This is a genomic window from Craurococcus roseus (assembly GCF_039523795.1).
Taxonomy (GTDB): domain Bacteria; phylum Pseudomonadota; class Alphaproteobacteria; order Acetobacterales; family Acetobacteraceae; genus Craurococcus; species Craurococcus roseus.
The window spans coordinates 76,291-122,512 of the sequence record NZ_BAAAFZ010000007.1 but is presented as its reverse complement, the minus strand read 5'-3'; the positions used below and the strand labels follow the sequence as shown (position 1 = coordinate 122,512).

General features: G+C 73.5%; 39 protein-coding genes. 25 read left to right on the top strand and 14 right to left on the bottom strand.

Going from position 1 to position 46,222, the window contains the following annotated elements:
• The 4 genes from ABD067_RS02605 to ABD067_RS02590 all read right to left on the bottom strand — a co-directional run.
• Positions 1–550: chromate transporter (locus ABD067_RS02605; RefSeq protein ID WP_343893587.1), on the bottom strand; the 550-nt coding region annotated here is incomplete at its 3' end.
• Positions 547–1,374, bottom strand: a complete 828-nt coding sequence (locus ABD067_RS02600; protein WP_343893586.1) for a sulfurtransferase/chromate resistance protein — start codon at positions 1,372–1,374, stop codon at positions 547–549. The genes ABD067_RS02605 and ABD067_RS02600, both read right to left, overlap by 4 nt.
• A gap of 106 nt (positions 1,375–1,480) precedes the next feature.
• Positions 1,481–2,329 (bottom strand): manganese catalase family protein, encoded by an 849-nt coding sequence (locus ABD067_RS02595; protein ID WP_343893585.1) that lies wholly within the window; start codon positions 2,327–2,329, stop codon positions 1,481–1,483.
• Between the two features lie 140 nt (positions 2,330–2,469).
• A complete protein-coding gene (locus ABD067_RS02590; RefSeq protein ID WP_343893584.1) occupies positions 2,470–3,015 on the bottom strand; it encodes a YciE/YciF ferroxidase family protein in 546 nt (181 codons plus the stop codon).
• 531 nt (positions 3,016–3,546) lie between these two features.
• Between ABD067_RS02590 and ABD067_RS02585 the strand changes: the two genes are divergently transcribed.
• Positions 3,547–3,765 carry a hypothetical protein gene (locus tag ABD067_RS02585; RefSeq protein WP_343893583.1) on the top strand — a complete coding sequence of 73 codons (219 nt, stop codon included), beginning with the start codon at positions 3,547–3,549 and terminating at the stop codon, positions 3,763–3,765.
• 212 nt (positions 3,766–3,977) lie between these two features.
• Positions 3,978–4,373 carry a (R)-mandelonitrile lyase gene (locus ABD067_RS02580; RefSeq protein ID WP_343893582.1) on the top strand — a complete coding sequence of 132 codons (396 nt, stop codon included), beginning with the start codon at positions 3,978–3,980 and terminating at the stop codon, positions 4,371–4,373.
• Between the two features lie 190 nt (positions 4,374–4,563).
• Here ABD067_RS02580 and ABD067_RS02575 read toward each other — a convergent pair whose 3' ends face one another.
• Positions 4,564–4,830, bottom strand: a complete 267-nt coding sequence (locus ABD067_RS02575) for a hypothetical protein (protein ID WP_343893581.1) — start codon at positions 4,828–4,830, stop codon at positions 4,564–4,566.
• A 170-nt stretch (positions 4,831–5,000) separates the two neighbouring features.
• Between ABD067_RS02575 and ABD067_RS02570 the strand changes: the two genes are divergently transcribed.
• The 3 genes from ABD067_RS02570 (at position 5,001) to ABD067_RS02560 (ending at position 9,150) form a co-directional block, all read left to right on the top strand.
• Positions 5,001–6,998, top strand: coding sequence for a PhoX family protein (locus ABD067_RS02570; protein ID WP_343893580.1), 1,998 nt, complete (start codon positions 5,001–5,003; stop codon positions 6,996–6,998).
• A 124-nt stretch (positions 6,999–7,122) separates the two neighbouring features.
• On the top strand, positions 7,123–7,743 hold the full coding sequence (locus tag ABD067_RS02565; protein WP_343893579.1) for an NUDIX hydrolase: 621 nt from the start codon (positions 7,123–7,125) through the stop codon (positions 7,741–7,743).
• Positions 7,744–8,151: 408 nt separating this feature from the next.
• Positions 8,152–9,150 carry a Bug family tripartite tricarboxylate transporter substrate binding protein gene (locus ABD067_RS02560; protein WP_343893578.1) on the top strand — a complete coding sequence of 333 codons (999 nt, stop codon included), beginning with the start codon at positions 8,152–8,154 and terminating at the stop codon, positions 9,148–9,150.
• A gap of 295 nt (positions 9,151–9,445) precedes the next feature.
• Here ABD067_RS02560 and ABD067_RS02555 read toward each other — a convergent pair whose 3' ends face one another.
• Both ABD067_RS02555 and ABD067_RS02550 read right to left on the bottom strand, forming a co-directional pair.
• Positions 9,446–9,772: a BrnA antitoxin family protein gene (locus ABD067_RS02555; protein ID WP_343893577.1), complete on the bottom strand. Its 327-nt coding sequence runs from the start codon at positions 9,770–9,772 to the stop codon at positions 9,446–9,448.
• Complete coding sequence (locus ABD067_RS02550) at positions 9,735–10,007, bottom strand: BrnT family toxin (RefSeq protein ID WP_343893576.1); 273 nt, start codon at positions 10,005–10,007, stop codon at positions 9,735–9,737. The genes ABD067_RS02555 and ABD067_RS02550 overlap by 38 nt, the downstream gene beginning before the upstream one ends.
• 1,018 nt (positions 10,008–11,025) lie before the next feature.
• Here ABD067_RS02550 and ABD067_RS02545 point away from each other — a divergent pair.
• The 3 genes from ABD067_RS02545 to ABD067_RS02535 all read left to right on the top strand — a co-directional run bounded on the left by ABD067_RS02545 (position 11,026) and on the right by ABD067_RS02535 (position 14,957).
• Complete coding sequence (locus ABD067_RS02545; RefSeq protein WP_343893575.1) at positions 11,026–11,268, top strand: hypothetical protein; 243 nt, start codon at positions 11,026–11,028, stop codon at positions 11,266–11,268.
• Positions 11,269–11,556: 288 nt separating this feature from the next.
• Positions 11,557–14,067 carry a penicillin acylase family protein gene (locus ABD067_RS02540; protein WP_343893574.1) on the top strand — a complete coding sequence of 837 codons (2,511 nt, stop codon included), beginning with the start codon at positions 11,557–11,559 and terminating at the stop codon, positions 14,065–14,067.
• Between the two features lie 92 nt (positions 14,068–14,159).
• The gene (locus ABD067_RS02535) at positions 14,160–14,957 is read left to right on the top strand and encodes an arginyltransferase (RefSeq protein WP_408871500.1); all 798 of its coding nucleotides are present in this window, start codon (positions 14,160–14,162) and stop codon (positions 14,955–14,957) included.
• 34 nt (positions 14,958–14,991) lie between these two features.
• Here the strand turns inward: ABD067_RS02535 and ABD067_RS02530 are convergent, their stop codons facing one another.
• From ABD067_RS02530 to ABD067_RS02510, 5 genes are all read right to left on the bottom strand, one after another.
• On the bottom strand, positions 14,992–15,597 hold the full coding sequence (locus tag ABD067_RS02530; RefSeq protein WP_343893572.1) for a cysteine hydrolase family protein: 606 nt from the start codon (positions 15,595–15,597) through the stop codon (positions 14,992–14,994).
• A gap of 45 nt (positions 15,598–15,642) precedes the next feature.
• Positions 15,643–17,685: an NAD(+) synthase gene (locus tag ABD067_RS02525; RefSeq protein WP_343893571.1), complete on the bottom strand. Its 2,043-nt coding sequence runs from the start codon at positions 17,683–17,685 to the stop codon at positions 15,643–15,645.
• Positions 17,686–17,808: 123 nt separating this feature from the next.
• A complete protein-coding gene (locus ABD067_RS02520; RefSeq protein ID WP_343893570.1) occupies positions 17,809–18,372 on the bottom strand; it encodes a DUF2171 domain-containing protein in 564 nt (187 codons plus the stop codon).
• Positions 18,373–18,389: 17 nt separating this feature from the next.
• Complete coding sequence (locus tag ABD067_RS02515) at positions 18,390–18,839, bottom strand: DUF2171 domain-containing protein (RefSeq protein WP_343893569.1); 450 nt, start codon at positions 18,837–18,839, stop codon at positions 18,390–18,392.
• A gap of 208 nt (positions 18,840–19,047) precedes the next feature.
• Complete coding sequence (locus ABD067_RS02510; RefSeq protein WP_343893568.1) at positions 19,048–19,836, bottom strand: hypothetical protein; 789 nt, start codon at positions 19,834–19,836, stop codon at positions 19,048–19,050.
• A gap of 376 nt (positions 19,837–20,212) precedes the next feature.
• Between ABD067_RS02510 and ABD067_RS02505 the strand changes: the two genes are divergently transcribed.
• From ABD067_RS02505 to ABD067_RS02480, 6 genes are all read left to right on the top strand, one after another.
• Positions 20,213–21,715, top strand: coding sequence for a hypothetical protein (locus ABD067_RS02505; protein WP_343893567.1), 1,503 nt, complete (start codon positions 20,213–20,215; stop codon positions 21,713–21,715).
• 203 nt (positions 21,716–21,918) lie between these two features.
• Positions 21,919–22,173 (top strand): hypothetical protein, encoded by a 255-nt coding sequence (locus ABD067_RS02500; RefSeq protein WP_343893566.1) that lies wholly within the window; start codon positions 21,919–21,921, stop codon positions 22,171–22,173.
• Between the two features lie 74 nt (positions 22,174–22,247).
• Positions 22,248–24,287, top strand: a complete 2,040-nt coding sequence (locus ABD067_RS02495) for a S8 family serine peptidase (protein WP_343893565.1) — start codon at positions 22,248–22,250, stop codon at positions 24,285–24,287.
• Between the two features lie 171 nt (positions 24,288–24,458).
• Entirely contained in the window at positions 24,459–25,274 is an 816-nt protein-coding gene (locus ABD067_RS02490; protein WP_343893564.1) for a peptidoglycan-binding protein, read from the top strand.
• Between the two features lie 3 nt (positions 25,275–25,277).
• Entirely contained in the window at positions 25,278–25,877 is a 600-nt protein-coding gene (locus tag ABD067_RS02485; RefSeq protein WP_343893563.1) for a hypothetical protein, read from the top strand.
• A 128-nt stretch (positions 25,878–26,005) separates the two neighbouring features.
• Positions 26,006–28,840 (top strand): phosphoenolpyruvate carboxylase, encoded by a 2,835-nt coding sequence (locus ABD067_RS02480; RefSeq protein ID WP_343893562.1) that lies wholly within the window; start codon positions 26,006–26,008, stop codon positions 28,838–28,840.
• Between the two features lie 175 nt (positions 28,841–29,015).
• On the opposite strand, the gene ABD067_RS02475 is transcribed toward ABD067_RS02480, so the two are convergent.
• The gene (locus ABD067_RS02475) at positions 29,016–29,558 is read right to left on the bottom strand and encodes a Pvc16 family protein (RefSeq protein WP_343893561.1); all 543 of its coding nucleotides are present in this window, start codon (positions 29,556–29,558) and stop codon (positions 29,016–29,018) included.
• Between the two features lie 159 nt (positions 29,559–29,717).
• Between ABD067_RS02475 and ABD067_RS02470 the strand changes: the two genes are divergently transcribed.
• The 5 genes from ABD067_RS02470 to ABD067_RS02450 all read left to right on the top strand — a co-directional run bounded on the left by ABD067_RS02470 (position 29,718) and on the right by ABD067_RS02450 (position 37,779).
• Positions 29,718–30,083 (top strand): HPF/RaiA family ribosome-associated protein, encoded by a 366-nt coding sequence (locus ABD067_RS02470; RefSeq protein WP_343893560.1) that lies wholly within the window; start codon positions 29,718–29,720, stop codon positions 30,081–30,083.
• 225 nt (positions 30,084–30,308) lie between these two features.
• Positions 30,309–30,908 (top strand): dTDP-4-dehydrorhamnose 3,5-epimerase, encoded by a 600-nt coding sequence (gene rfbC, locus ABD067_RS02465; RefSeq protein ID WP_343893559.1) that lies wholly within the window; start codon positions 30,309–30,311, stop codon positions 30,906–30,908.
• A 9-nt stretch (positions 30,909–30,917) separates the two neighbouring features.
• Positions 30,918–32,660: a glycosyltransferase family 2 protein gene (locus tag ABD067_RS02460; protein ID WP_343893558.1), complete on the top strand. Its 1,743-nt coding sequence runs from the start codon at positions 30,918–30,920 to the stop codon at positions 32,658–32,660.
• 100 nt (positions 32,661–32,760) lie between these two features.
• Positions 32,761–37,113 (top strand): class I SAM-dependent methyltransferase, encoded by a 4,353-nt coding sequence (locus tag ABD067_RS02455; protein ID WP_343893557.1) that lies wholly within the window; start codon positions 32,761–32,763, stop codon positions 37,111–37,113.
• Positions 37,114–37,299: 186 nt separating this feature from the next.
• A complete protein-coding gene (locus tag ABD067_RS02450; protein WP_343893556.1) occupies positions 37,300–37,779 on the top strand; it encodes a CYTH domain-containing protein in 480 nt (159 codons plus the stop codon).
• A gap of 331 nt (positions 37,780–38,110) precedes the next feature.
• Here ABD067_RS02450 and ABD067_RS02445 read toward each other — a convergent pair whose 3' ends face one another.
• Positions 38,111–39,322 (bottom strand): ROK family transcriptional regulator, encoded by a 1,212-nt coding sequence (locus tag ABD067_RS02445; RefSeq protein WP_343893555.1) that lies wholly within the window; start codon positions 39,320–39,322, stop codon positions 38,111–38,113.
• A 175-nt stretch (positions 39,323–39,497) separates the two neighbouring features.
• Between ABD067_RS02445 and ABD067_RS02440 the strand changes: the two genes are divergently transcribed.
• From ABD067_RS02440 to ABD067_RS02415, 6 genes are all read left to right on the top strand, one after another.
• Entirely contained in the window at positions 39,498–40,979 is a 1,482-nt protein-coding gene (locus ABD067_RS02440; RefSeq protein WP_343893554.1) for a mannitol dehydrogenase family protein, read from the top strand.
• A 67-nt stretch (positions 40,980–41,046) separates the two neighbouring features.
• The gene (locus ABD067_RS02435) at positions 41,047–42,375 is read left to right on the top strand and encodes an ABC transporter substrate-binding protein (RefSeq protein ID WP_343893553.1); all 1,329 of its coding nucleotides are present in this window, start codon (positions 41,047–41,049) and stop codon (positions 42,373–42,375) included.
• Positions 42,376–42,408: 33 nt separating this feature from the next.
• Positions 42,409–43,329, top strand: coding sequence for a carbohydrate ABC transporter permease (locus ABD067_RS02430; protein WP_343893552.1), 921 nt, complete (start codon positions 42,409–42,411; stop codon positions 43,327–43,329).
• A 4-nt stretch (positions 43,330–43,333) separates the two neighbouring features.
• Positions 43,334–44,155, top strand: coding sequence for a carbohydrate ABC transporter permease (locus ABD067_RS02425; RefSeq protein WP_343893551.1), 822 nt, complete (start codon positions 43,334–43,336; stop codon positions 44,153–44,155).
• An 11-nt stretch (positions 44,156–44,166) separates the two neighbouring features.
• Positions 44,167–45,273, top strand: a complete 1,107-nt coding sequence (locus ABD067_RS02420; protein ID WP_343893550.1) for an ABC transporter ATP-binding protein — start codon at positions 44,167–44,169, stop codon at positions 45,271–45,273.
• A gap of 4 nt (positions 45,274–45,277) precedes the next feature.
• On the top strand, positions 45,278–46,222 hold a 945-nt coding region (locus tag ABD067_RS02415), incomplete at its 3' end, for a carbohydrate kinase family protein (RefSeq protein ID WP_343893549.1).

Sequence of the window (46,222 nt, the reverse complement as noted above, 5' to 3'; positions counted from 1 at the left end):
ACCGCCCGGGCAGCAGCGCGCCGACCGCCGCCGTCGCCAGCACCACCAGCGGGAAGGGCAGGCCGAACAGGAACAGCGCCGCGAAGGCCGCCCCCGCCGCCGCCCAAGGCACGCCGCCGTGCAGCGCCCGCTTCGCCACCCGCAGCAGCGCCTCGACCACCAGCACCAGCACGGCGCATTGGAGCCCGAAAAACAGCGCCGCCACCAACGGCACGGCGCCGAAGGCGACGAACAGCGCCGACAAGGCCAGCATCACCAGCGCGCCCGGCAGGACGAACAGCAGCCCCGCCGCCAGTCCCCCGCGCACCCCGTGCATCAACCAGCCGAGATAGGTGGCGAGCTGCTGAGCCTCCGGCCCCGGCAGGAGCGTGCAGAAGTTCAGCGCGTGCAGGAAGCGCGCGTCGGACACCCAACGGCGCTCGTCCACCACCTCCCGGTGCATCAGCGCGATCTGCCCCGCCGGCCCGCCGAACGACAGGCAGCCGATGCGGAACCACACGCGGACCGCATCGGCGAAGCTCGGGAAGGCCCGCGGCGGCTCGACGTTCACGAGGCGACGGCGCCCTTGGCGGGCGTCGGCCAGTTGTGCGCTTCGTCCACCGCGTCTCGGCACCAGCGGTACAAGGCGTCGTAAACCGCCAAGCCCGCGTCGAGTTGCGCCAAGTCGTCCTTGTGCATCCGCGACAGGCCGAGCGACACCGCGAGCAGCCCGGCCGATTGCGGCGCCAAATCGAACCGCGCCGTGTCGGCGCCGCGCACGACGCCCGCCAAGCGGGACAGCGCCTCCGTTTCCAGCCCCCATTCGCGGAGCATCACGTCGAAGGTGCAAAGCTCGCCGCGGTGGCTCCACTCCACGCCCTCGACGTCGAAGGGCGTCGCGCCGAACCGCTCGGCCACCGCGGAAACCTCGGACGGCGCGACGAACAGGAACACGGCGCCGGGGTCCACGAAGCGCCGGATCAGCCAAGGGCAGGCGATGCGGTCCACCTTCGGGCGGTGCCGCGTGACCCAGACCGTGCGGCCGGCCGGGTCGCGGGGCGGCAGGCGATCGGCGCGCAGCAACGGCGCCCCGGCGGCCTTCCAGGCCTCGAAGCCGCCCTCCAGGGTTTCCGCTTCCACCCCCTCGTGCCGCGCCCAGGCGGCGGCGCCCTGGCTCAGCTTGAGCCCGCGCTGGCACAGGACAACGACGCGGCGGCCGGCGAACCCGTGCGCCCACTCGCCGGTCCGCCGCCAGTCGCGGCGCACCGACCCGGGAACGAGGCGCGGGTCCGCCGCGGCGTCCTCGTCCGTGCGGACGTCGATGACGGCCAGGGCGTCGGGCAGGCCGATCAAGCGGCCGAGCTGCGCGACGGTGATCTCGTTGAAAGAGGGCATGGGCGTCCACTCGCAAGAAGCGCGGACGCGATGCTTGGGCCGGGGCCTCACGGGGCGATCGCGGACTGCCCCTCAGAGGGAATGATCCAGAACGCCCCGCCCGGTGTCAAGCCATGCTGCCGCCGCCCACCAGCTTGGTGGCCGCCGCGGCGATGGACGAGCCCATTCCCATCTGGTCCGTTTGCGCGCCGCTGTCCGGGCGCGGCTTCTGCAAGGTCGGCTCCTCGCCCAGCGGCTCGGAGCTCATGGGCTTGAACTGGCCCTTGCCGTCGAGCGACTGCCCCTGCGTCCTGCGTCCCTCCGGCACCTCCTTCGCCGTGTCGTGCACGAAGAAGGCGTAGAAGAACTTCCGGCGCTCCTCGCCCTGCGGGAAGGAGTTCGGGATCGGCAGCTGCTTCTCGTACCCGCCCAGTTCCTCGATCACTGCCAGCCGCTGCTGCTGGTGCATGGTGTCGCGGGCGATCAGGAAGGCCAGCATGTCCTTCATGCCCGGGTCGTCCGTCATGTTGTAAAGCCGCGTCGCCAGCACGCGGCCGGTCGCCTCCGCCGCGACGTTGGCGTACATGTCGCCCGCGATGTTGCCGCTGGCGTAGACGTGGCTCGCGTTGAAAGGCACGCCGTTGCAGTTCTCCGGCGTCGCGGCGAGGCCGGCCGGGAGGATGTGGCGCATGTTCACGCCGTTGAGCGCCGCGCCCGCCACGGGGTCGTTCGACACCTGCTCCTGGAAGGAGAGCGGCGCGCCTTCGAGGTTCAGCGCCACCGCGGTGGAGAGCATCTCGATGTGGCCGATCTCCTCCGTGCCGGTGTTGAGCAGCATGTCGCGGTACTTCTTCGGCCCGCGGCTGCCCCAGGCCTGGAACATGTGCTGCATCATGACGCGGATCTCGCCCTCCACGCCGCCGATAGCCTGCTGAGACGCGCGCGCGAAGCCGGGGTTGGGGCGCTCGACCCGCACCGGGTACTACAGCTTGCCGTCGCTGTAGAACATGGAACCTCCGCTGTCCGGACGCGGCCAGAACCCGTGCGGAGGAGGGCGGTTCGGCGCCGCTGAAGCAACGACGCCGACCTTTCCGCACGCGGCAGCGAAGCGCCGGCTCAGCCGGAGGAGCGCTTCCCGCCGCCCTTGCCGCCCGCCGCCTCGGCCCCCTGGGCTCCGCTCTGGATCGCCGCCGGGTTCAGTTCGCTTTCGGCGAGTTGAGTGAGCTTCTCGTCCGCCTGCTTCTCCTCTTGCAGCGTCTGCGCCATCAGGTCGGCGATCTCCTGCTGCCCCGCGGCCTTGGCCAGCGCGGCGATGGTGCCGTAGGCGGCGATCTCGTAGTGCTCCATGCGCTGCTGGGCGCCGACGATCACCGCGTCCAGGATCGGCCCCTTGTCGTGGTCCTCCAGCTCGGATTGCGCCTCCTCGATGAGGCCGCGCATCCCTTCGCAGACCTTGCGCCCCGGCCGCGCGCCCAGCTTCTCCAGCGCCTGCTCCAGCCGCTCGACCTGGTGCTCGGTCTGCTCGGCGTGCATCTGGAACGCTTCCTTCAACGCTTGCGAGGTGGCCTTCTTGGCCACGCGCGGCATCGCCCGCAGCCCCTGCTTCTCGGCGCTGTAGGCGTCGCGCAACTGCTCCACCATCAGCTTGGTGACTTCGTCCATACCGCATCTCCCCCTGGTGCCGGCGGCGCCCGCCGCCGCCGTGCCCGCCGAACGGCGCGCGACCCCGGCGGGTTGCGGTGCGATCCGCCTGCGATCCGGTGGGCGGGGGGCGCGCGCCCCGGCCAGCACGAGCAGGCGTTCGGCGAAGGGCGAAGGCGATGCGAAACGCCCGCGCGCCCGACTCCGGCAAGGTGTTCCTGCCCGGCGCCCGGGCCGGCGGCACCCCCGGCCGGCGCCGCGGGCCAGGGTTTGCCACCTCCTGGGCTGCCGGCAACGCCTGGCAACGGATGCGGCAGTACCCGAACGGCCGGCATGCACGATTTTTGTACGATGCGGCATCCATCGGTGCGCCCACGCGTTGTCTCCTACCGGAGCAGCAGACCGGCCGCGCCTCCGCCTCGGCAACCGGGCGCGTCGTCCCACCTAGGAGCGGACCGCGGTGTCGGCGGCCAAGTGGGAGGCTGCACTAATGGGGCAGGGACGGCGAACCGCCGCTTTCCGCGAGTCTCATGGCGGCAGGCGGTCTTCGGCTTGGAGCGCAGTCCGGGCTGGCTGGTTCTCTTTGGCGGCTTCATCGTGGCGCAAGCGCGCCTGGAGGCGAACGGGCGGGTGATCCTGCGCGGCGTCGACACGCTGCCGCCCTTCCAGGGTTGCGACACGGTGTTCCGCGACATCGAGGACGCGACGGTGAACGTTACCATCGCGGCCGTGCTCTGGAAGGAACTGGCGCGTACGGGACGCTTTCCGTGAGCGCGTCTGGAGCCCCGGCGCGGTGGAGCGGCTGCGGACGCGGCTGAAGGACAGGCGCGCCGTCGATAAGCGCCGCGGGAAGACGGCGCCCCTCCCGTCGCGTCCTGCGCTTTGTCGACGCACTCGAATGGCTCAGGCGCCGACGGGCCCTGGTCGCCGGACCGGCGCTCGCGGCCGCAACCTGGGTTTCGGACAAGCGAAGGGGAGAAGTGATGGAGATCAAGCGAGCCGGGTCGCGCCCGTCCGGCAAGGGGCCCGCGGAGTACTTCACCGGCGCCGTGCGCGTCGATCCGCTGTTCGAGGCGGCCGACCCGGGGCGAGCCGCCGGCGCCCACGTCACCTTCGAGCCCGGTGCCCGCACCGCGTGGCACACCCACCCGCTCGGCCAGACCCTGATCGTGACGTCCGGCCTCGGACGGGCGCGGCGCGAGGGCGGGCCGGTCGAGGAGATCCGGCCGGGCGACGTGGTCTGGTTCCCGCCCGGCGAGAAGCACTGGCACGGGGCCGCGCCGGACACGGCCATGACCCACATCGCCATCCAGGAGAGGCTCGACGGGAAGGCCGTCACTTGGATGGAGCACGTCACGGACGAGCAGTACCGGGGCTGAACCCATGGACAAGGCCTGACTCGGCACCGGCGCACGAACGGCGAAGGCCCGCCGCGGGCCGGCGACCGGACCGCTACGCCGCCGGGCAGGCCGGCCGGATGCCGCGGGGGCAAGGCGCGCGTGCGGCCTCGGCGAGCAAGGCCCAGGCGGCCCGACGCGCCGAACCGGCACCCGCCTCGCGGCCGGCGAGTCAGCCGAAATGCTGTAGCGGGAGTTCGTCCTCGTCCGGCAGAACCGTCTCGATAGGCGCCGGCGGCGTCGCGTAGGACGCCGCGAAGGTCGCCACCGTGGCCAGGGTGGCGGCGACCTCGGGCGCGATGGGCGCGCCGGGGAGGCCGCAGGTGTCGTAGAGCCAGATCACCATGGTGGCCATCGTCCCGGCGGCGCCGCCGGCCGCCACCTTCCGGGTGGGCAGCGCCGTCGGCCGCCCCGTCACCGCGTCGCCCGTGACCGCCATCGCCGCCCCTCCCGTGCCGGCGCGGCCGCGACCGCGCTGGCCGGCGCGCGCCTTCCAAGGCGCGTGATACTTCCGTGGCGAGCCTCGCGCCGTGCGCTGGCGCACACTAGATTGCGGAACCGTCCGGCGCCGCTCCGGCACCGAAGCGCCGGCGGCCGGAGATCGAAGCGATGACGCAGGGGGCCGCGCCCGGCGAGCCGGTCGAGATCGAGGACATCGGGAGCAACCCCGACCCGCGCCGCCCCATAGGCGAGGTGATCGCGCGGCGCCTAGACCGCCGGGCGGCGCTGCGTGGCCTCCTCGGCGCCGGTGCCGCGGCCGGGCTGGCCGAGCGCCTCCTGTCCTCCACGGCGGCGGTGGCGGCGCAACCGGCGGCGCACAGCAGCGGCAACACGCCCGGCGCCGGCATCTCCTCCCTCCGCTTCCCGGAACTGCGCCACCAGAGCGCGGAAGGCGACGCGGTGGCCGAGGGCCACGAGATCCAGACGGTCCTGCGTTGGGGCGACCCGATCCTGCCGGACGCGCCGGAGTTCGACCCGCTGCGCCAGAGCGCCGAGGCCCAGGCGCGGCAATTCGGCTACAACTGCGACTACCTGGACTTCTTCCCGCTGCCCCGCGGCAGCCGGAACAGCGGCCACGGCGTCCTGGTGGTGAACCACGAGTACGCCAGCACGCAATTGATGTTCCCCGGCCTCGGCGCCGGCCTCCTGGAGTCGCGGCGCCGCGTGGACGAGGCGCAGGCGCGCACCGAGATGATGGCGCACGGCGCCAGCGTCGTGGAGGTGAAGCGCGGCGGGGACGGGCGGTGGGCGCCGGTGCGCGAAAGCCGCTTCAACCGCCGCATCACCGCCGGGACGCCCATGCGGGTCAGCGGCCCCGCCGCCGGCCACCCGCGGCTCCGCACCTCCGCCGACCCGGAAGGGAGGCGCGTGCTCGGCACCCTCAACAACTGCGCCGGCGGCAACACGCCCTGGGGCACGGTGCTGACGGCGGAGGAGAACTTCAACTTCTACTTCTCGGGCGAGGCGGCGGAGGCGGGCGAACAGCGCGACGCCTACAAGCGCTACGCCATCACCAAGGCCGGGGTCTACACCTGGGGCCGCTTCGAGCCGCGCTTCGACCTCGACCGCGAGCCGAACGAGCCCAACCGCTTCGGCTGGGTGGTGGAATTCGACCCCTACGACCCCGGCAGCGTCCCGGTGAAGCGCACCGCGCTCGGCCGCTTCAAGCACGAGGGCTGCACCCACGCCCTCGCCCCCGACGGGCGCGTGGTGTTCTACAGCGGCGACGACGAGCGCTTCGAGTACGTCTACCGCTTCGTCACCGCCCGCCCGTGGAACCCGGACGACCCCGCGGCCAACCGCGACCTGCTGGACGAGGGCACGCTCTCCGTCGCGCGCTTCGAGGCGGACGGCACCGTGCGCTGGCTGCCGCTGGTCCACGGGGAAGGCCCGCTCACCGCCGCCAACGGCTTCACCGGCCAGGGCGACGTGCTGGTGGAAACGCGCCGCGCCGCCGACCTGCTCGGCGCCACGCCTATGGACCGGCCCGAGGACGTGGAAACCAACCCCGTCAACGGCCGCGTCTACGTCATGCTGACCAACAACGTCCTGCGCACCGAAGCGCAGGTGAACGCTGCCAACCCGCGCCCGCGCAACGTCCACGGCCACGTGCTGGAGATCGTCCCGCCGCCCGCCGCCGCGGGCGCGCCCGACCACGCCGCGCCGGAAGCGCGTTGGAACATCTTCATCGCCGGCGGCAAGCCCGGCGTGGACCCCGGCGCGCAGTACCACCGCGCCACCTCCGACGTCGGCTGGCTGTCCTGCCCGGACAACTGCGCCTTCGACAGCCGCGGCCGCATCTGGATCGCCACCGACGGCGCCGACGACGCCGCGGGCCTGGTGGACGGGCTCTACGCCGCCGACACGGCCGGGCGGGGCAGGGCGCTGACGCGCCTCTTCTACCAGGCCCCAACCGGCGCGGAGGTCTGCGGCCCGCGCTTCACGCCGGACGACACGACCCTGTTCCTCGCCATCCAGCACCCGGGCGAGGACCCGGACAGCAGCTTCGACCGGCCCTCCACCCGCTGGCCCGATTTCCTGCCGGATCGACCACCGCGCCCGAGCGTTGTCGCCATCACCCGGCGCGGCGGTGGGCCGGTGGGTTGACGCCGGGTGGGACGGCGCCAGGGCGCCCTGCCGCGTTGGTTGAACGACTTGAGCGACTTGGACGCCAAGCGCGTATAAGGTATGGGATATCTTCCCTGGCGCATTTCTTGGGAGAGCGGGCGGCGTGTCCGGCAAAGGCAGAGAGGCCGGCGAGGGCAGGGAAAGGCGGGGGCGGCAGTGCGCGGCGCTGCCCTTCACCTGGCAAGGGGGCGAGCTCCGGGTGCTGCTCGTCACCAGCCGCGAAACACGCCGTTGGGTGCTGCCGAAAGGCTGGATGGAGAAGCGCCTTTCGGCGCACGCCCTGGCCGCCAAGGAAGCCTTCGAGGAGGCGGGCGTCGTGGGCGACGTGGCGCGGCGGGCGATCGGCCGCTACGACTACCTCAAGCGCGGCCCGCGCGACCGGCTGACGGCCTGCTCGGTCCGGGTGTTCCCGCTGCGCGTGGAGCGGTTGCTGGACAAGTGGCCGGAGTGGCGCCAGCGCCAACGGCGGTGGTTCGGTCCCGCCGAAGCGGCGATGGCGGTGGAGGAGGCGGGCCTCGTCACCCTCCTGCTGCGGTTGGCCCTGCCCGGACCCGGCTCCCCCGAAGAGGGCCAAGCGCCCCCGGGCGTCCCGGCCTCACCGCACGGGGATGCTCTCGAAGGCGGCCACCAGGGCGGCCCGCACCCACTCACCGGCAGCGGCGGCGGCGGACAACGCGCCTCCGAGTTGGTCGTGGAAAAAGGCCGGGCCGAAGACCTTCGGTAGCGCGTAGAACGCGCCCGCCAACAGGACGGCGGCCACGACGTGCTTCAGCGCGGCCTGGACCGGGTGAGGCCGGCCCGCGCGGCCTTGTTGCCGCAGCGACCGCAGGTCGGACGGGGGTGCTATGCGCGACCTATGGACCATCGTCCACGCCTCCGCTGGAGCAGGGAACAACCACAGGTTAACAAGATTCTTTGTCGCAACAAAATACTTCGGCGGCTGAACCGCCTCCAAGCGGTTCCGGAACCTTCAAATTTTCGTAACGAAGCCGGTGCGACCGTTCTGGATGACGTGGGCGTGATCGCCCGCGCCCCGCGCCGGCGTGGTCCGTGGCGGCCCCGCGCGTTAGGCCCGCGGCACCCGGCCGTCCGTGAAGCCGGTCAAGCAACAAAACACTCGGAGGCGCACGCCATGTCGTCCGCTCGCATCAGCCGCCGCGCCGCCCTGGCGCTGGGAGGGTCGTCGCTCGCCGTCGCCGATGGGACGCACGGCCTCGCCCGCCCCGCCGTGGCCCAATCCGGTGCCTTCCCGAGCCGCCCCGTCCGCATGCTGGTCCCCTGGGCGCCCGGTGGCACCACGGACGTGCAGATGCGCGCCCTCTGCGACGCCGCCTCCAAGCGCCTCGGCCAGCCGGTGGTGGTGGAAAACAAGTCGGGCGCCGGTGGCATCCTCGGCGCCCAGGCGCTGCTGAACGAGAGGCCCGACGGCTACGCCCTGGCACAGATGCCCATCAGCGTCTTCCGCTACCCCGCCATGTCCTCCCGCCCGCCCTTCGACCCGGTGGCGGACTTCACCTACGTCGTCCACCTCACCGGCTACCTGTTCGGCGTGGTGGTGCGGGCCGAGTCGCCCTGGAAGACCTTCGAAGAGTTCCTGGCCCACGCCAAGCGCAGCCCCGGCAAGGTCAACTACGGCACGCCGGGCGCCGGCACCTCGCTCCACATCACCATGGAGCAGATCGCCGAGAAGCGCGGCATCGACTGGACGCACGTGCCCTTCCGCGGCTTCTCCGACAACCTGCAAGCGCTGCTCGGCGGCCAGACCGACGCGCTGGCCGACAGTTCCGGCTGGGCGCAGCTCGTGGAGGACGGCAGGCTCCGCCTGCTCGTCACCTGGACCGAGGAGCGCGCCAAGCGCTTCCCGCAGGTGCCGACCTTGCGCGAAACCGGCATCGACATCGTCTCGGCCTCGCCCTACGGCCTAGCCGGGCCGAAGGGGATGGACCCCGGCGTGGTGAAGGTGCTGCACGACGCCTTCAAGGAAGCGCTGCACGACCCGTCGCACACCGCGGTGCTCGACCGCTACGACATGCCGATCATGTACAAGAACAGCGCCGACTACACGGTCTTCGCGCGGCAAATGGCGAAGGAGGAAGCGGAGATGGTGAAGAAGCTCGGCCTCAAGGCGTGACGGGGGGCTCCGGCGGGCGCCGTCCCCTCCGCATACCCGACGCGACCTCAAGGCCGCGGTTGCTGCGCAAGCCGAGCGGGCGGGCGTGAGCCTGAACAAGTACCTGCTCTCCATCGCCGCAGCCGACGCCGGTTCGCAAATGGAGGGGGAACGCTAATTCGCCGGGCGCGCGGCGCGCTCCAACCCCGCGCGGGCGATGGAAATCCTCGCGCGGGCCGGCGCCGGCAACCCGCCCGAGCCGGGCGACGGATTGCCGCCGGATCTCGCCTCGCGCCGGAAAGGCGGACCGCGCGGGCTAACCCGCCTTCACGGCCTCGGCGTAGGCGCGCAGGATGGCGTTGACCCTGGTCTGCCATCCCCGCCCCTGGCCGCGGAAGAACTCCACAAGGTCCGCGTCCAGGCGGATGGACACCGGGACCTTGGCCCGGGGCGTGACTGCTTCAGCACCCCGGTACCAATCCCGGGGCACGTCGCGCCAATCCGGGTCGGCGGCGATGGACCGCTCCAACTCCGCCTCGGACATGGCCTTGAGCCGGGTGAGGTCCGTCCGGTCCTCGCCGCGCTCCGCCATGCGAAGCAGCTCGTCAGCCGAATACTTCTTGATGGTGTCTTCTTTCCTCATCGCGTGCCCTCCGGAGCGAGATCATCCGGATGATCTCGCCGCGCAACGTGTAGATCGCGGTGGCGTACAGCCCGTGGATGATGCCCGTGGCCATCCAGCGCTCCTCGCCGCCCCAGCCGTCATGCGCGCGCTTGCGCGTGTGATCGCCCGAGAACAACCGCAGCGCTGAAACAAAGTCGAAGCCGTGTTTTTCAATGTTCTCGATTCGCTTGGCCTCGTCCCATTCGAAGTCCATTCCGAGTGTGTCCTCGATCCGAGAATTCGTTGCGCTTTCTATTAAACATCCTCAGTGGGCTCCGTGTTTGGGCATGTGCTTCTGCGGCACACATAAGGAATGTATATACATTTTGTATATGCAAGTCAAGCCTTTCCAATCCTGAACCGAGCCGCTTTGCATCCACCAGACCGCCGAGGCGCTGGACGCTACGCAACGTCCAGCGCCTCGGCGCTCAAGGGCAGTCATTTACGGTGGCCCTCCCGTGCCGCCTTGCTGTTGCTGCGGACCGACCCAACAACCGGCTCGTCAACCTTTTTCGGCAGCGTGTTTAACTCACCGCAATGCTTCATCGCGGCAGTGCGCCACATTGTCGTCGTTAACGCGACCGTCGCTGACGGAAGGTCCATCGCCTGAGGCTTGCTCCATCGAAGAGGCTTTGGAGTTACTAGGAAGATATTCTTTACTTCCGTCCCGTAGCCATGCTCTGCTCCGCCGTTCAACGCAGCAGCGGCCGCCCCGCCATGACAGCCACCAACATCACCCTCCCGACCGGACCCGCTTCCCACACCGCCGCCACCACCGAAACCCGCGCCGCCATGCTCGCGCGCGTCCGCGCCGAGGCCGAGGCGGCCCGCGACCGCATCCGCCGCCGCCTCGCCAACGGCCGCCGCCACTCCACCACCTGGCGCGATTGGGAGCCCCTCTCCGACGACGAGTGGGCCGTCCTCTCCCCCTTCGTCGTCCGCCACAACGGCCCCGTCCGCGACCCCCGCGGCCGGCTCGACGCCATCTTCTGGCTCGCCGCCCGCCGGCAGCGCCACCTGCCGCCCTGGCGCGCCCTCGCGCCGGAGTTCGGCAAGCCGGACACCGTCGCGCCCGCCAGTTCCGCCGCTGGGCCCAAGCCGGCCTCTGGACCAAGCTGCTCCAAGCCCTCGCCGACCCCGACCGCCCAGGCATCGACATCCTCCGCCGCCTGGAGTCCTGGATCTGCCGCACCTACCGCCGCGCCTGGCGCATCCTGGGCGTCCAGGGCGTCGTGCTCGCCCGCCGCCTCCGCTTCTTCTCCGCCCTGCGCGCGCCGTCCGTCTTCCTGCCCGACCCCCATTTGTCCGAACTCGTCAAAAACCGCCTCCGCGCGGTCCAAGAATGCCTCCGCCAACGCGGCCTCGAGGCGGCCCGGGCGATGATGCCCCACCCGGACTTCCTCCGGGCCGCCAACAAGCTGCTCTGGGCCGCCAGCGGCGGCCGGCGCATCAACCGCTGCATGGCCCCGTGGTGAAGGACGGCGCCGCCGCCGCGCCGCGCGCGCTCACCCGCCAACGCGGCACCGAAGCGCACCGGCCACGGCGCGGCACCGTCCCGCCGCCCGGCAACAACGGCTGCCGCCCGGCGAGGCCCGCTCGGCATGGCCCGCGGCGCGAGCGGGCGGGCGAACGGCGCCGCCGCGCGCCGGCCGCCCGCACCGCCGTGGTGGACAGCCCCGCCGCCCGCCCCACATCGTCGGCCACGCCACACGCGAAAGGCAGGCATGGCCGCCGTCCGCACACGCCCGCGGCGCCGGCGCCGGTTGCGCCGCGTCTTGTTCGGCCTCGCCGCCGTTCTGCTCTTGGCCGCGGGCACCGCCGCCGGCCTGCTCTGGTGGAGCCTGCCGCCCTCGCACGCGGCCACTCGCATCCCCGGCCTTTCCGCCCCCGTGGAAGTCGCGCTGGACCGCCACGGCATCCCGCGCATCGCCGCCGCCACGGAGCAGGACGCCGCCGCCGCCCTCGGCTGGCTGCACGCGCGCGACCGCATGTTCCCCATGGAGATGATGCGCCGCGGCGCCTCCGGCCGCCTGGCCGAACTCGCCGGCCCCGCGATGCTGATGAACGACCGCTTCGTCCGCACGCTCGGCCTGCTGCGTCGCGCCGAAGCCGACCTCGCCATCCTACCCGCCGAGACGCGCGCCGTGCTCGAAGCTTACGCCGCCGGCGTCAACGCCTGGATCGCCGAACGCGGCCGCTTCGCCGCGCCCGAGTTCATCCCGCTCGGCGCCCCCGAGCCCTGGCGCCCGGAACACAGCCTGCTCTGGGGCAAGGTGATGGGCCTCTGGTTGTCCGGGAATTGGCGCCAGGAGCTGGAGCACGCGCGCCTCGCCGCCATCCTGCCACCCGAACGCCTGTCCGACCTCTGGCCCGCCGACGACAGCCCCGGCCGCCCGGACGCGCTCCCCGCGCCCGCCACCGCCGGCGACGGGGCGCCGCCACGCAAGGATGCGCGCGCGCTCCCCACGAATTCGTCCGAAACCATCACGGCCGCGCCCGCGCGCCACCGCCCCGACGGATCGCAACGAGGGCACGGCGCGGAGGACCGCCAACGGCCAGGCCCGAACGGCCAAGCCGCAACGGACGCGGACCCCGCCCACCTGTCCCGCCTGCTCGCCGCGCTGCCGCGCTTCCCCGGCCCCGGCACCCTGCCGGATTCGGCGAGCAACGCCTGGGCCGTCTCCGGCGCCCGCTCCGCCTCCGGCGCGCCGCTGCTCGCCTCCGACCCGCACCTCGGCTTCAACGCCCCGGTGCTCTGGTACCTGGCGCGCATCGACTTGGCGGACGGCCGGATGATGGCCGGCGCCACCAGCCCCGGCGTGCACGGCATCGTCATCGGCCGCACCCGCGACCTCGCCTGGGGCTTCACCACCACCCATTCCGACACCCAGGACGTGTTCGTCGAAACCCCCGCCGGCCCCGGCGCCTACGCGACGCCGGACGGCCCGCGCCCCTTCACGGTACGCGAGGAGACGATAGCGGTGCGCGGCGGCGACCCCGTCCGCCTCCGCGTGCGCGAAACCCGCCACGGCCCCGTCATCTCCGACCTCGACCCAGATGGCGCCGGCGGCCGAATCCTCGCCGTCTCGATGGCCAACCTCGCGCCGGACGACACCTCCGCCGCCGGCCTGCTGGCCCTGAACCGCGCCCGCACGGTGGAGGAGGGCAAGGCCGCCGCCGCCCTCGTCACCGGCACGCCTCAGAACCTGATGATGGCCGACGCCGCCGGCGGCATCGCAATGGCGCTCACCGGCCGCACGCCGATCCGCCGCGCCGGCGACGGCGCGCTCCCCGCGCCCGGCGCCGACGGCTCGCACGACTGGGCCGGCTGGGTGCCCTTCGACGCCCTGCCGCACGCCGAAGACCCGCCCGGCGGCGCGCTGGCCAACGCCAACAACCGCGTCTCGCCGTCCGGCCACCCGGTCCACCTGGGCCGCGACTGGTTCGGCGATTGGCGCTTCCGCCGCATCGGCGAGATGCTCGCGTCCCGCGAACGCCACGACGCGCCGAACTTCGCCGCCATGCAGCGCGACACCGTCTCCCTGCTCGCGCGCGAACTGGCGACGGCGCCCGACGCGGTCCTGCGCCAGTCGCCGCGGCCGGAGGACGCCGCCGCCGCCAAGGCCCGCGACCTCCTGCTCGCCTGGGACGGGAACATCGCCGCCGACCGGCCGGAGCCGCTGTTGTTCAACGCCTGGATGCGCGCCGCCCGCCGCCTCGCGCTGGAGAACGGCGGCGCCCCGCCCGGCGCCGGCGGCCCCGAGTTCCTGAGCCGTGTCCTTTCGCCCGATGGCCGCGCCGCCGCGCCCTGGTGCGCCGGCGACTGCCCCGCGCTCGCCGCCCGCGCGCTGCGGGACGCCGTGGCCGAACTGCAAGCCACCGAAGGCTCCGACCCCGCGGCGTGGCGCTGGGGCCGCGTCCACGTCGCGCGATTCGAACACCCCATCCTGCGCTTCGTCCCCCTCCTCGGCGGCTGGACCCGCCTCCAAGCGCCGACCGGCGGCGACGAGGAAACGGTGAGCCGCGGCGGGATGCGCGGCGCCGGCCCGGCCTCCTGGCGCCACGTCCACGGCGCCGGCCTGCGGTTGGTTGCGGACCTCGCCGATCCCGACCGGACGCTCGCCGTCATCGCCACCGGCCAATCCGCCCACCCGCTGTCCCGGCACTGGGGCGACCTGTTGCCGGCGTGGCGAGACGGCGGCACCGTGTCGCTCGGCCGCGCCCCGGCGGACGGCGGGGAAGGGGGCCGGTTCCGGCTCCTGCCGACGCCGTGACCGGTTGTCCTCGCGAACCGGCGCGCGCATCGGAGGTTGATTCCCGCTCCCCGCCCGCCGACACTCCCGCCGACGCCGAAACGCCAGCAGAGATGCTCCACCGACCCAACCGCCGCCCGCAGTTCTTCTACACCACCGCGCCGCTGCCCTGCCCATACCTGGCGGGCCGGACGGAGCGGAAGATCGTGACCGAGCTCACCGGCTCGGACGCCGAGGCGCTGCACGACCGCCTGTCCCGCGCCGGCTTCCGCCGCAGCCACAACATCGCCTATTCGCCGGTCTGCCCCGGCTGCAACGCCTGCATCCCCATCCGCGTCCAGGCCGCGAACGTCGAACTCAACCGGGCGCAACGGAAACTGGAGCGCATCAACGCCGACGTCCGCGGCGCCGAGCTGCCCGCCCGCGCCACCGCCGAGCAATTCGCCCTGTTCCAGCGCTACCAACAGGCCCGCCACGGCGAGGGCGACATGGCGGCCATGGGCTTCTACGACTACCGCGCCATGGTGGAGGACACGCCCATCACCACCGGCATGGTGGAGTTCCGCGACGGGGCGGACGCGCTGCTCGGCGCCTGCCTCACCGACTGGCTCTCCGACGGCCTTTCCGCCGTTTACTCCTTCTTCGCCCCGGAGGAGACGCGGCGCTCGCTCGGCACCTGGGCGATTCTCTGGCTCGCCGCGCGCGCCCGGGCGCTGAACCTGCCCTACGTCTACCTCGGCTACTGGGTGCCCGAGAGCCGCAAGATGTCGTACAAGAGCCGCTTCCGCCCGAGCGAGGTCCTGGTCGGCGGCATCTGGCGCGTGCTCGAGGAGCAGCCCGCCGACGGCCAAACCACCACCGTCGCCACGCCCACGCCGTCGTCGCCGCGCGAGCGCGAAACGGCCGGGTGAAGCGCCGCCCCGCCCTCAGCCCGAACGCCGCGCCTCACCCCCAAGCCCGCAGTATTTCGTCCGAAACCACCGTCTCCACCTGCTGCGCGTAACGCCGCCGGTAGAGCGTCAGAAGGGCGTCGTGCGTCTCGTCGGACGAGGAGCAGATGGCGTCCGTGGGCACCACCACGCGGTAGCCCAGGTCCACGGCCCCCAGCACCGCCCCGGCCACGCACACGTCGGTCTCCACGCCGGAAACCACCAGCGTGTCCACCCCCCGCGCGCGCAGCCGCTCGTGGAGGTCCGACCCGACCCAGGGCGAGTAGACGCGCTTGTCGATGACCTCCGCCGGCGGCACCAGCGCCTTGAGCGGCGGAAGCAGGTCCGCGGCGCCCGGCGGCAGGGATTCGAGCGTCATGGACGACCACCGCTCCCAGTAGCGGCGCCACGTCCCCTCGCCTTCGCCGGGGCGCTCGGCCGGGATGAAGCGGGTGAAGACCGTGCGGTCCGGCTTGGCGCGGGCGATGCGCTCCACGACCGGCAGCACCCGCTTCATCCAGGGCGTGTGCCAGTCCGTGTCCACGAAGAGGTTCTGCATGTCGACGCAGAGGTGGGCGCAGTTCTCGCCCAGCGGCCCGTGCTGGAGGTGTCCTTGTTCCATGCGGCCCACAACGGACGAAGCGCCGTCGGGATGCGCCGCGCCGCGCTATTCCGACGGCACGTTGCGCCGCAACTCCTCCAGCCAAGCGTTGGCGTTGCCGTCGGAGGGCGCCCGCCAATCGCCGCGGGGCGAGAGCGAGCCGCCCGCCGCCACCTTCGGCCCGTTCGGCATCGCGGAGCGCTTGAACTGGCTGAAGCCGAAGAAGCGCTGGAGGAACACTTCGAGCCATCGGCGTATCTCGGGCAGCGCGTAGGCGCCGCGCCGCTCGGCCGGGAAGCCCGGGGGCCAATCGCCGCGCCCCGCGTCGCTCCAGGCCCGCAGCGCCAGGAAGGCGATCTTGGACGGCCGGAAGCCGAAGCGCAGCGTGTAGAACAGGTTGAAGTCCTGGAGCGCGTAGGGGCCGATCTTGGACTCGGTGCTCTGGATCGCGCCGCTGTCGTCGGCCGGCACCAGCTCAGGCGAGATCTCGGTCCCCAGGATCGCCTCCAGCGTCGCCCCCACCGCGTCGTCGAACTGGCGCGAGGAGACGACCCAGCGGATGAGGTGCTGGATCAGCGTCTTGGGCACGCCGGCGTTGACGTTGTAGTGCGACATCTGGTCGCCGACGCCGTAGGTGCACCAGCCGAGCGCCAACTCCGACAGGTCGCCGGTGCCGAGCACGATCCCATCCTGGTGGTTGGCCGCGCGGAACAGGTAGTCGGTCCGCAGCCCCGCCTGGACGTTCTCGAAGGTGACGTCGTACACGGGCTCGCCGCGCGCGAAGGGATGGCGGAGGTCGGACAGCATTTGCCGTGCGGCCGGGCGTATATCCAGCTCCTCGGCCACGACGCCGAGCGCGCGCATCAAGCGGTGCGCGTTGCCCTTGGTGCCCTCGCTCGTGGCGAAGCCGGGCATGGTGTAGCCGAGGATGTCGGTCCGCGGCCGGCCCATCAGGTCCATCGCCTTGGCCGCGACGATCAGCGCCTGGGTGGAGTCGAGGCCGCCGGAGACGCCGATCACCACGCGCTTGATGCGGGCGGCGGTGAGGCGCTGCACCAAGCCGGCGACCTGGATGTTGTACGCCTCGTAGCAGTCCTGTTCGAGCCGCGCCGGGTCGGCGGGCACGAAGGGGAAGCGCTCGACGCGGCGCTCGAAGCCGATGTCGCCCGTCGGCGGGTCCAGCCGGAAGCCGACCCGGCGGAAGCCTTGTGCCGCCGGCATGGCGCGGCGGTTGTCGTCGAAGGTGCCCATCCTCATGCGCTCCTGGCGCAGGAGGTCGAGGTCCACGTCCGCCACCGCCATGCGCGCTTCCGTGGGGAAGCGCTCGGTTTCGGCGAGCAGCGTGCCGTTCTCGAAGATCTCCGCTTGCCCGTCCCAGGAAACCTCGGTGGTGGACTCGCCGGCGCCGGCGGCGGTGTAGACATAGGCAGCGAGGCAGCGGGTGGACTGCGACTGGCAGAGCAGCCGCCGCGTGTCCGCCTTGCCGATGGTGATCGGGCTGCCGGAGATGTTCAGCAGCACCGTCGCGCCGGCCAGCGCGGCGAGCGAGGAGGGCGGGACCGGAATCCAGAAGTCCTCGCAGATTTCGGTGTGGAGGACGAGGCCGGGCACGTCCTCCGCCTCGAACAGCAGGTCGGACCCGAAGGGCGCGGCCTGGCCGGCGAAGCGCGCGTCGCCGGGCGGCGCGCCGTCACCGGGGGCGGTTTGCCGCCGCTCGTAGAACTCGCGGTAGTTCGGCAGGTAGCTCTTGGGCACTACGCCAAGCAGCCGGCCGCGGTGGACAACCAGCGCCGTGTTGTAGACGCGTCCGGCGTGGCGCATCGGGGCGCCGAGCACGAGCACCGGCAGCAACCCGCGCGAAGCCTCGATGATCCCGGCCGCGGCCCGCTCCACGCCGTCCAGCAGCGCGTCCTGCAACAGCAGGTCTTCGATGGAATAGGCGGAGAGCGCGAGTTCCGGGAACGCCGCGACCGCGGCGCCGCGGGCGTCGCACTTCCGCGCGACGCACAGGATGGACTCGGCATTGGCCGCCGGGTCCGCGAGCGCCGAACGGATGGTGCAGGCGGCGATCCGGGCGAAGCCGTGCCGGTAGGCGGAGAGGAAGCTCATCGCGGCAGTGGGCACCGGGGCGCGCACGCGCGCAAGTCACCGCGCCGCGCGGCGCCTCCTCCCGTCGCGCGTGGCGCCGACCGCCCGCGCCGGGCTACGGCGCCCGCGTCCGCCGAGCGGGCGTCAGGCGCCCGTGCCGCCGCCCGTGCCACGGCCGCTCGTGCCGCCGCCGCCGCCCGGGTGCATGGAGCCGCCCACTCCGCCGGCCTCGCGGCCGCTGATCGTGCCCGGGGCGGTGTCGCCGGACAGGCCGGAAGCGCCGGCCGCCGCGCCGGTGTCGGTCACCCCGTCGCGCAGGTTCGTGCCGCCGGTCATGCCGCCCAGGTCCGGGCCGCGGCCCCCGGCCATGTCCATCTGGCCCGCTTCCATGGTGCCCGCGCCGGTGACGCCGGCGTTGGCGCCCATCCCTTCGTCCGTCCCGCCGCCGCGGGCTGCCATCTGCTTCGCCTGCTGCGCGGGCGCCTTGAGCCGCACTTGGCTGCCGGACACGGAGGCCACGGCGTCGAGCGGGAGGTGGTGGTGGTGGGCGCCGGAGCCGTCCGGGTCGTCCTTCTTGGTGAGCTTGATCCGGCTGCCCTCGACCTTGTCCACCGTGCCGACGTGGCCGCCGTCGGAGCCGACGACCTCCATGTGCTCGCGGATCTGCCCCGCGAGTTGTTGCTGTTGCTGTTGCTGTTGCTGCTGCATGGTGCGGTGCTCCTGGTTCAGGTCTCGGGCGAGGACCGGCGGCGCTGCGCGTCCGGCGCAGGGTTGCCGTCCGCCGGCCCGTGGACGCCGAAGGAGGTCTGCCCCGGCGGGCCAGGGGCTTGGCCGCTCATGCCGTGCTCGCGCTGCCCCTTCGGCCCGCCGTGCTTGGCGCCGCGGCTGCCGTGCGGGCTGTCGGGCTCCACTTGGCCCGGCCCGCGGCCTTCCTCCAGGCGCAGGTCGCGCTTGCGCGCCATGTCGGATTCGGTTTCCACGGCTTCGCCCGCCTGCTCGGCCGGCATGGAAAGGCGCACGAGGCCGCCGTCGAGCCCGGCCACGGTGGTGAGCGGCAGGAAGCGGTGCTCCGCGCCCTCGGGCAGTTGCGGGTCGTCCTTGGCGAGCTTGATCCACTCGCCCTCGACCTTGTCCACGAACCCCACGTGCCGCCCGTCGGAACCCACGACGGCCATGCGGTTCCTGATCCCTCCGGGGTCCAACTTCCCTGCGTCGGCCATCGCGGCGGCGTCTCCCCTTCCGTGTCGCGGGGGAACGCGGCGGACCGCGGCCGGGTTCGCGCCGCCCAGGCAGTGAGCCACCGCACAGCGGCCCCGGCCGGCGCGCTGCTACCCCGGTCCCCGCGCGGCGTCACCAAGGACCGCCGCGCGGGGAACACGCATGTCAGCCTTCCGGGCTCGCTTCGAGCGCGAACCACGACCGCACGCTGAACAGCGGACCGGCGCCCTCGCCGGCGGCAGCGGCCTGGCACGGCGCCGCGGCGGAGACGATCCGCCCCTCAAGGTGGCTCAGCAGGACGACGCCGGTTTCGATGTCCACGGCGGCGTGGCCGTCCGATGCGACCACGCCGGACCACCCGCCGTCCACGCCAATGGGCTGCGCGCCCGCGCAGCGCACGAACAGCACCGGCCGCCCGCGGTACCCCGACGACCCGACCACGCGGCAGGCGAGGGCGCCCGTGCCGCCGCCGATGGAGAAGGCGTCGCCCGTCGCCAAGGATTGGCGACGCAGGAAGCCGCCGAAGGAGCGGGACAGGCCCGGCGCCAAGGCTTCGCGCGACGCCGGGTCCAGCGGCGTGCCCGGGCGCTCGGCCATCTCGGTATCGCGCAGTTCGCCGGAAGCGGATCGGACCATCGCCAGCTCGACCACGCCGACGCCCTCGGGGCCGGGGACGTGCAGGTGGGTGGAGATTCGCATCTCGCCGTCCGGCAAGGGACATGCCTCGAAGGCGCCGGTGGCGATGGTGTAGGCGTGCCCGCCGGCCTTGCCTTCCATGTAGAGCCGCTGGAACGGCCCCCAGAGCCGCGCGCCGATCTCGACGGGCGTTGCGGCCGGGCGCGGCGGTTCGTCGAGCGGCAGCGGCGGCGCGGCCTCCCAGGAGGAGGCGGGCGCCTCGCCGTGCGACGGCGGGGGCGCGGCGGCGCCGAGGGCGGCGTAGAGCGGCAGGTCCATCTCTCTCGTTCGAGCCTCTTTCCCAGCGCTTGCGGGCTTGCGGCCCGCTCCAGGGGTTGCGCGTCCGCTTGCGACGCGGACGCCGCGGCGGCGGCCGGCCGGGGCGGCACGGTCACCGACGCGAACGCACGGACGCCGCCCCCGATCCACCCGAACGGGTGGTTCCGACCGGAATATGTAACCGTAACAAAAGGAAATCGCATATGAATTGTAGTGTCAGAGTGCTATCCTGGCCTTGCGATCGAGGCTGGGTATGTGTGACCGGGTCGGATCGTCGCTTCGACCACTCCCCCGGCCCGCTCGCCAGGCAGACACGCCCGTCGCCGCATCGGCGGCCGCGGTCGTGCCCAACAAGCCGTTGAGGGAGGACGAAGCGATGTCAGGCAGCGCTTACGCGCCCGAAAACCCGTGGCCGTCGTACTACGGCGGTGCGGCGCAGATGGACCCACAGGGCATCTTCGGCAAAGTTCTCGGGGCCCTCGCCGGGCCGGTCGGCGGCATGGTCGCCGGCCCTGCCGGCGGCGTCGTCGGGGGGATGCTCGGGCGGCAACTGGGCCGCGTGATCCCCTTCGGCGCGGACCCGGGCCAGCAATTCGCGCCGCAGGGCGCGATCGGTGACATGATCGGGGCGGTCGGTCCGGCCTTCGGGCAGCACCTGGGCGGGATGTTCGGCCAGCCGCAGCTCGGCCAGCAACTCGGCAACGTGCTCGGCACGGTCGGCCCGATGCTGCCCTTCGGGGCGGCGCCGCAGCAGCCGGCGGCGGGCCAGGTGTCGCCCGAGCTGGACCCCATGGGGTTCAACCTCGGGCGGCTGATCCGCGGCGCCCAGCAGGCCGTGCAAACGGCGCAGCAGGCGGTGAACGCGGTGAACACCGTGCGCCAGTTCCTGCCCTTGGCGGCGACGCCCGATGCGGCCGGCAACGGTCTTGACGGCGGCGTGGCGGGCCAGGTGTCGCCCGAGTTGGACCCGATGGGGTTCAACCTCGGGCGGCTGATCCGCGGCGCCCAGCAGGCCGTGCAAACGGCGCAGCAGGCGGTGAACGCGGTGAACACCGTGCGGCAATTCCTGCCCCTGGCGGCCGGGCCTGAGGCCGCCTGGGCGGGCCAGCAACAGCAGCAGTTCGCGCCGCAGGGCGCGGTCGGCAACCTGCTCGGCCAGGTCGGCCCGGCCCTCGGACAGCACCTGGGCGGGATGTTCGGCCAGCCGCAGCTCGGCCAGCAGCTCGGCAACGTGCTCGGCGCCGTCGGGCCGATGCTGCCCTTCGGGGCGGCGCCGCAGCCGATGGCGATGCTGCCGCCGGAACTGGACCCCATGGGGTTCAGCCTCGGCAGGCTGGTCCGCGGCGCGCAGCAGGCGGTGCGCACGGCGCAGCAGGCGGTGAACGCGGTGAACACCGTGCGCCAGTTCCTGCCGCTCGCGGCGGGGCCGGAGCAGCAGCAGTTCGCGCCGCAGGGCGCGGTCGGCAACCTGCTCGGCCAACTCGGGCCGTCGCTGGGCGGGACGCTCGGCGGTTGGCTGGGCCACCAGCAGCTCGGGCAGCAGTTCGGCAACGTGCTCGGCACGGTCGGGCCGATGCTGCCCTTCGCGGCCGGGCCGCAGCCGATGGCGATGCTGCCGCCCGAGCTGGACCCGATGGGGTTCAGCCTCGGCAAGCTGGTCCGCGGCGCCCAGCAAGCGGTGCGCACGGCGCAGCAGGCGGTGAACGCGGTGAACACCGTGCGGCAGTTCCTGCCCCTGGCGGCGCAGCCGCAGGTGGCGGGCCAGGAGGCGGCGGATCTCGATCCGCAAGGGCTCGGCTTCCTCCAGAACTGGCTGAAGCAGAGGCCGCCGATCCTCACCACCATGCCTACCCATCAGCATTACGGGCTGCCGTTCTAAGCGGTGGCCGGAGCGCGCGCGGCGCTGGCCCGGCACGGCCGGCCGGCGCCGCGGCGGGCAGGAGGGGACGATGACGCGGTCGCGCCCGGGATGCCGGGCCGGACACATCGCGCGGATGGCGGAGGGCCCTTTGCCCCCCGCCGCCGCCGGCGCGGTATGCTCCGGCTTCCGCAACCCCACGCGATCGGGACGCGCCCCACCCCATGACGAACCAACACAAGCCTTCCGAGCAGGAGCACTTCCTCGTGGCGCCGCGGGCGCCCGGCCCGCGAGGGGCCGAGGCCCTGGTCCGCTTCCAGGCCCGGGCGCGCCAGATCCCCGGCGCGACCGTCCCGGACGTGGACGCGGCGTCCGCCAAGCGCCTCGAGGTTTCGCTCCCGCCCGGCGCCGCGGCGGCCCTCCGTTCGGAGTTCGGCGACGCGCTGATCTTCGAGCCGGACGCGCCGCTCGGGTACTGACGCCGCCCGCCTCGCCGGCGATCCGGCCACGGGCGCCCTGGTGAACGCGACACGCCGAACTGAGGAGACCCGACATGGCCGACCCCAAGGACAAGGACGCATCATCCGGCACGGCGGCCGGCGCCGCCCGCCGCGCCCCGGGCGCGCAACCCGCGCCCGACGCCGCCCCGCAAGGGGGCGGAAGCGCCGCGGCGGAGAACGCCGTCGGCACGCGCGAAACCCAGTACATCATCGGGCCGCGCGTGGTCCCGGGCTCGCTCACGCCCTTGGCGGCGCCGGCCGTCCTCACCAACGTGCTGGAGAAGTTCAGGGAACTGCCCGGCTACAGGGAGATGTGCCGGCTCAAGCCCCGCGGCGTCGGGCTCTTCGCCGCCGGCGCCGGCGCGGCCGAGATCGCGGTCGCGTCCACGTCGCCCGAACTCGGGAAGGAGCTGGAGGCGGCGTCCCGCGCCGGCGCCCCGTTCGTCGCCGAGCGCAACCGCGTCCTGAACCACCACGGGCTCGCGCCCGCGCCGGCCGGCGGCGCCGACGCGACGGCGGCGGCGGCGCTGCCGGGCTCCTTCGAACTCGGCCAGATCTCCTTCGACTTCAGCGTCGTCGGCGCGGACCACCAGCCGCTGGAAGGCGCGCAGATCACGCTCACCGGCAGGAGGTTCACGGGGGAAGGCGTCACGGACCGCAACGGCAAGGCCACCGTCGCCGTGTTCGGCGAGCGGCCGAGCACGATCCTTTCGCTCTACGTCAAGCCGCTGGCGAACCATTGGGAGCGCTTCATCGAGCGCCCGGCGCTGAACGGCTCCGCCATCAACACGATCGTGCTGCAACCCCTGTCGGCCACCTTCCCCAACTTCCCGGCGCAGCCAATGCTGGGCTGGGGGCAGGAGGTCATGGGCCTCGGCCAGATCCCGTCGCACCTGACCGGCCAGGGCGTGAAGATCGCCATCATCGACTCGGGCTGCGACAACACGCACCCGCTGCTCGCGCACATCAAGAACGGCATCGACCTGACCAACCAGGGGAACACATCCACCTGGGCGCGGGACCAGATCGCGCACGGCACGCACTGCGCCGGGGTGATCGCCGGCTCCGCCTCGGCCGGGCAGGGGGTACGCGGCTTCGCGCCGGGCGCCGAGGTGCACATCTTCAAGGTGTTCCCGGGCGGGCGCTTCTCCAGCCTCATCGACGCGCTCGACATCTGCATCGAGCGGCAGATCGACGTGGTGAATTGCAGCCTCGGCAGCGGCGAGCACTCCGAGCTGGTGCAGAACAAGATCGAGGAAGCGAGGCAGCGCGGCGTCGCATGCGTCGTGGCCGCGGGCAACTCCAGCGGGCCGGTGCAGTTCCCGGCGACGCTGCCCACCGTGCTGTCCGTGTCCGCGCTGGGGCAGGAGCAGCGCTTCCCGACCGACAGCCAGCACGCGCGGACCGTGGTGACGGAGCTGGTCGGCCTGAACGGCGTGTTCCCGGCGCGGTTCAGTTGCTTCGGCCCGCAGATCCGCGTGTCGGGCCCGGGGGTCGCCATCGTCTCGACCGTCCCCGGCGGCGGCTACGCGGCTTGGGACGGCACCTCGATGGCGGCGCCGCACGTCACCGGGCTGGCGGCGCTGGTGCTGGCGCACCACCCGGCGTTCCACCAGCCGGCGCTCCGGGCGCGGACGGCGGCGCGCGTGGACTCGCTGTTCCAACTGCTCGTAGCCGCCTGCGCGCCCATGGTGGCCGACCCGGCGAGGGGCGGCGCGGGGCTGCCGCAGGCGACACGGGCTCTGGGAGCCTTGGCCGCGGCGCCGGCGCAGACGGCGGGCGCGGTCGCCGCCGGCCCCGCCGCAACGGCGCAGTTTCCGCAAGCGCCCACCGACGCCGCGCTTTTGCAGGCGCTCGCGCCGGTGATCGCCGCACTGGCCGGCGGCATGCCGGCCGGCGGCGCCCTCGGGGCCTTGATGGGCCAGACCCTGGCCAATGGCGGAGCCGGGTTCGGCGGGCCGTTCGCCGGCTTCCCCGGCGTCGGCTTCCCCGGGGCGGCGGGCTTCGCGGCCCAGCCGGGCTTCGGCTTCGGCGTCCCCGCCGGGATGCCGCCGCAGGTGCTGGCGCAACTGCGGTCCCTCGGCCTCGCCTGAGGCCGCCGGTTGCCGTCCGCCCCGCCCAGGGCACGCCAGGGCGGGGCGGGCCGGCCGCGGCGTCCCGCCGCACGGTGTTCCCGCTCACATCCCCCGCTCATGCTGCGCGCGAAGATCGGGCGATGGATGCATCGGCCGCCGAGGCGGCGGCAGGGCGGGGAGGGTGGACACATGTCGCAGTGGACCGACACGGTGCGGTTGGACGCGTCGCGCGTCAACTTGAACGGCGACCTCCGCGGCGCCAGGAACTCGACGATGTTGTCGATCCTGGGCAACCCGCGCGGCAGCTACTCCCAAGACTGCCAGGAGCCGACGAACCAGCGCGTGGCCGGCCTCCTCGTCAGCGAGGACGTCGGGCCGTTCAGGGTGCGCGGACTGCGCCCGGCGGTCGCCGCGCTCCGCGCGATCTTCGCCGACGTCAAGGCCGCCGACCGGGACATCCACGATCGACTCGGCACCGCCGGCATGCTGTGCTGCCGCTTCGTGCGGGGCAGCACGAGCGCCATCAGCAACCATTCCTGGGGGTGCGCCATCGACCTCACCATCGACCGGGTGCTCGACCGGCGCGGCGACGACCGGGCGCAGATGGGCCTGCTGCAAATCCACAAGCACTTCAACCGGCACAAATTCTTCTGGGGTGCCGCTTTCCCGACCGAGGACGCGATGCATTTCGAGGCTTCGGACCAACTCGTGCGCGAATGGCAGGCTAGCGGGCAACTCGGCGCCGGCGCCGGCGCCCCGCCGTCGGTGGCCGACAGCCTGCTGGAGTTCGGCGACCGCGGCGCCGAGGTGATGGCCTTGCAGCAGATGCTGTCGAAGGCCCTCGGCATCGCCCTGACCGCCGACGGCGTTTTCGGCGCCCAGACCCGCGCCGCGGTGGTGGACTTCCAATCGCGCCACGGCCTTTCGGCGGACGGCGTGGTCGGCCCCAAGACCATGGCGGTCTTGCGCGGGGACGTTCCGGGCCTCGGGCAGAAAGCGGCGTAGGGAGTGCGCGGCGCGGCCGTCGTCGTGAGGCGTCCCGGCAACGCCGGGGCGGCGGCGGCCGCCTTCGTCGCTTGCTGTTTCGTGGCGGTCCCGGAAGCGCGCGCGGGGGAGCTGAAGGCCGATCCACCGCGGCGTTTCGCGGACTGCGCCGCCATCCGTGACGCGCGGCGGCTCGACATCCCCCTGCACCGGCCGGGCATCGCGGCTCGGCGGTGCGCCATCGCGCCCGGCGTGTGGTTCGCGGTGCTGTCGGACGACACGGCCTCCTGGCCGGTGGTGCGCGACGGGCCGCGGGCGCCGGTCGCCAGCCTGGAGGATCCGGTCGCGCGCCGGCAATGGTTCGCCGACGCGTCGCCGCTGCGCGTCAGCGCTGCGCGCGGCGACGCGCTGGTGGTGCTGCGCGACGCCCGGCGCGCCCCGAGGGCCGCCTACTACTCGGCGGCCGCGGACCGCGCGGACGCGCCGGGGCGCATCCCCGCCTTCGTGGCGGTCCGCATCCGGCCCCGGCCTTGCCTCCTGGGCGTGTCGCGCGACGCCGGGGAGGCGCGCCGCTTGGCGGCGGACGAGGCGGGTGCCTGCGTGCCGCCGGTGGAACCCCGGTAGCGGACTCCGCTCGCTTCGGCGGGCGTCCGCGTGGCAATAACCCCGTCCGCCACGCGGACCGCGCCCGGCGCCAAGCTCCGGCACGCGGCTTGCTCGGCTCCGGCCACGAGCCGAGGAGAAACGCGCCGATGGACCGCAACGCACCCTCCGCGCCCGCCGACCCCGAAACCGACCTCCTGGGCCTGGTCGCCGCGGCGCGCGAAGCCGCGGCCGGCGACCCCTTCGCCAGCCCCGCCCTGGCCGTCGCGCTGGCGCTGAGCCGACGGTTGGACGACGGCGAGCTTTCCATAGGGGACCTCGCCGCCGTGCTGGACCTGCTCGGCCGGGCCGCTTTCCGCGACCGGGCAGCGCGGCTGTCGGCTGGAGTCGGCGGGACCGATGCGGGCACCGCGGACGCCGCGCTCGCGGCGGTGGCGGCCCGCGTCGCGCGGCCGGACGCCCGCCGCCCGCCGGTGGTGTTCGAAGCGTTTCGCGAAGCGTGCGAGCGCCCGCGCGCCGCCGCCGTGTTCACCGCGCACCCGACCTTTTCGCTGTCCCCGTCGGCGGCCGACGCGTTGGTCGGCTTGGCCTGCGGCGGGGGAACCGCCGCGGCGGAGCCGCCGTCACTCCGGCCCGCGCCGCCGACGCTGGAGATCGAGTTCGAACGCGCGGCCACCGCCATCGCCGCCGGGCGCGACGCCCTCGACCGCTTGGCCGCCGCGTTCCTTTCCGAGGCGCGTTCCGTTTGGCCCGACCGCTGGACACAGGTGGAGCCCCGCCCGGTCCTGCTCGCCTCCTGGGTCGGCTACGACACGGACGGGCGCACCGACATCGGGTGGCAGGACACGTTGCGGCTGCGGCTGCGGATGAAGGAGCTGCAACTCGCCCGCTTCGCGGCGCAGATGGCGGCGCTGCCCGCGGATTGCGCGGCGCCCTTGCGCGACCGGGCCGTTTCCGCGCGGGACGCGGTGCGCGCGCAGATCGCGGCGTGCCCTCCGTCCGGCGACCCCGAGCCCGCGGCGGTCCAGGCGTTCGCCCGCGCCCTCGTCGAACGGCGCGACACCGCCATGGCCACGCCCGCGCCCTTGCTCGGCATGGTGCCCGCGGCCCTGGCGGCGGCGCCGGACGACGGGGCGCGGCTCGCGCTCTGCGTCGCCCGCGCCGGCTTGGCCGCGCACGGCCTCTCGCTGGCGCACACCCACACGCGGTTGAACGCGGCGCAGATCCACAACGCCGCGCGGCTGCGCTTCCCGGAGCTGTCCGGCTCGCCCGGCTCGCCGGCGCGGCGCCGCGCCCTGTTCGCCGCGGTGGACGAGGCGCTGGCGGCCGCGCGCCCGGAAACGGTGGACTTCGGCGGCCTGATGACCGAGCAGGCGAGCGCGCTGCGGCTGGTGATGACGGTGGCGCAGATCGCCAAGCATGTGGACGCGTCCCAGCCCGTGCGCTTCCTGATCGCCGAGACGGAGAGCGGCTACACGCTGCTCGCCGCGCTGCTGCTCGCCCGGCTGTGCGGCGTCGAGGACCGGGTGGAGATCAGCCCGCTGTTCGAGACCGCCGAAGCGCTGGAGCGCCGGGGCGAGCGCGTGGTGGAGGAGGCGCTGCGCAGCCGGCACTGGCGCGGGTACCTGCGGAGGGTCGGGCGGCTCTGCCTCCAGCTCGGCTATTCCGATTCCGGCCGCTACGTCGGCCAGATCCCGGCCAGCCACCTGATCGAGCGGCTCAAGCTGCGCGTCGCCGACCTCCTGGCCCAGCACGGCTTGGCGGACCTGGAGGTGGTGCTGTTCGACACCCACGGCGAGGGCCTGGGCCGCGGCGGCCACCCGGAAGGCCTGTCCGCCCGCTTCGCCTACCTGCACCCGCCGGCGGCACGCGCGGCCTTCGCGCGGCACAACATCCGCACGCGGCTGGAGACGAGCTTCCAGGGCGGCGACGGCTTCCTCAACTTCGGCGCGCCGGCCCTCGCGCACGCCGCGGTGGCGCGCATCGCCGAGCACGCCTTCGCGCCGCCGGAGGATGGGGGCGGGGGCGCGCCGCCCGACCCCGTGTACACGGACGAGAGCGGCTTCGCCGCCGACCTGTTCGCCGGCGCGCGGGCGGCCATGACCGCGCTGGTGGAGGACCCGGGCTACGGCGCCCTGCTCGGCGCCTTCGGCCCGGCGCTGCTGGACCGCACCGGCTCCCGCCCCTCCGCGCGGCAGTCGGACGGCGGAGGGCCCGCCGAGATCCGCCACGCGCGCGAGATGCGCGCCATCCCGAACAACGCCGTGCTGCAGCAGCTCGGCTTCCTCGCCGACGTGACGCACGGCTTGGGCGAGGCGGCGTCGCGCGAGCCGGACACCTTGGCCGAGCTGATGCGCGGGAGCGCGCGCTTCGCCGGCGCCATGGCCTTCGCACGCGCGGCGCTGTCGTTCTCGGACGGGGACGTGCTCCGCGGCTACGTGGCGAGCCTCGACCCGGGCATGTGGCTGGACCGCGCCGCCCGCACCCGCCGGCCCGGCCGGGCCGGCGAACTGGCGGCGGTGGCGCGCGCGCTGGAGGGCCTCGGCCTCGGCGACCCGGCGCGCGCCGTGTTCCGGCGCCTGCTAGCCGACCACGCGGCGCTGCGCGCGGCCTGGCCGGGCGAGGCTCCGCGCATGCCCGACCGCCTGTTCGCCGTCCACGCCGTCCGGCTGTGCCTCATGCACCGGGTTTGGCTGCTCGCCGTCGGCGTGCCGGACTTCTCGCCGCGCCACGGCGTCACGCGCGAAGCGCTGTTGCGGCGGCTGCTCCGGCTGGACGTGGCGGGGGCGACGGCGCTGCTGGACCAAGTCTTCCCGTCCGGGCCTCCCCCGGACGCGGGCTTCGACTTCGCCGAGCCTCCCGCCCCGCGCCACGCGGGCTACGGGCGCGAGCAGGCCGAGCTGGTCGCGCCGCTGCGCGGCCTGTCCGACGCCATCCGCGAAGCCAGCGCCGTGGTCTCGCTCGAATGCGGCGCCTTCGGGTAGGGCCGGCGCGGCGGCTTCGTGGTCGGGAGAGGCGCGGGCCGCCCCGGCCTCGGTGTCCCGCCACGGGCTTCGATGGCGCGCCGAGGCGCCCGGGAAGGCCGGCGCGGAAGGGGGACGCTGCGGCCGGGCCGCAAAGGATCGCCTGGACTCCGGGACGGAGGTTCCGCCGCGTGCCTCACGGCATCTCCGTTCCCGGCGGGTCCGGCACGCGGCCGACGGTCGGCGGGAGCAGCCGCACGTTGCGGACCGTGTAGGGCACCACGAGGGGCGGCGGGTCGCCGCAGGCCCCGGCCAACGCGCGGTAGGTGTCGTCCGGCGGCGTTTCGATCGTGACCACCAGGGCCGTCGCGTCGAGGCCGCCTGGTGCCCCTGGTCCCTCGACGACCGGGTGCTGGTGCAGCACCGCCATGCAGCGGCCGAGCATCGTCTGCTCCGCCCGGCCGTCGTCACCCCGCGCCAGCAACAGGTAGCGCAGCACCAGCCCGTCGCCATCGGGCGGGTCGGCTTCGGAGGCGACGCGCGCCGGCAGATCGTCGCGCGCCGCCTCGTCGGGCTGCACGCGCCAGAGCGCGAGGGCGACGCGGCGGCGGCCGGCCGCGCCTTCGCGGGCCTCGCGCAGGGTCGTCGCCTCGACCTCCCAGCCGTCCAGCGCGCCAGCTTCAGCGAGGCGGTCGCGCAGATGGCGGACGAGGGCGTTGCCCGCGGAGGCGATGGGCATGGGGCATCTCCGCCGGAGAAAGGGCGCGCGCGGCAGGGCGCGCCTCCGCCACGTGCTGGCAACGGCCGCGGTCGGCCGCCGTTCCCGGCGAACGGCATCGGGGCGGGGGCGTTGCATCTCCGGGCCAACCCGGGCCCGGCCGCTTCAGGGGTACGCAGCATGGAACCGCAACGCGGCGCCGCCGCCACCGACACCTCGCGCTTCACCGTGTCGGGCCACCGAGTGGACGTGGGCGAAGCCCTCAGGACCCACGCCATCGAGCAGCTCGCGGGCGTCGCGGCGAAGTATTTCGGCGGCGTAGAGGACGTGGCCGTCACCTTTTCACGCACCGGCAAGGGCGGGTTCGGCTGCTCCATCCGGGTCCATTCCGGGCGCGACTTGCGCTTCGAGGGGCACGCGGAGGACGCCGACGCGCACGCCGCCTTCAACCAGGCGCTGGAGCGCGTGGCGAAGCAGCTCCGCCGCCGCAAGCGGGCGCTGCGGGAGGACAAGCCGGTGAACCCGGACAAGCAAGGGGCGCTCTGAGGGGGCGCCGGCCCGCTCAGCGCGGGGCGGCGCGAGCGGACGGCGGCAGCCGACGACGACGCGGCGGCCGGCCGAAACGGCGCGTAGTCGGCCGGGCGCCGCGTCGTCGCCAGAAACGTGACCCGATCGGTCCCGCACCGTCCGCGGCCGGACGGTCGGCGCCATGACAAGCGGGGCGCCATGGTCTAAACGCGGCCCTGTTCCGTGCTGGGAAAGGGCGAGGGCGTGGACGTGCTGACACCGCCGGTGCGGGCGAGCGGCAACTTCGAGGCGCGCGCGCTGGGTCTCCCCGGCCCCCTGCTCATCGTCCCGCGCCGCTTCAAGGACGGGCGCGGGTCCTTCCTCGAAACCTGGAGCGAGCGCGACTTCGCGGCGCTCGGCGTGGACGAGCGCTTCGTGCAGGACAATCACTCCGTTTCCGCCGCCGCCGGCACGGTGCGCGGGATGCACTTCCAACTCCCGCCGCGCGCCCAGGCCAAGCTGGTGCGGGTGCTGCGCGGCGCCGTGCTCGACGTGGTGGTGGACCTCCGGCGCGGCTCGCCCGCCTACGGGCGCCACGCGGCCGTCCAACTGTCCGCGGCGGACGCGCGGCAGGTCTACGTCCCGGCTGGCTTCGCCCACGGCTTCTGCACGCTCGAGCCGGACACGGAAGTCGCCTACAAGTGCAGCGACTACTACGACCCCGGCCTCGAACGCGGACTCGCCTGGGACGACCCCGACCTCGCGCTGCCTTGGCCGGTGGGGGCCGACCGCGCCGTGCTGTCGGACAAGGACCGCCGGCAGCCGCGCCTGCGCGACGCGGCCGGCGGCGGCGGCGCCTGGTAGCGCCGGGCGATGGACGTCCCCGCCGCGCCGCCCGCCGCGGACGCCTACCGGGCCTGGGTCCGCGAGCACGACACACTGACCGCGGAAGACCGGCGCGCCATCCGCGCGCGCGTCGCGCTCCTGCCCCGGTGCCCCGTCATTTCCGTCGTGGTGCCGGCCTCCGGGGGGCCGGAGGCCGCGCCGCGCGAAACCGTCGCGTCCCTCCGCGCGCAGCTCTACCCGCATTGGGAGCTGTGCATGGCGGAGGAGGGCGGCGGCGGCGCCTGCGCGGCGGCGAACGCGGCGCTCGGCTCGGCGTCGGGCGACTTCGTGGCGCTGCTGCGCCGCGGCGACGTCCTGCCGGAGCACGCGCTCTACGAGGTGGCGGCGGAACTCGCCGCCCACCCGGACGCGGACCTCGTCTACACCGACGAGGACGACCTCGGCCCGGGGGGGAGGGAGGCGCCCAGGTTCAAGCCGATGTGGAGCCCCGAGCTGCTCGCCTCCCACGACTCCATCGGCGGCTTGGCGGTGTACCGCCGCGCGCTCCTGGAGCGGATCGGGGGGCTGCGGCCGGAACTGGCGGGCGCGGAGCACTGGGACCTGGCCTTGCGGGCCACCGCGGCGACCACGCCGGACCGCGTCCGCCACGTCCCGGCGGTGCTGTGCCACCGGCGGCGCTCGGCGGAGGCCCCGGGCGACCCGGGCGTCCGGCGGCGCTGCCGCGCGGCGGGCCTCCGGGCGGTGCGCGACCACCTGGACGCGCAGGGCGCGGCCGGCGCCCTCGTCGAGGAGGCGCCGTCGGCCCCGGGCTGCCTGAGGGTCGTCCACCCGCTCCCCGACCCGCTCCCGCCCGTCTCCGTCATCGTCCCGACCCGGGACGCGGCGGCGCTCCTGGAAGAGGTCTGCGCCGGGGTGCTGCGGGCCACCGACTGGGGCCCGCTGGAGCTGCTGCTCGTCGACAACGGCAGCGTCGAGCCGCAGGCGCTGGCGCTGCTCTCGCGCCTGGAGGCGGAGGACGGGCGCGTGCGGGTGCTGCGCAGGCCCGGGCCCTTCAACTACCCGCGGCTCAACAACGAGGCCGCCCGCGAGGCGCGCGGCGACGTGCTGGTGCTGCTCAACAACGACATCGAGGTAGTGGAGCCCGGTTGGCTGGCGGCGCTGGTCCGGCACGCGCTGCGGCGCGACGTCGGCGTCGTCGGCGCCAAGCTGCTCTACCCCGACGGGCGGGTGCAGCACGGCGGCGTGGTGCTGGGCCCGGACGGCGCGGCGGAGCACGTCCACCGCTTCGCGGCCGGCGACGCGCCGGGCTACCTTGGGCAACTCGCGCTGACCCGGGCGCTGTCCGCCGTCACCGGCGCGTGCGCCGCCTTGCGGCGGGAGGTGTACGAGGAGGTCGGCGGGCTCGACGAGGCGCTGGCTGTGGCCTTCAACGACGTCGACCTCTGCCTGCGCGTCGTCGATTTCGGCTACCGCGTGGTGTGGACGCCCGATGCCGTGCTCACCCATGTGGAGAGCGCGAGCCGCGGCTATGAAATCGCCGATCGGGCCCGCTTGGCGCGGGCGAACGCGGAGCGGGCCTTCATGCGCCGCCGCTGGGGGCACCTGCTGGACGAGGACCCTTACCACAACCCGAACCTGCTCCTGCACGCGGAGCCGGTGACGGTGCCCGGGCCACCGCGCCGCCAACCGCCCTGGCGGCGCGCGCTGGCGTCCGCCGACGCGGGCGAGGCGCGCGATCCTTGGGACGTTCCCCAGCCTGTCCACGGCTGACCGCACCGGCGCCGGGGTTCGCGCGGCGGCACCCCGCGGCGCGTTTGTCCGGGAGCGCGCCAGCCGGCAACCATCCGTTTGAAAGCAGCGTCAGGCCACGATGGATATCGACACAGCACCACCCGACAACGCCTCCGCCCCGGCACGCGACAGGTCGGCGCCCGCCCCGGACGGCGGCCTCGGCGCGCTGGCCCAACCCGCGCTGGAGCCGGCGTTCTGGCCCGCGGAGCGGTTGGGCACGCCGAGTGCTTGGTGGCAGCACGTGCCGTTCGCGCACTGGATCGTGGCCAATGCCGCCCCGCGGACGGTGGTCGAACTCGGCACGCACGCCGGGGTGTCGTACGCCGCTTTCTGCCAAGCGGTCGTCCGCAGCGCCGTCGAGGCGCGCTGCTACGCCGTGGACACGTGGCGGGGCGATTCGCACGCCGGCGAATACGGCGACGAGGTGTTCGACGAGTTCCGGGCCTACCACGACGAGCGCTTTGCCGGCTTCTCCGCGCTGCTCCGCTGTTCCTTCGATGAGGCGCTGGGCCGCTTCGCCGAAGGCTCGATCGACTTGCTGCACATCGACGGCCTCCACACCTACGACGCGGTCAGGCACGACTTCGAAAGTTGGAAGCCCAAGCTCTCCGAGCGGGGCGTCGTCCTGTTCCACGACACCAACGTGCGGACGGGCGATTTCGGGGTGTGGCGCTTGTGGGAGGAACTGCGGCGCGAACACCCGAACTTCGAGTTCCTGCACGGGCACGGACTCGGCGTGCTGGCGGTGGGCGGATGCGTGCCTTCCGCCGTAGGAGCCTTGTGCGCCCTCGGCGACCCGGCCGAGGTCGCGGCGGTGCGCCGGCGCTTCGCCGCCTTGGGGGAGCGGGGCTTCTCCGCCACGCGCGAGAGGATGCTCGGCCAAGAAATCGGCCGGCAAGCGACGGCGGCGGCGGAGCGCGCGCGCGCGGATGAGCGGGGCAGGGCCGACCGCCAGATCCGGACGGAAACAGGCATGCGCCTGCGGGCCGCCGCGCGCACGACCGAAGCGCGGAAGGAGGCGTTCGAAGCGCGGGCCCGTCAACACGCAGCCGCCGCCGAAGCGGACGCGTTGCGCGCCGCGCTGCAAGACAGGGAGCGGATGCGCGCCGGCCTGGAACGGGAGGCGCAGGGGCTGCTCGCCGCGCTACAAGAGCGGGAAGCGATGCGCGCCGCGCTGGAGCAGGAGCGCGCAGTGCTGGAAGGGAAGGCGGGAGAGCTGCGCGCCTTGCTGGAACAGGAGCGCGCCGCCCTGCGGCGAGCGGCCGCCGAGCGTGACGGCGTCCTGCAATCGACCGCTTGGCGTGCGACCGGAGCGATTCGCCGCCTCGGCGGGCGAATGCCCGACGGAGTCCGCCGAGCTTTGCGCGGCGGGGCGAAGCTCGGGTGGTGGTCCCTGACGATGCGGCTGCCGCGGAGGTTGCGCGAGCGGCGTGCCGCCATCGATGCGCCTGCCGCCGCGGCGCGTACCGTCGAGGAGGCGCCACATGCGGCGCCACCGACCGCCGCGCCGCCGGCCGTGGTCGGCGCCGCCGCGGACGCGCCCGGGCCGGCGCCGGTCCGCGATGCGCAGGAGGCCGCCCCACCGCGCGCGGCATCCGGCGGCCGGCTTCGCGGACGGACGCGTGTCGTCTTCGTGTCCGGGGAGCACGACACGCCCGGGCACCTCTACCGCGTTGTCCGCCCCGCCGCCGCGGCCGCCTCGGTGGGAGCCGAAACCGACTGGATGCGGCCCGACGAGATCCCGTGCCGTTTGGACGAGGTCCGGGCGGCCGATGTGCTCTGGATCTGGCGGGCGTCCTGGAGCGACGGGATCGCCTCGGCGGCGGAAGCGGCACGCGGCGCCGGGGCGCGGGTCGTCTTCGACGTGGACGACCTCATGGTGGACCCGGGCTTGGCGCGCTGCGACGTTATCGACGGCATCCGCTCCCAGGACCTGACGGAAGACATGGTCCGGGACCACTACTCCCGCATACGCGCCACAATGGCAGCGGCCGACTTGTGCCTGGCGCCTACGGAGGAACTCGCCGCCCACATGCGGCAAGCGGGGATGCCGGCCCGCGTGCTGCCGAACGGGTTCGACCACGACACCTTCGCCACGTCGCGCCTCGCCGCGCGGCGCCGCGCGGTGGAGCCGCCGGACGGGCTGGTGCGCATAGGCTACGCCGGCGGTTCACGCACCCACCAGCGCGACTTCGCCCTCTGCGCTCACGCCGTCGCCGCCGCGCTGCGCGCCCAGCCGGAGTGCCGGCTCGTGGCGTTCCGCTCCCCTGACGGCACGCGCGCGATCCTCGATGTCGAGGAGTTCCCCGCCTTCCGCGGCCTGGAGGACCGCATCGAGTGGCGCAACTTCGTCCCGTTGGAGCGGCTACCCGACGAACTGGCGCGGTTCGACGTCAACCTCGCGCCGCTTGAAACGGGCAATCCCTTCTGCGAGGCGAAGAGCGAGCTGAAGTTCTTCGAGGCTGCGCTAGCCGGCGTCCCGACGATCGCTTCGCCGACCGGCCCGTACCGCCGTGCCATCCGGCACGGCGAAACGGGCTTTCTCGCGTCCACGCCGGACGATTGGAAGCGTAGCCTGGAGCGGTTGGTCGCCGACGCCCCGCTCCGCGGCCGCGTGGCCGGGGCCGCCCGCCGCGAGGTGCTGTGGACCTACGGCCCGGAGCGCCGGGCGGAACAGGTCGGCTCGCTCCTGGACCTCCTGCGCGGCGGCAGGCCCGCGGCGCTGGCCTTCGAGCGCGGAACGCTGCGCGGCCGGGACGGCGACCGCGCGCGGCCGGTTCACGTGCCCGACCACGAGGTGGTGTTCCAAACCGACCGGCTAGGCGCGGCCGAGGCCACGGTCGTGGTCCCGCTCTACAACTACGCCCGGCACGTGGCCGAGGCGCTGGACAGCGCCGCGGCTCAGACCGAGGGACGCTTGGACCTCGTGGTGGTGGACGACCGCTCGACGGACGAGTCGCTCGCGGTCGTGCTGGACTGGCTCCGATCGCGCTCGTCCCGCTTCAACCGCGTGGTCGTGGCGCGCAACAAGGCCAACTCGGGCCTCGCCTTCACGCGCAATGTCGGCTTCGACCTATCGGAAACCCCTTATGTGCTCCCGCTCGACGCGGACAACCGGTTGCTGCCGGGATGCGTGGAGGCGTGCCTGCGAGCCATCAAGGGATCCGGCGCGGCCTACGCCTACCCCACCATCCAGCAGTTCGGCGGCGGGTCGGACCTGATAAGCGCGCGCGGCTACGACCCAGTCCGGCTGTCGAACGGCAACTACATCGATGCCATGGCGCTCGTTGCCCGCGCGGCCTGGGCCGCGGTCGGCGGCTACGACCATGTGCGCAGCGGGTGGGAGGATTTCGACTTCTGGTGCGGCTTGGCGGAACACGGCCTCCGGGGCGAGCACGTGCTCGGCGAACCCTTGGCGCAGTACAGGGTGCATGCCACCTCGATGATCCAGACCGCGATGACGGACCCTGAGAAGGTGCGGGGCATGGTGGGCCAACTGAGCCGGCGCCACCCCTGGTTGACCATCGTCCCCCCGCCCTCGGCCAGCGCACAGGAGCACGCGCCAGCCTACGACGGCGACGCGAGTGGAGCGTACGAGCGGCTCGCGCGGCTGCTGCCGCTGCTGCGCTGCCCCGAGGGAGGCGGGACGCTCGCCGTGTCCCCGGACGGCGCCGCGCTGGTGTCCGAGGACGGACGGCGTTGGCCTCTGGTCCGCGGACGCCCGCTGCTCTTCCCGGGCATGGACGCGCCGCGGATCAGCCCGGACGGGCACGTCAGCAACTCCCTCCCTGACAGCGCCCTCGCCCTCATCAAAGGGACTGCCGGCCCGGTGCTGCACCTCAGCGCGGGCGGCACGGCGGAGCGGTTCGAGCACGTGGTCGAGGCCGAGGCGGCGGTCTTCCGGCACACGGACGTGCTGGCCGACGCCCACCGCCTGCCGTTCGCCGACGGAGCCTTCGAGGCGGTGGTCGCGCTCAACGCCTTCGAGCACTACCGCGAGCCGCGGCGGGCCGCGCTGGAGATCTTGCGCGTTTTGAAGCCGGGCGGGCGCGTGCTCGTCCGCACCGCCTTCCTCCAACCGCTCCACGAGGCGCCCTGGCACTTCTTCAACTGCACGCGCCACGGCCTGGAAGCGTGGTTCGAAGGCTTCGAGGCCGAGGCCTTGCGGGTGTCGGACAACTTCCACCCCGGCCATTCCCTCTGCTGGATCGCCTCCGAATGCGAAGCGGCGCTGCGCGGCCGGGTTTCGGACGCGGCCGCGGACGCTTTCCTAGCCACGACCGCCGCGCGGCTCGTCGGGCTGTGGCGCGCGCCCGAAGCGGGCCGCGGCGCGGGTGATCCCGTTTGGTCCGGCTTGGCTTCGCTGCCGCAGGACGCGCAGGAGGCGATCGCCGCGGGCTTCGAATTCGTCGGGCGGCGACCGGTGCCGTGACGAGGCAACGGCGGCGGCCGGCTTGGCGCCGGCGTGGGCCCGGTCGGCTCCGGCTGCCCGGCAAACACGGGCGACCCAAACGCGCCCCGGCGCCTTTCCTCACGTCGGCGTGAGAAGGCGGCGCCGCTGCTTTTCAGACCGTCGGTGACGCGGCACTTGCCGGGTGCGCCTGCTTCGAGGTTGGCAATGCCGGTCGAGATCGAGCGGAAGTTCCTTGTCGTGGGCGACAAGTGGAGGCCGCTCGTCCGGTCGAACCAGCGGTACCGCCAGGGTTATCTTTCCCTCGGTCCCGGTCCCACCGTGCGCGTGCGCCGGGCCGGGCCGGCCGCCTTCGTCACCATAAAGGGCGACGGGCGGATCGCGCGGCCGGAGTTCGAGTACGAGATCCCGGTCGAGGACGCGGAAGCGATGCTCGCAAACCTGTGCCACCGGCCATTGGTCGAGAAGACGCGCCACGACGTATGGGACGCGGGCGTGTTGTGGCACGTGGACGAGTTCGAAGGCGGCAACGGCGGGCTGGTCATGGCGGAGGTGGAACTCTCGGCCGCGGACCAGCCGCTCCGCCTGCCGTGCTGGATCGGACGCGAGGTCACCGACGATCCGGGCTACCGCAACTCGGAGTTGTCGCGTCGCCCCTTGCACGGGCGCGGCGACGCGAACACCTGAGCCGGCGGCGCGGCGGCTTGCCTTCGCAGCGCAGACGGCGAAGCCGTGCCGCTTGGCCGCGATCGGGTCGGTGATCGCAACTGGCTGCCCGTCGATCAGGATCCCGTCGCCCGGGTCGGCTCGGTACGCCCCGGACAGGATCCGCATCAGCGCGGACGTTAGCGCCGTTCTCGCCCATCAGAGCCAGCACCTCGCCGCCGCATGCCTTCAAGCCGACGCGCTTGATCGCCCGGGAAGATCTTGGAGATGACGCGCCTCTCCAGAGGCGGAGCGCCCCCGTCCTTGCCGGCTGTCGTTTCGCCCCACACGCTCGGTTTCTTGCCGTGCCGCCTCAGTGGCCGAACAGCGCCTCCCGGTGCGGGCCGTAGCTCGAATGCAACGGCAGCAGCGCCGCGCCGATCGCCGCGGCGTCGCGCCCGGCCGTGCCGAGCAGCAGGGTGGGCGGCCTCCTCGCCTCGGGCGCGTTGGCCGCCAACAGCACGCGCAGCCGCTCCACCAGCCGCTCGACGAGCGAGCGCGGCAGGTTGCCGTCCACGACGATGGCTTGCAGGTCGAGGAGGCTGGATATCGACAGCAGCGGGTTGACCAGGGCGTCCGCGCAGTCCTCTAACCACTCGCCGACCAGCTCCGGCTGCGCCGGGATGGCCCGTTCGAGGTCCAGGTTGGTCGCCACCGGCACGCCGTTCCGCCGCAGGTGCCGGACCAGCGCGTTCACCGAGGCGCGGTTCAGCAAGATGTCGGAACCCCGGCTCGGCCGCGGCGCCGTTGCGAGCCGGGAAGGCGGCACGGGCATCAACCCGACGTCGCCCGCGTTGCCGGTGACGCCGCGACGCGGCGCGCCGCCCAACACAACGCCGCCGCCGACAGCGGCGCCTACATAGACCACGGCGAAATCGTCCAACTCCCGGCCGTGCCCTTGAAACAGTTCAGCCACCGCGACAGCGGTGCCGTCGTTCTCGACCAGCACGGGGAGGCCCAACGCCGCGCGGAGGCCGGCTCCGAGGTCGAACCCCGTCCACGCCGCCGAAACGTCCGCCGGGAGATCCAGCTCCCGCCGCCAACTCCCGAGGTTGTACGGCACCGCAAAGCCCACCCCCGCGATGCGGTCGCGCGCCGTCCGGGGGACCGCCCGCCGAAGGGCCGCGACAGCGTCGCCCACCAGGCGCAGCGCCGTTTCCGGAGGGGGCAGGTCGCGTTCCTGGCGCCGCGCCTTGAGCACGCGTCCGGCGAAGTCCACCAACGTGCTGTCCAGGGTGCGGCGGCCCAGCTTCACGCCGATGCCGTATGCGCCGCCGGGGTCCAGGCGCAGCAGGGTGGCCGGCTGGCCGCGCAGGCCGGCACGCTTGCCGGAAGCGCGGACGAGCTTCTGGCGTTCCAGGTCGCGGACGATCTGGCCCGCGGTGTTCGACGTGAGGTTCACCTGCCGCGCCAAGTCGGCCTTGGACGCCTCGCCAAGCCTGCGCAGGGCGGAGAGTATCACGCGTTCGTTAAAGTGGCGGACGACCGCGGAGTTGCTGCCCTGCCCGCCGAGAGCGTTGCTCAACGCCGACCTCCCTGGCGCGTTGTGACCACGCGCGCGACGCCGAAGGTGATGCTTCGGGCCGCCTTCGGCGCTTGTCAATTACTAAGTCATCGTGATTTAATGAACACAAATACGATGAGCGCCGCGCCGCCAGGGTGCCGGAGCGCTCGGTGGCGCCGGGGAGGGCGCCGGACGCATGGGCGCAGTGGAGCTGAGCCGCGCGAACCTTTCCCGGCTGCGCCCGCCCGTCCGCGCGCCGCGTTTCGACCCGTCGGCCGTCCGGCCCGGCATCGTCCACCTCGGCCTCGGCAATTTCCACCGCGCGCACATGGCGCGCTACACGCACGACCTCATGGAGCGCCGGCCCGACGCGCTGCGATGGGGCATCGTCGGCGCCGGGCTGCTGCCGGCCGACCGGCGTATGCGCGACAGCCTCGTGCCGCAGGACGGCCTTTACACGCTGGTGGAGCGGAACGGCGCGGAAGAGGCCGTGTCGGTGATCGGCTCGCTTGCCGGCGTCGTCTTCGCCGGCGAGTCGTCGGCGGAACTGCTCGACGCCATCGACAGGGACGGTGTCCGCATCGTCAGCCTGACGGTGTCCGAGGACGGCTATTGCCTCAACCGCTCCACCAAGCGCCTCGACCCCCAACACCCGATGGTGCGCCAGGACCTGGCCGAGCCGGGACGCCCCCGCAGCGCCATCGGCGTGATCGTCGAGGCGTACAGACGGCGCCGCGCCGCGGGCCGCCCGGCCTTCACCGCGCTGAGCTGCGACAACATCCAGCACAACGGCGAGGTGCTGAAGGGCGCGGTGATCGGGCTGGCCGGGATGCGCGACCCCGCGCTCGCCGCGTGGATCGGGGCCGAGGCGGCCTTCCCGTCGTCAATGGTGGACCGCATCACGCCCGTCACCGACCCGGCCGACGTTTCCGCGCTGGAGGGGCGCCACGGCGTCCGCGACCGCTGGCCTGTGTTCTCCGAAACCTTCTCGCAGTGGGTGGTCGAGGACCGTTTCGCGGCGGGCCGCCCCGCCTGGGAGGAGGTCGGCGCGCAGTTCGTCTCGAACGTGGCGCCTTACGAGGCGATGAAGCTGCGGCTGCTGAACGGCAGCCACCTCGCCGTGGCCGGGTTGGGGCGGCTCGCCGGCTACACGTGCATGGACGAGTGCCTGCGCGATCCCGACATCCACGCCTACATGGCGGCGCTGATGGACCGCGAGACCGGCCCGACGGTGCCGCCGGTGCCCGGCATCGACCTCGCGGCCTACAAACGCACGCTGCTGGAGCGCTTCGGCAACGCGGCGATCCGGGACACGGTGGAGCGCATCAACACCGACGCGCCGCTCAACGTGCTGCTGGACCCGATCCGCGACCGCCTGCGGGACAACGGCGCGGTGGACCTGCTGGCGCTGGCGCTCGCCGCGTGGCTCCGCCGGGTGCGCGGCGAAGACGAGGAGGGGCGGCCGATCGAACTGCGCCACCCGTTGGCCGCGCTGCTGCGGGAGCGCGCCGCCGCGGGCGGCGCGGACCCGGGGCCGCTCCTCGGGGTGGAGGCGCTGTTCGGCGACCTGGGCGCGGACCCCCGGCTGGCGTCGCCGGTGCGGCGGTGGCTCGCTTCGCTCTACGAGGCCGGCAGCAAGCGGACGCTGGCGCGGGCGAGGGCCGAGCTGGGCTTCTGAATTCCGTTCAACGAGGCCGGCCGGGCGGGCGCCCCGGACCGCGCCGGCAAGGGAGGGACAGGCGGCGATGGTCAAACGGCGGAGGGGAGCGCTTTTAGCGTTCGGGTTCGCGCTCGCGGCGGCCTTGCTGCCGTCGGGCGGCGCGCGCGCGCAAACGACGGTCACGATCGCCACCGTCAACAACGGCGACATGGTGGTGATGCAGCGCCTCTCGTCGCGGTTCGAGCAGCAGAACCCCAACATCCGCCTGCGCTGGGTGGTGCTGGAGGAGAACGTGCTGCGCCAGCGCGTCACCACCGACATAGCCACCCGCGCCGGCCAGTTCGACATCCTCACCATCGGCAACTACGAGGTGCCCATCTGGGCGAAGCAGGGCTGGCTCGCCGCCTTCGACAACCTGCCGGCCGGGTACGACGCCGAAGACATACTGCCGACGGTCCGCACGGGCATCAGCCACGAGGGCAAGCTTTACGCGCTCCCGTTCTACGCCGAGAGCGCGATGACCTACTACCGGACCGACTTGTTGCAGCGGGCCGGGATCAGCATGCCGGAAAGGCCCACCTACGCGCAGATCCGCGAGATCGCCGAGAAGATCACGGACAAGAACAACCAAGTGTACGGCCTTTGCCTGCGCGGCAAGCCGGGCTGGGGCGAGAACATGGGCTTCGTCACGCCCCTCGTCACCGCCTTCGGCGGCCAGTGGTTCGACAGCCAGTGGCGCACGAAGATCGACACGCCCGAATGGCGCCGCGCCATCGCTTGGTACAGCGACGCGCTGCGCCAGTTCGGCCCGCCCGGCGCGACCTCCAACGGCTTCAACGAGAACCTGGCGCTGTACGCCGGCGGCCGCTGCGGCATCTGGGTCGACGCCACCGTGGCCGCGGGTCTGTTGTTCGACCCGAAGCAGTCGCAGGTCGCCGACCGCGTCGGCTTCGCGCCCATGCCGACCGGCGACTTCGCCGGCGGGCCGACCTGGCTGTGGAGCTGGAACTTGGCCATCCCGGCCACGTCGAAGCAGCAGGAGGCGGCGCGCGCCTTCGCCACCTGGGCGACGTCGAAGGAGTACATCCAGCTCGTCGCGCAGGAGAACGGCTGGGTGGCGGTGCCGCCGGGCACGCGGCGGTCGACCTACGACAACCCCGAGTACCAGAAGGCGGCGCCCTTCGCCTCCTTCGTGCTGCGGGCGATCACGGAGGCGAACCCGACCGCCAGCACGCGCGAGCCGCGGCCCTACACCGGCGCGCAGTTCGTGGGCATCCCGGAGTTCCAGGGCATCGGCACGCAGGTCGGCCAGACGATCGCCTCGACCCTGACGGGCACGGGCGTGGAGCAGGCCCTGCGGGGCGCGCAGTCGGCCACGGAACGCGCGATGCGGCAGGCCGGCTACCCGAAGTGACGTGACCGCTGAGAGAAGGAGGCGCGCCCGCCCATGTCCACCACCGTAGCCCCGCCGCTGGGCGCCCTCCCGGGGCAGGCCGACGCCCCCGAGCGCCGGCGGCCGGTCGCGTTCTTCCTGCTCTCGCCCTCCGTCGCCGTCCTGCTGCTGTGGATGGCCGTGCCGCTGGCGCTGACGCTGTGGTTCTCGTTCCAGCGCTACAACCTGCTCGACCCGACGGTGGGCGGCTTCGCCGGACTCGACAATTACGAGTTCCTGGTCACCGACCCGGACTTCTGGGCCGCCCTCGCCAACACGCTCGTGCTGGTGGGCTCGGTGCTGGCCATCACCGTGGTCGGCGGCACGCTGCTGGCGGTGCTGTTCGACCGGGAGTTCCCCGGCCGCAACATCGCCCGGCTGCTGGCCGTCGCCCCGTTCTTCGTCATGCCGACGGTCGCCGCGCTGGTGTGGAAGAACCTGATGATGCACCCGAGCTACGGGGTGCTCGGCTCGGTCGCGCGCGGCCTCGGCCTGGAGCCGGTGGACTGGTTCGCCGACTACCCGATGGCGTCGGTGATCGTCATCGTGGCGTGGCAGTGGCTCCCCTTCGCGCTGCTGATCCTGCTCACCGCCATCCAGTCGCTCGACAGCGAGCAGAAGGAGGCGGCGCGGATGGACGGCGCCGGCCCGGTCGCGCAGTTCTTCTTCATCACCCTGCCGCACCTCGGCCGCGCCATCAGCGTGGTGGTGATGATCGAGACCATCTTCCTGCTGACCGTGTTCGCCGAGATCTTCGTCACCACCTCCGGCGGCCCCGGCAACGCCACCACCAACCTGGCCTTCCTGATCTACGCCCGCGCCCTGCTGCAATTCGACGTCGGCGGCGGCTCGGCCGGCGGCGTGGTGGCCATCGTCCTGGCCAACGTCGTCGCCTTCTTCCTCGTCCGCACCATCGCCCGGCGGCTGGAGGTCTGACGCCATGCGAGAAACCGCTGCCCAGCGCGCCGTCGTCACGATCCTCGGTTGGGGCGTGGCGCTGCTCCTGTTCTTCCCCATCCTCTGGATGTTCCTCACCTCCTTCAAGGCGGAGGTCGCGGCCGTCGCCGTGCCGCCGCAAGTGCTCTTCGAGCCGACGCTGGAGAGCTACGCCGAGGTGCAGGCGCGCGCCGAGTACCTCCGCTTCGCGCTGAACAGCATCGTCGTGTCGCTGGGCGGCACGCTGCTCGGGCTCGCCTTCGCCGTGCCCGCCGCCTACTCCATGGCGTTCCACCCGACGGAGCGCACCCGCGGCACCCTGCTCTGGATGCTCTCCACCAAGATGCTGCCGCCGGTCGGCGTGCTGGTGCCGATATACCTGCTGTTCCGCACCTTGGGCGCGCTCGACACGCGCACGGGGCTGGTCGTCATCTACGCGCTGATGAACCTGCCCATCCTGGTCTGGATGCTCTTCACCTTCTTCAAGGAGGTGCCGAAGGAGATCCTGGAGGCCGGCCGCATGGACGGCGCCCGCACCGGGGGCGAGTTCTGGCACCTGCTGCTGCCGCTCACCCTGCCGGGCATCGCCTCCACCGGGCTGCTGTCGCTGATCCTGTGCTGGAACGAGGCGTTCTGGAGCCTGAACCTCACCTCCTCGGAGGCGGCGCCGCTGACGGCGTTCATCGCGTCCTTCTCGTCGCCCCAGGGCCTGTTCTTCGCCAAGCTGTCCGCCGCCTCCACCATGGCGGTGGCGCCCATCCTGGTGTTCGGCTGGCTGAGCCAGCGCCAACTCGTCCGCGGCCTGACCTTCGGCGCCGTGAAGTAGGGGCACACGCCATGGCAACCCTCACCCTCCGCAACGTCCGCAAGAGCTTCGGCGGCTTCGAGGCGATCAAAGGCATCGACCTCGACGTGGCCGACCGCGAGTTCGTGGTGTTCGTGGGCCCCTCCGGCTGCGGCAAATCCACGCTGCTCCGCATGATCGCGGGCCTGGAGGAGATCACGGACGGCGAGCTGGCCATCGACGGCAAGCGCGTCAACGAGACCGGCCCGGCGGACCGCGGCCTCGCCATGGTGTTCCAGTCCTACGCCCTCTACCCGCACATGACGGTGCGGCAGAACATGGGCTTCGCGCTGCGGATGGCCGGCGTGCCGCGCGCCGAGCGCGACCGCAAGGTGGCCGAGGCCGCGCGCATCCTCCAGCTCGAAACCTACCTCGACCGCCGGCCGAAGGAGCTGTCCGGCGGCCAGCGGCAGCGCGTCGCCATCGGCCGCGCCATCGTGCGCAACCCCAAGGTCTTCCTGTTCGACGAGCCGCTCTCCAACCTGGACGCCGCGCTGCGCGGGCAGATGCGCGTGGAGCTGACCAAGCTGCACGAGGACCTCAACGCCACCATGGTCTACGTCACGCACGACCAGGTCGAGGCGATGACGCTGGCGGACAAGATCGTGGTGCTCCAGGCCGGGCGGGTGGAGCAGGTCGGCTCGCCGCTGGAGCTGTACCACCACCCGGCCAACCTGTTCGTCGCCGGCTTCATCGGCTCGCCCCGCATGAACCTGCTGCCCGCGACGGTGGCGGAGGCGAACGGCGCGGGCTTGGCGCTGGAGCTGGAGCCCGGGGGGCCGCGGATCACGGTGCCCTCGCAAGGCGGCGCCGCCGCGGCCGGGCAGCAGGTGACGCTCGGCATCCGCCCGGAGGCGCTGCGCCCCGCCGCGGACGGCCCGCTCTACGGCGAGGTGCGGCTGGTCGAGCGGCTCGGCGGCCTGACCCTGCTGCACGTGGCGCTCGCCGGCGGCAAGGCCGTGGTGGTGCAGATCGAGGGGAGCGACCCGACCCGCGCGCACCAGCCGGTCCGCCTGGCGGCGGACGGCGCGGCCTGCCACGTCTTCGACGCCGGGGGGCGGGCGCTGCCGGCGCCGGAGCGGCACCCGCTGGCGGCCTGACGCCGTGATCCTGGTCTGCGGCGAAGCGCTCATCGACCTGTTCGTCGGCGGGCCGGGCGCCGACGGGCGGTTGCCCGCGACCGCCGCCGCGGGCGGCTCCCCCTTCAACGTCGCCGTGGGGCTGGCGCGGCTCGGCGCGCCGGCCGGCTTCTTCGGCGGGCTGTCGACCGACGCGTTCGGCGCCTTCCTCGCCGCGCGGCTCCGGGCCGAGGGCGTGGACACGCGCCTCGCCAAGCGCAGCGCCAAGCCGACGCCGCTGGTGGTGGTGTCGCCCGACGCCGCCGGCCACCCGGCCTACGCCTTCCACGCCCATGACTGCGCCGACCGCGACGTGGCGGAAGCCGACCTGCCGCCGGCGCTCGGCCCCGAGGTGGAGGCCCTGGCGATCGGCTCCTGGCCGATGGTGGTGCCGCCGGTCGGGGACGCGCTGCTCGCCTTGGCCGAGCGCGAAGCGGGCCGCCGGGTCGTCAGCCTCGACCCGAACCTGCGCCCGAGCATGGTCGGCGACCTCGCGCGCTGGCGCGAGCGCTTCGGGCGTTTCGTCCCCACGGCCGCGATCATCAAGGTCAGCGAAGAGGACATCCAGATCGCCTACGGCCCGGGCGCCGACCCGTCGGCGCTGGCGCGCGGGTGGTTGGGCGCGGGCGCCAGCCTCGTCGTGCTGACGCGGGGGCCGAACGGCGCCACCGCCTTCCACGCGGCGGGCGTGTCCGACGAGCCGGGCAGGCCGGTCCCGGTGGTGGACACTGTCGGCGCCGGCGACACCTTCCACGCCGCCCTGCTCGCCCGCCTGCGGCAGCGGGGGCTGCTGCGCCGCGACGCCCTGGCGGCGCTCGACCCCGCCGCCCTGCGCGACGCGCTGCGCTACGCGGTGGCGGCCTCCGGCGTCACGTGCTCGCGGCTCGGCGCGGACCTGCCCGGCGATCCGGACGTGGACGCCGCGCTGGCG

What these genes read in the sequence shown, in the direction of transcription:
- ABD067_RS02600 (WP_343893586.1), bottom strand. Translation starts at nt 1,374, where the DNA reads ATGCCCTCTTTCAACGAGATCACCGTCGCGCAGCTCGGCCGCTTGATC.
- ABD067_RS02590 (WP_343893584.1), bottom strand. Translation starts at nt 3,015, where the DNA reads ATGGACGAAGTCACCAAGCTGATGGTGGAGCAGTTGCGCGACGCCTAC.
- ABD067_RS02580 (WP_343893582.1), top strand. Translation starts at nt 3,978, where the DNA reads ATGGAGATCAAGCGAGCCGGGTCGCGCCCGTCCGGCAAGGGGCCCGCG.
- ABD067_RS02575 (WP_343893581.1), bottom strand. Translation starts at nt 4,830, where the DNA reads ATGGCGGTCACGGGCGACGCGGTGACGGGGCGGCCGACGGCGCTGCCC.
- ABD067_RS02570 (WP_343893580.1), top strand. Translation starts at nt 5,001, where the DNA reads ATGACGCAGGGGGCCGCGCCCGGCGAGCCGGTCGAGATCGAGGACATC.
- ABD067_RS02560 (WP_343893578.1), top strand. Translation starts at nt 8,152, where the DNA reads ATGTCGTCCGCTCGCATCAGCCGCCGCGCCGCCCTGGCGCTGGGAGGG.
- ABD067_RS02555 (WP_343893577.1), bottom strand. Translation starts at nt 9,772, where the DNA reads ATGAGGAAAGAAGACACCATCAAGAAGTATTCGGCTGACGAGCTGCTT.
- ABD067_RS02550 (WP_343893576.1), bottom strand. Translation starts at nt 10,007, where the DNA reads ATGGACTTCGAATGGGACGAGGCCAAGCGAATCGAGAACATTGAAAAA.
- ABD067_RS02535 (WP_408871500.1), top strand. Translation starts at nt 14,160, where the DNA reads ATGCTCCACCGACCCAACCGCCGCCCGCAGTTCTTCTACACCACCGCG.
- ABD067_RS02530 (WP_343893572.1), bottom strand. Translation starts at nt 15,597, where the DNA reads ATGGAACAAGGACACCTCCAGCACGGGCCGCTGGGCGAGAACTGCGCC.
- ABD067_RS02525 (WP_343893571.1), bottom strand. Translation starts at nt 17,685, where the DNA reads ATGAGCTTCCTCTCCGCCTACCGGCACGGCTTCGCCCGGATCGCCGCC.
- ABD067_RS02520 (WP_343893570.1), bottom strand. Translation starts at nt 18,372, where the DNA reads ATGCAGCAGCAACAGCAACAGCAACAGCAACAACTCGCGGGGCAGATC.
- ABD067_RS02515 (WP_343893569.1), bottom strand. Translation starts at nt 18,839, where the DNA reads ATGGCCGTCGTGGGTTCCGACGGGCGGCACGTGGGGTTCGTGGACAAG.
- ABD067_RS02510 (WP_343893568.1), bottom strand. Translation starts at nt 19,836, where the DNA reads ATGGACCTGCCGCTCTACGCCGCCCTCGGCGCCGCCGCGCCCCCGCCG.
- ABD067_RS02505 (WP_343893567.1), top strand. Translation starts at nt 20,213, where the DNA reads ATGTCAGGCAGCGCTTACGCGCCCGAAAACCCGTGGCCGTCGTACTAC.
- ABD067_RS02500 (WP_343893566.1), top strand. Translation starts at nt 21,919, where the DNA reads ATGACGAACCAACACAAGCCTTCCGAGCAGGAGCACTTCCTCGTGGCG.
- ABD067_RS02495 (WP_343893565.1), top strand. Translation starts at nt 22,248, where the DNA reads ATGGCCGACCCCAAGGACAAGGACGCATCATCCGGCACGGCGGCCGGC.
- ABD067_RS02490 (WP_343893564.1), top strand. Translation starts at nt 24,459, where the DNA reads ATGTCGCAGTGGACCGACACGGTGCGGTTGGACGCGTCGCGCGTCAAC.
- ABD067_RS02480 (WP_343893562.1), top strand. Translation starts at nt 26,006, where the DNA reads ATGGACCGCAACGCACCCTCCGCGCCCGCCGACCCCGAAACCGACCTC.
- ABD067_RS02475 (WP_343893561.1), bottom strand. Translation starts at nt 29,558, where the DNA reads ATGCCCATCGCCTCCGCGGGCAACGCCCTCGTCCGCCATCTGCGCGAC.
- ABD067_RS02470 (WP_343893560.1), top strand. Translation starts at nt 29,718, where the DNA reads ATGGAACCGCAACGCGGCGCCGCCGCCACCGACACCTCGCGCTTCACC.
- ABD067_RS02460 (WP_343893558.1), top strand. Translation starts at nt 30,918, where the DNA reads ATGGACGTCCCCGCCGCGCCGCCCGCCGCGGACGCCTACCGGGCCTGG.
- ABD067_RS02455 (WP_343893557.1), top strand. Translation starts at nt 32,761, where the DNA reads ATGGATATCGACACAGCACCACCCGACAACGCCTCCGCCCCGGCACGC.
- ABD067_RS02450 (WP_343893556.1), top strand. Translation starts at nt 37,300, where the DNA reads ATGCCGGTCGAGATCGAGCGGAAGTTCCTTGTCGTGGGCGACAAGTGG.
- ABD067_RS02440 (WP_343893554.1), top strand. Translation starts at nt 39,498, where the DNA reads ATGGGCGCAGTGGAGCTGAGCCGCGCGAACCTTTCCCGGCTGCGCCCG.
- ABD067_RS02435 (WP_343893553.1), top strand. Translation starts at nt 41,047, where the DNA reads ATGGTCAAACGGCGGAGGGGAGCGCTTTTAGCGTTCGGGTTCGCGCTC.
- ABD067_RS02430 (WP_343893552.1), top strand. Translation starts at nt 42,409, where the DNA reads ATGTCCACCACCGTAGCCCCGCCGCTGGGCGCCCTCCCGGGGCAGGCC.
- ABD067_RS02425 (WP_343893551.1), top strand. Translation starts at nt 43,334, where the DNA reads ATGCGAGAAACCGCTGCCCAGCGCGCCGTCGTCACGATCCTCGGTTGG.
- ABD067_RS02420 (WP_343893550.1), top strand. Translation starts at nt 44,167, where the DNA reads ATGGCAACCCTCACCCTCCGCAACGTCCGCAAGAGCTTCGGCGGCTTC.